Source organism: Microbacterium sp. C23T (genome assembly GCF_053345975.1).
Genome location: NZ_JBKFBD010000013.1, coordinates 1 through 57,671, shown reverse-complemented (window position 1 = coordinate 57,671; position 57,671 = coordinate 1). Strand labels below are relative to the sequence as shown.

General features: G+C 70.7%; 47 protein-coding genes (1 of these 47 running past the window's edge). 22 read left to right on the top strand and 25 right to left on the bottom strand.

The genetic code is table 11. The features are described from left to right. The 7 genes from ACLBXX_RS09115 to mnhG all read left to right on the top strand — a co-directional run. Positions 1–367: the final stretch of a LacI family DNA-binding transcriptional regulator gene (locus ACLBXX_RS09115; protein WP_310286905.1), read on the top strand. The gene continues 701 nt to the left of window position 1, outside the view; only the last 367 of its 1,068 coding nucleotides appear in the window; the start codon falls outside the window, past its left edge; it ends in the stop codon at positions 365–367. A gap of 154 nt (positions 368–521) precedes the next feature. Next, the gene (locus ACLBXX_RS09110; protein ID WP_447657769.1) at positions 522–3,452 is read left to right on the top strand and encodes a Na+/H+ antiporter subunit A; all 2,931 of its coding nucleotides are present in this window, start codon (positions 522–524) and stop codon (positions 3,450–3,452) included. Further along, on the top strand, positions 3,449–3,994 hold the full coding sequence (locus tag ACLBXX_RS09105; RefSeq protein WP_447657768.1) for a Na(+)/H(+) antiporter subunit C: 546 nt from the start codon (positions 3,449–3,451) through the stop codon (positions 3,992–3,994). The genes ACLBXX_RS09110 and ACLBXX_RS09105 overlap by 4 nt, the downstream gene beginning before the upstream one ends. Next, entirely contained in the window at positions 3,991–5,574 is a 1,584-nt protein-coding gene (locus ACLBXX_RS09100) for a Na+/H+ antiporter subunit D (protein WP_447657767.1), read from the top strand. The genes ACLBXX_RS09105 and ACLBXX_RS09100 overlap by 4 nt, the downstream gene beginning before the upstream one ends. Then, complete coding sequence (locus tag ACLBXX_RS09095; RefSeq protein ID WP_387142603.1) at positions 5,571–6,170, top strand: Na+/H+ antiporter subunit E; 600 nt, start codon at positions 5,571–5,573, stop codon at positions 6,168–6,170. The genes ACLBXX_RS09100 and ACLBXX_RS09095 overlap by 4 nt, the downstream gene beginning before the upstream one ends. Next, positions 6,167–6,433: a monovalent cation/H+ antiporter complex subunit F gene (locus ACLBXX_RS09090; protein ID WP_220288949.1), complete on the top strand. Its 267-nt coding sequence runs from the start codon at positions 6,167–6,169 to the stop codon at positions 6,431–6,433. The genes ACLBXX_RS09095 and ACLBXX_RS09090 overlap by 4 nt, the downstream gene beginning before the upstream one ends. Continuing rightward, entirely contained in the window at positions 6,433–6,789 is a 357-nt protein-coding gene (gene mnhG, locus ACLBXX_RS09085) for a monovalent cation/H(+) antiporter subunit G (RefSeq protein WP_310286911.1), read from the top strand. The genes ACLBXX_RS09090 and mnhG overlap by 1 nt, the downstream gene beginning before the upstream one ends. A 4-nt stretch (positions 6,790–6,793) precedes the next feature. On the opposite strand, the gene ACLBXX_RS09080 is transcribed toward mnhG, so the two are convergent. Continuing rightward, positions 6,794–7,342, bottom strand: a complete 549-nt coding sequence (locus ACLBXX_RS09080; RefSeq protein ID WP_447657766.1) for a CGNR zinc finger domain-containing protein — start codon at positions 7,340–7,342, stop codon at positions 6,794–6,796. An 83-nt stretch (positions 7,343–7,425) separates the two neighbouring features. Between ACLBXX_RS09080 and ACLBXX_RS09075 the strand changes: the two genes are divergently transcribed. Both ACLBXX_RS09075 and ACLBXX_RS09070 read left to right on the top strand, forming a co-directional pair. Beyond that, positions 7,426–7,869 (top strand): VOC family protein, encoded by a 444-nt coding sequence (locus ACLBXX_RS09075; protein WP_447657765.1) that lies wholly within the window; start codon positions 7,426–7,428, stop codon positions 7,867–7,869. A 28-nt stretch (positions 7,870–7,897) separates the two neighbouring features. Next, positions 7,898–8,080 (top strand): hypothetical protein, encoded by a 183-nt coding sequence (locus ACLBXX_RS09070; RefSeq protein ID WP_447657764.1) that lies wholly within the window; start codon positions 7,898–7,900, stop codon positions 8,078–8,080. Positions 8,081–8,083: 3 nt separating this feature from the next. On the opposite strand, the gene ACLBXX_RS09065 is transcribed toward ACLBXX_RS09070, so the two are convergent. Next, the gene (locus ACLBXX_RS09065) at positions 8,084–10,687 is read right to left on the bottom strand and encodes a penicillin acylase family protein (protein ID WP_447657763.1); all 2,604 of its coding nucleotides are present in this window, start codon (positions 10,685–10,687) and stop codon (positions 8,084–8,086) included. 232 nt (positions 10,688–10,919) lie between these two features. Here ACLBXX_RS09065 and ACLBXX_RS09060 point away from each other — a divergent pair, with 232 nt between their 5' ends. Further along, positions 10,920–11,261 (top strand): hypothetical protein, encoded by a 342-nt coding sequence (locus tag ACLBXX_RS09060; RefSeq protein WP_387142619.1) that lies wholly within the window; start codon positions 10,920–10,922, stop codon positions 11,259–11,261. 57 nt (positions 11,262–11,318) lie between these two features. Here ACLBXX_RS09060 and ACLBXX_RS09055 read toward each other — a convergent pair whose 3' ends face one another. Genes ACLBXX_RS09055 through argG form a run of 4 tightly spaced genes read right to left on the bottom strand, consistent with a single transcriptional unit; the run spans position 11,319 to position 15,976 of the window. Next, complete coding sequence (locus ACLBXX_RS09055) at positions 11,319–13,172, bottom strand: YhgE/Pip family protein (RefSeq protein WP_447657762.1); 1,854 nt, start codon at positions 13,170–13,172, stop codon at positions 11,319–11,321. Continuing rightward, complete coding sequence (locus ACLBXX_RS09050; RefSeq protein ID WP_447657761.1) at positions 13,169–13,843, bottom strand: hypothetical protein; 675 nt, start codon at positions 13,841–13,843, stop codon at positions 13,169–13,171. The genes ACLBXX_RS09055 and ACLBXX_RS09050 overlap by 4 nt, the downstream gene beginning before the upstream one ends. Then, a complete protein-coding gene (locus ACLBXX_RS09045; protein WP_447657760.1) occupies positions 13,840–14,481 on the bottom strand; it encodes a helix-turn-helix domain-containing protein in 642 nt (213 codons plus the stop codon). The genes ACLBXX_RS09050 and ACLBXX_RS09045 overlap by 4 nt, the downstream gene beginning before the upstream one ends. A gap of 52 nt (positions 14,482–14,533) precedes the next feature. Continuing rightward, positions 14,534–15,976 carry an argininosuccinate synthase gene (gene argG / locus ACLBXX_RS09040; RefSeq protein WP_310286931.1) on the bottom strand — a complete coding sequence of 481 codons (1,443 nt, stop codon included), beginning with the start codon at positions 15,974–15,976 and terminating at the stop codon, positions 14,534–14,536. A gap of 224 nt (positions 15,977–16,200) precedes the next feature. On the opposite strand from argG, the gene ACLBXX_RS09035 reads away from it, so the two are divergent. Beyond that, on the top strand, positions 16,201–23,229 hold the full coding sequence (locus ACLBXX_RS09035) for a DUF5979 domain-containing protein (RefSeq protein ID WP_447657759.1): 7,029 nt from the start codon (positions 16,201–16,203) through the stop codon (positions 23,227–23,229). A 58-nt stretch (positions 23,230–23,287) separates the two neighbouring features. On the opposite strand, the gene ACLBXX_RS09030 is transcribed toward ACLBXX_RS09035, so the two are convergent. Both ACLBXX_RS09030 and ACLBXX_RS09025 read right to left on the bottom strand, forming a co-directional pair. Next, on the bottom strand, positions 23,288–24,022 hold the full coding sequence (locus ACLBXX_RS09030) for a Pr6Pr family membrane protein (protein WP_447657758.1): 735 nt from the start codon (positions 24,020–24,022) through the stop codon (positions 23,288–23,290). Positions 24,023–24,277: 255 nt separating this feature from the next. Then, on the bottom strand, positions 24,278–25,033 hold the full coding sequence (locus ACLBXX_RS09025; RefSeq protein ID WP_447657757.1) for a Pr6Pr family membrane protein: 756 nt from the start codon (positions 25,031–25,033) through the stop codon (positions 24,278–24,280). Positions 25,034–25,169: 136 nt separating this feature from the next. Here ACLBXX_RS09025 and ACLBXX_RS09020 point away from each other — a divergent pair, with 136 nt between their 5' ends. Continuing rightward, positions 25,170–26,498 (top strand): M20/M25/M40 family metallo-hydrolase, encoded by a 1,329-nt coding sequence (locus ACLBXX_RS09020; RefSeq protein ID WP_447657756.1) that lies wholly within the window; start codon positions 25,170–25,172, stop codon positions 26,496–26,498. A gap of 29 nt (positions 26,499–26,527) precedes the next feature. On the opposite strand, the gene ACLBXX_RS09015 is transcribed toward ACLBXX_RS09020, so the two are convergent. The 5 genes from ACLBXX_RS09015 to ACLBXX_RS08995 form a co-directional block, all read right to left on the bottom strand. Further along, entirely contained in the window at positions 26,528–27,025 is a 498-nt protein-coding gene (locus ACLBXX_RS09015) for a hypothetical protein (RefSeq protein WP_447657755.1), read from the bottom strand. A 17-nt stretch (positions 27,026–27,042) separates the two neighbouring features. Beyond that, positions 27,043–28,314 carry a DUF222 domain-containing protein gene (locus ACLBXX_RS09010; protein ID WP_447657754.1) on the bottom strand — a complete coding sequence of 424 codons (1,272 nt, stop codon included), beginning with the start codon at positions 28,312–28,314 and terminating at the stop codon, positions 27,043–27,045. 62 nt (positions 28,315–28,376) lie between these two features. Continuing rightward, entirely contained in the window at positions 28,377–29,108 is a 732-nt protein-coding gene (locus tag ACLBXX_RS09005; protein ID WP_447657753.1) for a nitroreductase family deazaflavin-dependent oxidoreductase, read from the bottom strand. 38 nt (positions 29,109–29,146) lie between these two features. Further along, positions 29,147–30,460: an LLM class flavin-dependent oxidoreductase gene (locus ACLBXX_RS09000; RefSeq protein ID WP_447657752.1), complete on the bottom strand. Its 1,314-nt coding sequence runs from the start codon at positions 30,458–30,460 to the stop codon at positions 29,147–29,149. Further along, positions 30,457–31,572, bottom strand: a complete 1,116-nt coding sequence (locus tag ACLBXX_RS08995) for an LLM class flavin-dependent oxidoreductase (protein ID WP_447657751.1) — start codon at positions 31,570–31,572, stop codon at positions 30,457–30,459. Before ACLBXX_RS08995 ends, ACLBXX_RS09000 begins: the two co-directional genes overlap by 4 nt. Before the next feature lie 197 nt (positions 31,573–31,769). Here ACLBXX_RS08995 and ACLBXX_RS08990 point away from each other — a divergent pair, with 197 nt between their 5' ends. The 5 genes from ACLBXX_RS08990 to ACLBXX_RS08970 all read left to right on the top strand — a co-directional run bounded on the left by ACLBXX_RS08990 (position 31,770) and on the right by ACLBXX_RS08970 (position 37,927). Beyond that, positions 31,770–32,846: an amino acid ABC transporter permease gene (locus ACLBXX_RS08990; RefSeq protein ID WP_447657750.1), complete on the top strand. Its 1,077-nt coding sequence runs from the start codon at positions 31,770–31,772 to the stop codon at positions 32,844–32,846. Between the two features lies 1 nt (position 32,847). Continuing rightward, entirely contained in the window at positions 32,848–33,639 is a 792-nt protein-coding gene (locus tag ACLBXX_RS08985; protein WP_387142661.1) for an amino acid ABC transporter ATP-binding protein, read from the top strand. A 50-nt stretch (positions 33,640–33,689) separates the two neighbouring features. Continuing rightward, the gene (locus tag ACLBXX_RS08980) at positions 33,690–34,682 is read left to right on the top strand and encodes an ABC transporter substrate-binding protein (protein ID WP_447657749.1); all 993 of its coding nucleotides are present in this window, start codon (positions 33,690–33,692) and stop codon (positions 34,680–34,682) included. Between the two features lie 131 nt (positions 34,683–34,813). Beyond that, complete coding sequence (locus ACLBXX_RS08975) at positions 34,814–36,484, top strand: LLM class flavin-dependent oxidoreductase (protein ID WP_447657748.1); 1,671 nt, start codon at positions 34,814–34,816, stop codon at positions 36,482–36,484. Between the two features lie 174 nt (positions 36,485–36,658). Continuing rightward, positions 36,659–37,927, top strand: a complete 1,269-nt coding sequence (locus ACLBXX_RS08970) for a D-alanyl-D-alanine carboxypeptidase family protein (protein ID WP_447657747.1) — start codon at positions 36,659–36,661, stop codon at positions 37,925–37,927. A gap of 19 nt (positions 37,928–37,946) precedes the next feature. Here ACLBXX_RS08970 and ACLBXX_RS08965 read toward each other — a convergent pair whose 3' ends face one another. After that, positions 37,947–38,462: a DUF1990 family protein gene (locus ACLBXX_RS08965; protein ID WP_447657746.1), complete on the bottom strand. Its 516-nt coding sequence runs from the start codon at positions 38,460–38,462 to the stop codon at positions 37,947–37,949. A 52-nt stretch (positions 38,463–38,514) separates the two neighbouring features. On the opposite strand from ACLBXX_RS08965, the gene ACLBXX_RS08960 reads away from it, so the two are divergent. From ACLBXX_RS08960 to ACLBXX_RS08945, 4 genes are all read left to right on the top strand, one after another. Beyond that, complete coding sequence (locus ACLBXX_RS08960) at positions 38,515–39,414, top strand: alpha/beta fold hydrolase (protein WP_447657745.1); 900 nt, start codon at positions 38,515–38,517, stop codon at positions 39,412–39,414. Between the two features lie 54 nt (positions 39,415–39,468). Beyond that, positions 39,469–39,663, top strand: coding sequence for a hypothetical protein (locus ACLBXX_RS08955; RefSeq protein ID WP_447657808.1), 195 nt, complete (start codon positions 39,469–39,471; stop codon positions 39,661–39,663). 61 nt (positions 39,664–39,724) lie between these two features. Then, positions 39,725–40,567 carry a PhzF family phenazine biosynthesis protein gene (locus ACLBXX_RS08950; protein WP_447657744.1) on the top strand — a complete coding sequence of 281 codons (843 nt, stop codon included), beginning with the start codon at positions 39,725–39,727 and terminating at the stop codon, positions 40,565–40,567. A gap of 146 nt (positions 40,568–40,713) precedes the next feature. Beyond that, positions 40,714–42,084 carry an FAD-binding oxidoreductase gene (locus ACLBXX_RS08945; RefSeq protein ID WP_447657743.1) on the top strand — a complete coding sequence of 457 codons (1,371 nt, stop codon included), beginning with the start codon at positions 40,714–40,716 and terminating at the stop codon, positions 42,082–42,084. Positions 42,085–42,154: 70 nt separating this feature from the next. On the opposite strand, the gene ACLBXX_RS08940 is transcribed toward ACLBXX_RS08945, so the two are convergent. Continuing rightward, on the bottom strand, positions 42,155–42,976 hold the full coding sequence (locus ACLBXX_RS08940; protein ID WP_447657742.1) for an alpha/beta fold hydrolase: 822 nt from the start codon (positions 42,974–42,976) through the stop codon (positions 42,155–42,157). A gap of 152 nt (positions 42,977–43,128) precedes the next feature. On the opposite strand from ACLBXX_RS08940, the gene ACLBXX_RS08935 reads away from it, so the two are divergent. Beyond that, positions 43,129–44,142 carry a GlxA family transcriptional regulator gene (locus tag ACLBXX_RS08935; protein ID WP_447657741.1) on the top strand — a complete coding sequence of 338 codons (1,014 nt, stop codon included), beginning with the start codon at positions 43,129–43,131 and terminating at the stop codon, positions 44,140–44,142. 162 nt (positions 44,143–44,304) lie between these two features. On the opposite strand, the gene ACLBXX_RS08930 is transcribed toward ACLBXX_RS08935, so the two are convergent. From ACLBXX_RS08930 to ACLBXX_RS08885, 10 genes are all read right to left on the bottom strand, one after another. Next, positions 44,305–45,390, bottom strand: a complete 1,086-nt coding sequence (locus tag ACLBXX_RS08930; protein WP_447657740.1) for an LLM class flavin-dependent oxidoreductase — start codon at positions 45,388–45,390, stop codon at positions 44,305–44,307. Further along, complete coding sequence (locus ACLBXX_RS08925; protein WP_447657739.1) at positions 45,387–46,259, bottom strand: DUF1684 domain-containing protein; 873 nt, start codon at positions 46,257–46,259, stop codon at positions 45,387–45,389. Before ACLBXX_RS08925 ends, ACLBXX_RS08930 begins: the two co-directional genes overlap by 4 nt. 71 nt (positions 46,260–46,330) lie before the next feature. Continuing rightward, positions 46,331–47,710 carry a M20/M25/M40 family metallo-hydrolase gene (locus ACLBXX_RS08920; protein WP_447657738.1) on the bottom strand — a complete coding sequence of 460 codons (1,380 nt, stop codon included), beginning with the start codon at positions 47,708–47,710 and terminating at the stop codon, positions 46,331–46,333. Further along, positions 47,707–49,692, bottom strand: a complete 1,986-nt coding sequence (locus ACLBXX_RS08915; protein WP_447657737.1) for a dipeptide ABC transporter ATP-binding protein — start codon at positions 49,690–49,692, stop codon at positions 47,707–47,709. Before ACLBXX_RS08915 ends, ACLBXX_RS08920 begins: the two co-directional genes overlap by 4 nt. Then, on the bottom strand, positions 49,689–50,660 hold the full coding sequence (locus ACLBXX_RS08910; RefSeq protein WP_447657736.1) for an ABC transporter permease: 972 nt from the start codon (positions 50,658–50,660) through the stop codon (positions 49,689–49,691). The genes ACLBXX_RS08915 and ACLBXX_RS08910 overlap by 4 nt, the downstream gene beginning before the upstream one ends. An 11-nt stretch (positions 50,661–50,671) precedes the next feature. Next, positions 50,672–51,628, bottom strand: a complete 957-nt coding sequence (locus tag ACLBXX_RS08905) for an ABC transporter permease (RefSeq protein ID WP_447657735.1) — start codon at positions 51,626–51,628, stop codon at positions 50,672–50,674. 38 nt (positions 51,629–51,666) lie between these two features. Further along, positions 51,667–53,283, bottom strand: coding sequence for an ABC transporter substrate-binding protein (locus ACLBXX_RS08900; protein ID WP_447657734.1), 1,617 nt, complete (start codon positions 53,281–53,283; stop codon positions 51,667–51,669). A 327-nt stretch (positions 53,284–53,610) separates the two neighbouring features. Continuing rightward, positions 53,611–55,494, bottom strand: coding sequence for an FAD/NAD(P)-binding protein (locus tag ACLBXX_RS08895; RefSeq protein ID WP_447657733.1), 1,884 nt, complete (start codon positions 55,492–55,494; stop codon positions 53,611–53,613). Further along, complete coding sequence (locus ACLBXX_RS08890) at positions 55,491–56,849, bottom strand: NtaA/DmoA family FMN-dependent monooxygenase (RefSeq protein ID WP_447657732.1); 1,359 nt, start codon at positions 56,847–56,849, stop codon at positions 55,491–55,493. The genes ACLBXX_RS08895 and ACLBXX_RS08890 overlap by 4 nt, the downstream gene beginning before the upstream one ends. Next, positions 56,846–57,671, bottom strand: an 826-nt coding sequence (locus tag ACLBXX_RS08885; protein WP_447657731.1) for an LLM class flavin-dependent oxidoreductase, incomplete at its 5' end; no start/stop codon positions are given. The genes ACLBXX_RS08890 and ACLBXX_RS08885, both read right to left, overlap by 4 nt.

Sequence of the window (57,671 nt, the reverse complement as noted above, 5' to 3'; positions counted from 1 at the left end):
CGCGGCCGCCGGCAGCTTCATCGATGAGGGATTCGCGGCAGGCCGCGAGATCTTCGCCGACCCCGACCGGCGGCCGACCGCCGTCATCGCGCAGAGCGACCTGCTCGCCGCCGGAGTGATCCGTGCGGCGGAGGAGGCCGGGCTGCGCGTGCCGGAGGACGTGAGCGTCACCGGCTTCGACGGCATCGTCGTCGACGGCCTCGCTCCCTACGAGCTGACCACCCTCGTGCAGCCCGCCACCGACAAGGGCCGCGCCGCGGGAGCTGCCGTGGCCGCGATGCTGGAGGGCATCCCCGCGGCGTCGATCCGGTTCACCTGCACCTTCCGCGAGGGCAACACCACGGGGCCCGCACCCGCGCTCGCCTGAGACCGGCGGAAACGCCCTCGAACGCGGGCGATGTATGCCGTTCGGGCGATCGGGTGCGATGCGCCGGTTAGGATGGTTCCTGACACCCCGATCGCCTGGGCTTTGCGCCGTCCTCCTCTGACTTGCGCCTGCCGACGACCCCGAGGAGGCCCGAATGCTCCTCGTTCTCGGCGCGTTCGCGGTCGTCCCGATCCTCCTCCCGTGGCTCGTGGCGCGCATCGGCGCCCGCGCGTTCTACGTCGCGGCGATCCTCCCCATCGCGGGCTTCGTCTACGCGGCCGTGCTCACCCCTCAGGTGCTCGCCGGGGACATTCCGTTCGAGACATACGCCTGGATCCCTCCACTCGGGATCGACCTCTCGATGCGGATGGACACGCTGTCGTGGCTCATGACGCTGGTCGTCACCGGCGTCGGGGCGCTCGTGATGATCTACTGCCGCTGGTATTTCCGCGGCAAGAAGGAGAACCTCGGGCAGTTCGCGGCGGTCCTGCTCGCGTTCGCGGGGGCGATGTACGGACTCGTCCTCACCGACGACCTCGTCGTCCTCGTGATGTTCTGGGAAGTCACGAGCGTCCTGTCGTACCTCCTCATCGGGTACTACAACAAGCGCGCGGCGAGCCGTCGTGCCGCGCTCCAGGCGCTTCTCGTGACGACGCTCGGCGGACTCGTCATGCTGATCGGCGTCGTGCTGCTCGTGGTCGATGCCGGGACGTCGAGCATCTCGACGATCCTCGCGGAGGCACCGTCGGGCGCGATCGTCGACGCCGCGCTCGTGATGATCCTCGTCGGCGCGCTCAGCAAGTCGGCGATCTTCCCATTCCACTTCTGGCTCCCCGGCGCCATGGCCGCGCCGACCCCGGTGAGCGCCTACCTGCACGCGGCGGCCATGGTGAAGGCGGGCATCTACCTCATCGCCCGCTTCGCGCCCGTCTTCGCGATCGCCCCGCCGTGGCGGCCGATCGTGATCGCCCTGGGCGTGTTCACGATGCTGCTCGGCGGCTTCCAGGCGCTGCGCGAGACCGACCTCAAGCGCGTGCTCGCCTTCGGCACCGTGAGCCAGCTGGGCCTTCTGACCGTCGTGCTCGGGTACGGGACTCGGGATGCTGCGCTGGCAGGTCTCGCGCTGCTGCTGAGCCACGCCCTGTTCAAGTCGGCGCTGTTCCTCGTCGTCGGCGTCATCGACCGGCAACTGTCCACCCGTGACCTGACGGAGCTCTCGGGCGTCGGCCGGCAGGCGCCGGTCCTGGCGACGTTCTCGATCATCGCCGTCGCGTCGATGATCGGCATCATCCCCACCATCGGCTTCGTGGCCAAGGAGGGCGCCCTCGCCGCGCTGCTGCACGAGGCCCTCGGCGGCGCAGTGTGGGGGATCGTGGCGCTGGTCGGAATCGCCCTCGGCTCGGTGCTGACCGCGGGATACGGCATCCGGTTCCTCTGGGGTGCGTTCTCGACGAAGCGCGCGGCGAACGGCGACCGCATGCCCGACACGGAATGGCCCGACCCGCCGATCGGATTCCTCGTGGCGCCGATCGTGCTCTCGGGGCTCACCGTCATCGCCGGGGTCGCCGCGCCGTGGCTCGACAAGGCGTTCGCGCCCTATGCAGACCAGGCCCCGGTCTCGACGCCCGGCGTGCCGGCACCCGACTATCCCGCGCCCCTCGCTCTCTGGCACGGCCTGGAGCCGGCGCTGTGGATCTCGCTCGCGACGATCGCGATCGGCGTCGTCGTGTTCTGGGCGACGCGGAGCTGGCGTCCCGCGAAGCGCCTGCTCCCGTTCACCGCGGCCGAGGTCTACAACGGTGCGCTGCGCGTCATCGCGCGCCTGTCGGTCGTCACGACGAGCCTCACGCAGCGTGGTTCGCTGCCGGTCTACGTCGGCACGATCTTCGTCGTGTTCGTCGCGGCCGAGGCGACCGCCCTGCTCGCGAGCGAGGACTGGCAGGCGAAGCTCGACGCCTACCAGACACCCACGCAGCTGCTCGTGGCGCCCGTCATGATCGCGGCCGGACTCATCGCGATCCGCGCGCGCAAGCGGTACACGGGAGTCGTGCTGGTGTCGGTGACCGGCCTCGGCATGGTGCTGCTCTTCGCGACGAGCGGCGCTCCCGATCTCGCGCTCACCCAGATCCTCGTCGAGACGGTGACGCTCGTGGCGTTCGCACTCGTGCTGCGCCGGATCCCGTCGCGCCTGGGCGAGCACAATGCCTCGGTCTGGCCGGTCGCGCGCGCGGTGCTGGGCGCGGCCGTCGGCATCACGATGGCGCTCGTCGCGATCGTGGCCACCAGCGCCCGCGTGGAGAAGCCGATCTCGGACGCCTTCCCCGACCTCGCGTACGAACTGGGCCACGGCAAGAACGTGGTGAACGTCGCCCTCGTCGACCTGCGCGGCTGGGACACCATGGGCGAGCTGTCGGTGCTGATCCTCGCCGCGACGGGTGTGGCGTCCCTCGTCTTCGTCACCCACCGCGCCGACACGCTGTCGCGCGCGATCTCGTCGCTGCCCACCGGCGCCACCCGCACGCGGCGTCCGCTGGTCGAGACCGCCGAGGGCGTCCAGCCGCGCGGCGCCGGCGGCGGCCGCATGGCGTGGCTCGTCGGCGGCCAGCGCGTACGGCCCGAGAATCGCTCCATCATGCTGGAGGTGATCGTGCGGATCCTCTTCCACACGATCATCATCGTGTCGCTGTACCTGCTCTTCGCGGGTCACAACCTGCCCGGCGGCGGCTTCGCCGGCGGCCTCGTCGCGGGCATGGCGCTCGTCATGCGCTACATCGCGGGCGGCCGCTACGAGCTCGGCGCCGCCGCACCGACCGACGCCGGACGCCTGCTGGGCACGGGCATGACGATCGCCGTCGCGTGTGCGATCGTGCCGGTGTTCTTCGGAGACCAGCCGCTCACGAGCTACTTCTGGGAGTGGAACGTGCCGGTGCTCGGCCACGTCGAGTTCGTCACCTCGACGCTGTTCGACATCGGCGTCTACCTCGTGGTCATCGGGCTCGTGCTCGACGTGCTGCGCAGCCTCGGCGCCGAGGTCGACCGCCAGGCGCAGGAAGCGCGCGAGCAGCAGGAGGTGACGGTGCCGTGAACGTCTCCCTCGTCCTCATCATCGTGATGGCGGTGCTCTTCGCGTGCGGCGTCTACGCCATGCTCGAGCGCAGCCTCACACGCGTGCTCATCGGATTCCTGCTGCTCGGGAACGCGACCAACCTGCTGCTGCTCATCGTGATGGGCCGCCCGGGGGTCGCTCCGTTCTTCGGCTCGGCATCCGTCGACGACATGTCGGACCCGCTCCCGCAGGCCCTCACGCTCACCGCGATCGTCATCACCTTCGCCGTCTCGGCGTTCCTCCTCGCCCTGATCTACCGGTCGTGGCAGCTCGGCCAGGCCGACACCGTGGCGGACGACGAGGCCGACCTCGAGGTGCGCGAGCGCGCCGCCGAGGTCGAGGAGACGATGGACGAGGAGACCGAGATCGAGGACGCCGACGACGACGCGACCACCGACTTCGTCGGGACCGACACCGCGCCGATCACGATCCTCGGCGCGCGCGACTTCGCCGGCCTCCGCGATGACGCCCCGGTGGACCGTCCCTCCCCGGATCCGCGGGATCGGGGTGACGACGCATGACCCAGATCGCGCCCGCCCTCGTCCCGCTGCTCGTCACCCTGCCCCTGCTGGGCGCCGCCATCGCGCTCATCGCGGGCCGGCACCGCAGGACCCAGGTCGTCGTGTCGGTCGTCACGCTCACCGCCGTGCTCGTGATCGCCGCGATCCTGCTCTACGTGGTCGACGTGGGCGACAAGCCCATCGCGGTCTCGGTCGGCGGCTGGCCCATTCCGTTCGGCATCGTGCTGTACGTAGACCGGCTCGCGGCCCTCCTTGTGGTGGTGTCGAGCGTCGTCCTGCTCGCGGTCCTCCTGTTCTCGGTCGGTCAGGGTGCTGCCGACGGCGACGACGACACGCCGGTCTCGATCTTCCATCCCTCGTACCTGATCCTGGGCGCGGGCATCTTCAACGCGTTCATCGCGGGCGACCTCTTCAACCTCTACGTCGGCTTCGAGATCCTGCTGGTCGCCTCGTACGTCCTCATCACGCTCGGCTCGACCGAGTCGCGCATCCGCACCGGCGTCGTCTACATCGTCGTGTCGCTGGTGTCGTCGATCCTCTTCCTCGCCGCGATCGCCATGATCTACGGCGCCCTGGGCACCGTGAACATGGTGCAGATCTCCGAGCGCATGGGCGAGCTGCCGCAGGAGACGCAGCTGATCCTCCACCTGATGCTGCTGCTCGCGTTCAGCATCAAGGCGGCCGTCTTCCCCCTGTCGTTCTGGCTGCCCGACTCGTACCCGACGGCGCCCGCTCCGGTCACCGCGGTGTTCGCGGGCCTCCTGACCAAGGTCGGCGTCTACGCGATCATCCGCACCGAGACCGAGCTGTTCCTCGACAACGACGTGAACCAGCTGCTGATGTGGGTGGCGCTGGCGACGATGATCGTGGGTGTGCTCGGCGCGGTCGCGCAGGCCGAGCTGAAACGAATCCTGTCGTTCACACTCGTGAGCCACATCGGCTACATGATCTTCGGGCTCGCGATCGCGACGCCCGCCGCGATCGGCGCGACGATCTACTACATGGTCCACCACATCGTGGTGCAGACGACCCTGTTCCTCGCAGTCGGCCTCGTCGAGCGCCGCGCGGGCTCGACGTCGATCCTCCGGGTCAAGGGCCTCATGAAGGCGGCCCCCGTGATCGCGGTGCTGTACTTCATCCCCGCGATCAACTTGGGCGGACTTCCCCCGTTCTCCGGCTTCATCGGCAAGTTCGCGCTGTTCGACGCCGCCGCGCAGGTGGGCACGCCGATCATGATGGTGCTGATGGTGGGCGGCATCCTCACCAGTCTCCTCACCCTCTACGCGCTGATGCGCGCGTGGAACCTCTCGTTCTGGCGCGAGGACGAGGACTCGGCCGAGACCGAGGCGCGCATCTCGTACCTGGGCTCGGCGCCCGCGGCCGGCATCGAGACCGAGCGTCGCGTCATCCCGAAGATCATGACCGCCGCGACCTCCGGCATGGTGGCCATCACGGTCGCGCTCACGATCTTCGCCGGTCCGCTGTACGACGTCTGCACGCGCATCGGCGAGGCGCTGCTGCAGCCGGTGTCGCTGACCCAGCTCGAAGACGACGCCGCGGGAACGGAGAAGGCGCCGTGAGCCCCGACCTGCCCCAGAGCCGGCTCCGTCGCGCTTTCACGACGGCGTGGCGGCAGCTGCCGTTCTTCGTGTGGCTCATCGCCTTGTGGATGCTGCTGTGGGGCCAGTTCACCTGGCTCGCGTTCCTCACGGGCCTCGTCGCCGCCCTCGTCGTGACACGGATCTTCCGTCTGCCGCCCGTCGAGCTGTCCGGCCGCGTCAACCTCTGGTGGGGCCTGGTGTTCGTCGTGGAGTTCCTTGTGGCGGTCGTGCTCGGCTCGCTCACGGTCGCCTGGCAGGTGCTCGACTTCCGCCGGCAGCCGGGGACCGCGATCATCGCCGCGCAGCTCGTCACCGACGACGACCTCATCATGACCCACGTCGGCGTGACATGCTCGCTCATCCCCGGCTCTCTCATCGTCGACACCGACCGAGATCGGCGCATCCTCTACCTCCACGTCATCGGGGTGCGCGGCGACGCCGACGTCGCGAAGCAGCGCGCCAGCGTGCACCACTGGGAGGAGCGCATCGTGCGGGCGGTCGGCTCGCACGCGCAGCTCCAGGCGATGCGGGATGCCGCTCCGCATGGCACCGTGGCCCGAGGGGGTTCCCGATGAACGTGCTGCTGCTCGCGATCTACGTGATCTTCGCGGTCGCGGCGCTGCTCACGCTGTGGCGCATCGTCATCGGCCCGTCGATCCTCGACCGGGCCGTGGCATCCGATGTGCTCCTCACCCTGGTGATGTGCGTGCTCGGCGCCGAGATGGCGATCAACCACCACACGCGCACGCTTCCGGTGCTGCTCATCATCGCCGCCGTGGGCGTGTTCGGATCGATCTCGATCGCCCGGTTCGTCGCGAGAAGGGATCAGGACCGCTGATGGACGCCATGCTGGACCTCGCCGCCGTGATCCTGATCCTCATCGGCGCGCTGCTGTGCCTGACCGCCGCGATCGGCGTGCTGCGGTTCCGCGACGTGCCGACCCGCCTGCACGCCGCGACCAAGCCGCAGGTGCTCGGGCTCATCCTCATCTGTCTCGCCATCGCGCTGTCGCTGCGGTCATGGCCGGTCGTGGCGTTCCTCGTGCCGGTCGTGCTGATCCAGCTCGCCACCGCCCCGCTCTCGGCGCACATGGTGGGGCGCCAGGCCTACCGCAACGGCACCATCGACGAGACCGGCCTGTACGTGGACGAGCTCGCCGAATCCAAGCGCACACCGCCCGCCTCGGGCGGCTGACGCGTCAGGCCGAGCCGGCCTTCTGCCGCTCGCGATAGGCCTTGGCCTTCATCCGGCTGCCGCACGTCGCCATCGAGCACCACTCGCGGCGATGACCCCGCGAGTGGTCGAGGTACACCTGCGTGCACTCCGGTCGCGCGCACTCCCGCAGCAGCGCGGCCTGTTCGCCGCCGATGATCTCGACGGCCTCGCGGGCGATCTGCGAGAGCGCCTGGCGCGGCGTGCCGGACCGAAGCCATCCCTCCGGGGTGAGCGCGGCGGTGAGCGGCGGGGTCGCGGCGGCGGCGTTCAGCCTCTCGACGGCCTCGGCCGGGAGGGGCTCGTCGTGCAGGCGCGACGACACCAGAGCGTAGATCGCCTCGCGCACCTCGATGGCTTCCCCCAGGTCTTCGGGGACGGATGCCTCGGCCCGGGGCACGAGGCCGGACTCGACGAACCACGCATCGAGGTCGGACGGGTCGGCGAGCTTCTCGGTGGGGTCGTCGTTGCGGCGCGCGCGCAGCGTGCCGACGAAGTCGAGGCTGAGCGTGCCGCAGGGGAAGGCGTGGATCACATCACCATTTTGACAGGTAACGGGAATGTCTGGCACGGTAGTCACCGTTCTAACCGGTAACGCACCGATCGAAGGAGAATCCCATGGACCTGAAGCTCGAAGTCGTCGTCATCCCCGTCGCGGATGTCGACCGTTCGAAGGCCTTCTACGAGAGCCTCGGCTTCCGTCTGGACGCCGACTTCCGCACGGAGCGCGGGCTCCGCGTGGTGCAGGTGACCCCTCCGGGTTCGGCGGCGTCGATCATCTTCGGCGACAAGCTCACGACGGCCGAGCCGGGCTCGACCCAGGGGCTGCACCTCATCACCGCCGACATCGCCGCGGCGCGGGCCGAGCTCGTCGAGCGGGGCGCCGAGGTCAGCGACCTCTGGCACGACGCCGACGGCGTGTTCCACTGGGCCGGCACCGACAACCGCGTCGCCGGCCCGCACCCGTCCGCCGACAGCTACGGCACGTTCGCCTCGTTCGCTGACCCCGACGGCAACGGCTGGGTGATCCAGCAGATCGTCACGCGCGCTCCCGGGCGCTGAGCGGGAGAGGACGCCGACGATGACACGGATGCCGCTCCCCGACGCCGAAGCGCTGCTCAGGGACCTCCTCACCCGCACGGCCGCGGCACACGGCCGCTTCGAGAGCGAAGAACTCGGCGGGGTCTACGACGAGGCGTGGCCGCAGTGGTACGCCGCCTTCATGGCGCAGGCGCTCGCCGACGACGGATACGTGATCGAGCGGGAGGCCTGACCCTCAGGGCTTCAGCACGAGGGTGTCGGTCGTGGCCGCCTCGACCGCCTCGGGCGTGAACGCCCAGGGCGTCAGCTCCGCCTTCTGCCACGACTCCACCTGGTCGATGTAGTTCGTGTGGAAGGCGTGACCGCTCTCGCCGGTGAGCTGGTTCCAGCGCGAGGCGTCGAAGTCCGACAGGTCGACGATCATGCGCATGGACGGCACGGTGACGGTCGAGAAGCTCTGGGTCAGGTCCCACCCCGTCGCGTTCACGACGGACGAGCCGCCGCCGACCGGGAACGGCCCGCGGTTGAAGAGCCACTCGATCGCCGCGATGCCGGACTTGCCGAAGCTGCCGTTCTCGAGCGGAAGGGCGTGGAGGCTCCCCCAGTTCCACCGCGAGGGGTTGTCGCCCTGGGCGTCGACGAGTCGCTCGTACGCGTCGATCGCCGAGCGCTTCAGCATGTCGGTCATGCCGTCCACGCCGAGCTCGTCGTTGACCCACCAGGGCGACGTCTGGTCGTCGAGCAGGGCGTCCATCACGAGGAACTGACGGCCCTGTCCGGTCATCGGCGCCGCGTTCTCGCGCCCGTCGACGAACACGTTGCCGGCGAGCGTGTCCCACAGCATGTTGGCGTACGCGGCGGCCGCCGAGTCGGCGCTGTTCTGCGCGTCCCACTCCTGCAGCAGGTCGAGCGCCGCATCGGTCTCGTCATCGCCCGTGGTGATGTCGGCGTAGGCCGCCGTGAGGCGCATGCCGATGAAGGAATAGTTGTCGGCCTGGATCGCGTTGAGGTCGTCCGCCGTCACCGGTCCCTTGGCGATCGCGCGGTCGATCAGCTCGGTGATGCGAGCTGCGCGCCAGCCGTAGTCCCAGTCCCGCGTGAGCGGGTAGGTGTAGTCCTGCGTGACGATCGCGTTGTTCGCGGTGACGATGTAGCCCTCGGTGGGGTTGTACGAGACCGGAAGTGCCTCGAACGGAATATATCCCTGCCACGCGTACGCCGAATCCCACCCCGGCTGCGGCATCGAGCCGTCGCCCGCGCCGCGGATCGGGAGCTTGCCCGGGGTCTGGTAGCCGATGTTGCCGTCGACGTCGGCGTAGATGAGGTTCTGCGCCGGTACGTCGAACAGGGCAGCGGCCCCGCGGAAGTCGTCGAAGTCCTTCGCGGTGTTGAGGGCGAAGATGGCGGATGCCGTGGTCCCGGGCTGCAGCGCGGTCCAGCGCAGGCTCACCGCGTAGTCTCCCTCGGGGGCATCGGCCGGTGCCTCGGTGACGGTGCCGCCCGTCCCGGTGTACGGCGCTTCCGCGATCGAGGTGAAGTCGTCGGTGAGTCCCGAGACGATCGGCCCGTTCACCGTGGAGCGCACCTCGAGCTCGACATCCTCGGAGCCCGCGACCTTGAACGTCTCGGTGCGCGTCTCGAGCGGCACGAGGGCGCCGTCGTACCAGTACGAGTCGCCCTCGACCTTCTCGAGGTACAGGTCGGTCACATCCGTCGTGAGGTTGGTGAAGCCCCACGCGATGCGCTCGTTGTGGCCGATCACGACGCCGGGAAGCCCGGAGAAGCCGAATCCGGCGACGTCGAAGGGGCACTCCTCGGTGACCGTCGAGCACTTCAGTTGGATCTGGTGCCACACGCTCGGGAGCGTCGCGCCGAGGTGCGGGTCGTTGGCGAGCAGCGGCATCCCGGTGTCGGTGACGCTGCCCGACACCACCCACGAGTTCGAGCCGATGCCCTCTCCGGCGTCGCCGACGAGTTCGCCGACGGCTTCGATCACGCTGCCGACCTCGGTCCACTCGATCGACGAGGTGGAGGCGTCGGTCTCCTCGGGGAGGTCGGGAGCCGTGCCGACCGCCGGCACCGTCGAGATCTTGGGCACGATCACCGGGTTCCGGTCGAACGGGTACGCCGGGTACAGCTGGTCGATCTCGGCCTCGGTGAAGTCCGGCGCCATGACCGCGCGCTCGGTCTCGCTCTCTATGTTGCTGCGGAGGTCCCAGGCCATCGCCTTGAGCCACGCGACCGAGTCGGCTGGCGTCCAGGGTTCGATCTCGTAGTCGGAGTTCTGCAGGCCCAGCACGGCGTACTCGAACGACGCGTCGGCGCCCTGGTGATCGGCGAGGTACGCGTTCACGCCGTCGGCGTACGCGTCGTAGTACGCGCGCTGGGTGGCGTCGAGCGCGTCGACCTCCTGCTCGGCGATGTCGTGCCAGCCGAGGGTGCGCAGGAACTTGTCGGTGCCGAGCTGCGACGCGCCGAACATCTCCGAGAGGCGCCCGCTCGTGACGTGCCGGCGGAAGTCCATCTCCCAGAAGCGGTCCTGCGCGTGCACGTAGCCCTGCGCGAAGAACAGGTCGTGCGACGAGTCCGCGGTGATCGTCGGGATGCCGAGCACGTCGCGCTGCACCGTCACCTCGGCCTCCAGGCCGGGGGCCTTCACCTCGCCGCTCAGCTGCGGGAACGAGCGCTGCGCCGTGTACGTGACGAAGCCCACCGCGATGAGCGCGAGCACCACGACGGCCGCGAGGATGCTGAACAGGACGATGCCGATCGTCCTCCCCGCGGACCGGCGATGCACGGTGTCGTCGACGGCGTACGGAGAGGGCTGGGGCTTCGTCATTGAAAGGGCTTTCGGGGCGGGGTGGGGGGTCCGCGGTGCCGGACACCGCGACATTCGGTGTCACGCGCGTTCGGGTCGCAACGGCACCATTCCGCATGCTAATACGTGTCGTGCCTCGCACCGAATCGCGTCGGGTTTTCACCGCACGACCGGCCTCTTGTCGGGAGCGCTGTGCGCTGTCAGACTCTTCCCGTCAATGGCCGATCTCAACTGGGGGAGATCCACTATGCCCATGCACACGCGCGCCTCGCGCAGAGCGGCTGCCCTTGCAGCCGCCGTCTCACTCACCGCGGTCGTCGCGCTCGGGAGCGCCGCACCCGCATTCGCATCCAAGCCCGCTGACGGCACGCACAAGGTCGCGTACTGTCACGCGACGCACAGTGCGAAGAATCCGTACGTCTACATCGAGACCGACAAGCTCGCCGTCGTACGCGCCCACGAGAAGCATCAGGATGACGAGGACATCATCCCGGCCTTCTGGTACGAGCGTCACGGCGAGGTGCTGTGGTTCCCCGGCAACGGGGACGCGTCGCAGATCGGCGACGGCACCTGCGACGGCGGCGGCGTCGGCTGAGAAGCACTTCTGAGACGGATGCCGCGGGCCGCGGCATCCGTCTCCGGAGAGTGCCCGCTATCCGATGACGCTCGGCTGCAGGTCGCGCAGGGTGCGGAAGTGGGTCATGCGGGTGACGCCGATCGCGGCGATCAGGCCCGCGCCGACGAGCCACGCGAGCAGCACGGCGAGGTCGAGCCAGACGCGGTCGGCGCTGCCGCCGTACATGACCTGGCGCATCGCGTCGACGACGTAGCCCATCGGCAGCACGTGGTGCAGCGCCGCCAGCGGCGCAGGCAGCGTCTGCCACGGGAACGTTCCGCCGGCGGTCACGAGCTGCAGCACCATGAGCACGAGGCCGAGGAACTGCCCCACCGAGCCGAGCCACACGTTGAGCGCGAGCACGATCGCGGCGTACGTCGCCGAGGCGAGCAGCAGGATGCCGAGGGTCGCGAGCGGGTGTGCGAACGAGAAGCCGAGCGCGAGCGAGAGCACGCCGAAGAGACCGAGCATCTGCACGCCGCCCAGGAGGGCAGGAGTGGCCCACCCGGCCAGCGTGATGCGGATCGGCGAGTGCAGAGCCGTCACCGCGCGCTTCGAGACCGGCTTGACGATGAGGAACAGCGCGTAGATGCCGATCCAGCCCGCGAGGGCGGCGAAGAACGGCGCGAGGCCGGCGCCGTAGTTCTGCGCCTGCGTGAGCGACGAGCGCTCGACCTCGACGGGGGCCGCGAGGGTGTCGGCCTGCGCGTGGCGCGTGTCGGCGTCGTACGACGGCAGCTGGGCGGCGCCCTCGGAGAGCCCGTCGCGCAACTGCGTCGCGCCGTCTTCGAGCTGAGTGAGCCCGCTGTCGAGCGTTGTCGCGCCATCGCGCAGCTGTGCGGCGCCGTCGGCGGCCGTCGCGGTGCCCGAAGCGAGCGTGGACGACCCTGCCGCGACGGATGCTGCTCCCGCCGAGACCTGCTGCGCGCCGGAGTTCAGCCGGTCGATCTGCGCGACGGCTCCCTGCACGCGGTCGTCGACGGCATCCAGCCGCTCGCCGACCGGGTCGAGAGTGGCGAGCACGTCGTCGATCTGGGCCTGGTCGAGGCCCGCTTCACCGAGCTTCACGGCGATGTCGTTGCGCACCTCCGGCAGCGCAGAGATCGCGGACGAGGATGCGGCGCCGATCCTGTCGGCGATGGCGTCGAGCTGTGCGGTACCTCCGGCGACCTGGGACGCGCCATCCGCGACCTGCGCTGCGCCGGCGGAGAGCTGGGCCGCGCCGTCGCGGAGCTGAGCGGTGCCGTCCGCGAGCTGCCCGGCACCGGAGGAGAGCTGCGACGCGCCGTCGCCGGCCAGCGCGAGACCGTCGACCAGCTGCGAGGCGCCGGAGGCGGCATCCGTCAACTGGACACGGATGGTGTCGAGGGCGTCGAGCATCGTGAGCCCCGCCTCGGCCACGACCTTCTCGGTGATCGTCGCCTGGATGCGCTCGACCGCCTGCGTGCCGATCGTCGAGGCGAGGTAGTTGTTCGCGTCGCTCGTGTGCAGCACGATGTCGGCCGTCCGCGGCTCGCCGGTCGTGATCGACGCGATGGCCGCCGTGAAGTCGGCGGGCAGCTCGATCGCGAAGTCATAGCTGCCGTCGTCGAGTCCGGCGTCGGCCTCTTTGGCGGTGGCGAGGTGCCAGTCGAAGGTGCCGTCCTCGATGAGCTCCTGCGCCACCTCGTCGCCGAGGTTGCGGTCGGTGCCGTTGAGCTCGGCGCCGGTGTCGGCGACGACGAGCGCCACCGGCACCTGGTCGAGCTGGCCGTACGGGTCGCGGTTCGCCCACAGGTACAGGCCGCCGTAGAGGATCGGCACGACCATGAGGGCGATCAGCGCGATGAGCGACATGCGGGTCGACGCGAGCCGTCGGAGCTCGGCGAGGATCATCTGGGGGACCTTCATGCCCGGCCCCCGTTCGTCGGCGCGGTGAGCCTGCGAACACGGGGTCGTCCGAGGGGCCGGGGCGTTTCGTCTCGCTCAACGAGCGACGATCGCGCCACCCCCTGCGAGGCCTGCCCCGCGATCACGAGCACGGCATAGCCGCGAGCGGCGAAGTCCGAGGCGATGCTCCACCACGCGGCGGGCTCTCCACCATGGCGGTCGGGGGAGACGAGCACGATCGCCTCGACGCCCTTGCGCAGCACCGCCAGCTCGCACAGCGCCCGCACGCGGCCGGCGGGATCCACGTTCGAGACGGGGACGGATGCCTCGTCCCCGAGGCCGTGCTCATCGAGCCAGCGCCGTACCGCGACGGGGTCGGACCGGCGCCCGGCGAACATGAGCTCCTCGGCGGCCACGCCGGCGAGCGTGACGTTCGGCTCGGGCTCCGACACCTCGGGAGCATCCACCAGGGCGACCCGGCGACGCAGGCCCGAGGCATCCGTCTTGCCGTCCAGCGTCACCCCGCCGGTGTCGGGGCGCATGCGGCCCGACGCGATGAGTCCGAGCACCGTCGGGCGCTGCTCGGTCTCGGCGCCGACGAGCGTCGCGACGCCGGACTCGAAGACGGCCGACGTCGCGGGCAGCGCGTGCTCGCGGCGGCCCTTGCCGACCGCGTCGAGCACGACCTTCACGCGCTCGCCGCCTCGGGCGTCGCGACGATCTCGGGGTGCTCGTGGAGCAGTGCGTCGGCCTGGCGCCACGACAGCCCGGCGATGCTCAGCACGGCGCGCACCGCGAGGTCGCGGGCTGCGGGCGACGACGCGTCGATGCGCGTGATGACGGTGCGCGCGGTCTCTTCGACGAGTCGCGCGAGCGTCGGGGCGGCGACGTCGGTGCGCAGCACGTCGGCATCCTGCCCGTCGCGCACGATGCGCACGACGGTGCGGCGCAGCGGTGCGAGGGCCGTCGCCGTCTCTTCGAGGTGGGCTTCGTCGAGGGCGATCGCCGCCAGCACCTGCACGTGCGCGGCTTCGTTCCACAGGGCGGCGGCGAGACGGGCGAGTGCGACCCGCGCGTCGGCGTCGTCGATCGCGGCGGCGACGGCGTTGAAGCGCGCGGCGCCCTGGGCGACCAGTTCGCGCACGAGGGCGTCGCGGTCGTCGAAGTGGCCGTACAGCGCCCGGCGCGAGAGGCCGGCCTGGCGGGCGATGGCGTCGACGGACGCGCGGGGGTCGTGCGCGAGGGCGACATGAGCCGCGGCGAGGATGCCCGCGCGGTTCTCGAGGGCGTCGCGCCGCGGACGGCGCGCAGCATCGATCGGGGAGGTCATGCCTCCACGTTAGATAACTTGCACAGTGGTGTGCAAGTTAATCCACGATGACTCAGTCGGTTCCCAGGTCGAACGCGGACGCCTCGTTCGCAGCATCCGTCGCCTCTGCGAGCTCTTCCTGCGCGGCGCTGTAGTTCTCGGCGCGCTCGGTGATCTCGCCGGCCTCACCCTGCGTGAGGTGACCGACGAGCTCGCCCGTCGCACCGCCGATGAGGCCCTTCGAGGCGTAGTACTCGAGGCGCACGCGCGAGTCGGCGATGTCGAGGTTGCGCATCGTGAGCTGCCCGATGCGGTCGGTGGGACCGAACGCGGCGTCGCCGACGCGCTCCATCGACAGCTTGTCGGGGTGGTACGACAGGCGCGGGGCGGTGGTGTCGAGGATCGTGTAGTCCTCGCCGCGGCGCAGGCGCAGCGTCACCGAGCCGGTGATCGTCGAACCGACCCACTTCTGGATCGACTCGCGCAGCATGAGCGACTGCGGCTCGAGCCAGCGGCCCTCGTACATGAGGCGACCGAGGCGGCGGCCCTGCTCGTGGTACGTCGCGAGCGTGTCTTCGTTCAGGATGCCGTTGACCAGGCGCTCGTACGCGGTGAACAGCAGCGCCATGCCCGGCGCCTCGTAGATGCCGCGGGACTTCGCCTCGATGATGCGGTTCTCGATCTGGTCGCTCATGCCGAGCCCGTGGCGGCCGCCGATGCGGTTCGCCTCGAAGACGAGCGCGACCGGGTCGGCGAACTCGACGCCGTTGAGGGCGACGGGGCGGCCCGCCTCGAACGTGACGGTGACGTCCTCGGTCTCGATCTCGACCGAGGGGTCCCAGAAGCGCACGCCCATGATGGGCTCGACCGTCTCGAGCGACACGTTCAGGTGCTCGAGGGTCTTCGCCTCGTGCGTCGCGCCCCAGATGTTCGCGTCGGTCGAGTACGCCTTCTCGGCGGAGTCGCGGTAGGGGAAGCCGTGCTCGACGAGCCACTCGCTCATCTCCTGGCGGCCGCCGAGCTCGGTGACGAAGTCGGCGTCGAGCCAGGGCTTGTAGATGCGCAGGGCCGGGTTCGCCAGCAGGCCGTAGCGGTAGAACCGCTCGATGTCGTTGCCCTTGTAGGTGGAGCCGTCGCCCCAGATGTCGACGCCGTCCTCCTTCATCGCGCGGACGAGCAGCGTGCCGGTGACGGCGCGGCCGATCGGCGTGGTGTTGAAGTAGGTGCGCCCACCCGAGCGGATGTGGAACGCGCCGCACGCGAGGGCGCCGAAGCCCTCCTCGACGAGTGCGGGCTTGCAGTCCACGAGGCGCGAGACCTCGGCGCCGTACTCGAGCGCACGGCTCGGGATCGCGTCGATGTCGTCCTCGTCGGGCTGACCGAGGTCGCCGGTGTAGGTGCAGGGGATCGCGCCCTTGTCGCGCATCCACGCGACGGCGACGGAGGTGTCAAGTCCCCCAGAGAAGGCGATGCCGACGCGCTCGCCGACGGGCAGGGACTGGAGGACCTTCGACATAACTCCCCAGTTTACTGAGCGGCGTGCGGATGCCTCGCCTCGATGACCACCGTTCACTCCAGGATCACCAGCAACAGTGGCGTCATCTCGCAGCGCCTGGCTAGGCTGACCGCGAGGTATGTCTTCGGTCGCTGAGTTTGGGTGTGTGACCAGGAGATCCACGCAGCTGACAGCGACCGGGGGGTCACGTGTTCTCGAAAGCCCGAGCCAGGATCGCCGCCACCGTGGCGACTCTCGCAATCGTCGCCACCACTCTGGTCGCGCCGGCCGCGGTCGCGGCCCCGATCCTTCCGGATCCGGCGCAGGGCGACATCACCGCGCTCGCGACGCTCGACAAGACCGCATCCGTCGCCGAGGTGGCCCCCGGCGAGACCTTCACCTACACGCTGACGGTCGGCTGCTCGGCGATCACCGACCTCGGCTGCCGCGGCGCCGTGCTCAACGACGTGGTCCCGGCGCCGTTCGTCGTGGTGGAGGCCGTTGTCGGCGGCGGCGCCAACACCGCGTCCGAGCCGGTCATCGACGGCAACTCCGTCACCGTGACGTGGACGACTCCGCTCGGCGACGGAACCGTGGGCATCCTCGACAACACGACCGGCATCGTCGAGATCACCGCCCAGCTCCCGGCGGACGCCTCGTACGACTTCAGCGGCACATCGGTGATCAACGAGGCCACGATCGAGGGCACCAACTTCGAGGATCAGGACGCCCAGGCGCCGGTCACTCCGGTGATCCCTCTCGAGCTCGCCACGACCGCGACGAAGACGTTCACTCCGACCGAAGCCATCGCGACGCCCGGTGCCGCCGTCTCGGCCGCTCTCGGCGGCACGAATACCTCGAACGCGACAGTCGATTCGCTCTCGATCCAGGATCCCGTCGACCCGGCCGCCTCGCCGAACCCGTTCGACTCGCTCGCGTTCGCGGGGTTCGGCACGGTGACGCCCCCGACGGGCGCCGACCCCGCGCTGACGACGTACGAGGTGTACGTCGGCGGCGCATGGGTCGAGGCGCCCGGCGGCACGCTTCCCGGCGGGGTCACCGCCGACGAGGTCAAGGGCACGCGTGTGACCTTCAACGGCGCGATCCCCGCGGGGGCCACGGGGTCGGTCGCGCTGAACCTGACGGTGACGGATGCTGCGGCCTCCGAGCCCGACGGCACCGCCGTGCCGAACGACGTGCTGTCGACGGTCGGGCTGGGCGATGAGACCGAGACGGGTGAGGCGGAGGCGGAGTTCACCTTGCGTCAGAACGAGGTCACCGTCGCGGCGAGCAAGGTCTTCGACCCTGACCTCGTGATCGCCGGCGAGTCGACCACCGTGACCATCGGCGGTCGCAACGCCTCGACCATCCCGATCGACACGCTGACGATCACGGAGCCTGCGACCGGCTCGTTCCCCGCCGCGTACACCTTCGGCGGCTTCACCGGACCGGTGGAGTGGCCGGCGGGGGCCACCTCGGGTGAAGTCGTCTATACGCTCGAGGGCGGATCGACTGTGACGGTGCCGTTCGCGAACAACACCGTGCCCGCGCTGCCGGACGGCGTGGATGCGGCAGACGTCACCTCGTTCCAGCTCGTCTTCACAGGCGAGATCATCCCCGGCGGCGAGACCGAGGTGCCGTTCGCAGTCGACACCGACCCCGACCTCACCGGGCTTCCCCTGACCGTTCCCAACGTCGTCGGGGTCGAGGGCGCGAACGACGGTGCCACGGGCACGGCGGATGCGACCGACGACCTGTACATCTACGACGAGGTCATCGAGCCCTACATCTCGAAGCAGGTCCGCCCGTCGCCGATCCTGGCGGTGCCGGGTGAGGTCGTCACCGTCACCCTGAACGGCGGCCTGACCGAGCGGCCCTCGCCTCCTGACAACCCCACGGGCACCACCGGACGCGCGCAGCAGGTCGTGATCCAGGACCCGGAGGACCCGGTCGAGGGAGACCCGTGGTGGAACGCGTTCGACCTCACGGCGATCACGCAGACCCCGGTGCCCGCCGACTCGACGCTGACGATCGAGTACTACGACACGACGACCGGCACGTGGGAGACCCTCGCCGGGCCTATCGACGGGCCCACGATCTACTCTCAGCAGGTGCCGTCCGACATCAGCGACGTCGCCGGCGGCGTGCGCTTCGTCTACGACTACACCGGCGACGCCGGGGGGTTCGCGCCGGGCACGGACTTCGCCCCCAACTTCACGTCGTCCCTGCGCGCGGACGGGCGCTACGAGCCGGGCCCGCCCTACAGCGACGACGAGAGCACCTTCGTCCCGAACTGCGCGCAGACCGACGCGTCGAGCGCGAACCCCAGTGTTCCCGACGGCCAGGCGGTGCTGCCCCTCGACGACTGCCCGGAGATCGAGCTCATCCCGACCGACCCCGGCAACGCGGATCTCATCGACAAGTCCTTCGGAACCTCGAGCTCGGGTGGCATCAAGTCGGTCATCGCGCGCTCCGGCGACACCATCCCGTCGACCCTGACGTGGTCGACCGGTGGCTACTCCAACCTCGAGCGCGTCGAGATCACGGACGTCGCGTCACCCGAGACGACCGCGATCACCGATTCGCTGTACAACGCGTTCGACCTGACGCGCGTCCAGCCGATCACCCCCGCGACCGATCCCCTGATCGTCTACGACGCGATCCAGGCGGTGCAGCTCTACAACGGCTCGGCCTGGGTGACCGCAGCGAACAACCCCTGCGATCCGCTCTGCATCGGCCAGTTCCCGGGCATGAACCTGACGACGGCGGAGCGCGCGTCGACGGTCGCGGTACGGCTGACCTTCATCGAGAGCCCCGACCGGGCGGCCGCATCCGCCGGTGACCCGACGGCGCCGCCGGTGGGGTCGGGCGTCGCGCGCTCGTTCTCGAACGACCGACCCGTGACCCTGGTGTGGCAGGTGCGCGACACGCGTCGCAGCGACGGCACGCCCGTTCTCGGCGATCAGCTCTACAACCTGACGACGAACGGCGTCGTTCGCAACACCGCCAACGCGACCGGGTTCCCGGCGGACGGCGGAGGCCCGCTGTCGGCGGACGACCAGGACGACGTCATCATCGTCGACGTCCCGCTCACCACGACGACCGACAAGAACTGGCAGGGCGGCCCCATCGCGGCGCCCACCGACCCGAGTATCCCCGCGAGCCAGTACCCGCTCAGCCGCATCACGGTCACGACGCGCAACACGACCCCCGCGAAGGTCGACATGCTGCAGATCACCGATCGGGCGCCGGGCACGCCTACGCCCCCGCAGACGAACCCGTTCGAAGCGTTCACCTTCAACAACTTCGCCCGCATCGATGTGCCCTCGGGGGCGACGGGGACCGTCGTGACGCTGTCGTGCTTCGTGGGCGATCCCGTCGAGCTCACCCGCGACGAGGCCCTCGCGCTCACCCCCGAGACCGTTCCGTGCGAGGTGTCGGCAGTGCAGGTCACCTACACCGGCCGGATCGCGTCGAACGCCGCCGGCGTCGTCGAGTACGATCTCCGGCTTCGGCCGTACTGGCGTGGCACGACCGATCGCGTCTCGCCGGCCAACTCTCCGATCACGAACACCGCCCAGGGCGTCGTCGCGGATGTCGATCCGTTCACGACGTGCCCGCCGCCCGAGGGCGCGCGCTGGGCGTGCGACGACGCGGCAGCCGCCATCGCGATCGAGGAGCCGACCTTCTCGGTGAGCGCGGGCAAGACGATCTCGCCCTCGCAGCAGAAGGAGGACGACTTCTCGCCCGTCACGGTGACGCTCACCGGGCAGCCGGGCGGATCGGCTCGCGCCCAGACGATCATCATGACCGACGACGACCCCACGTTCTGGAACGCGATGGACTTCGTCGGGCCCGACCCGCTGTGGCAGCTGCCACCCCCGGTCGCGAAGGTGCAGGTCTGCTACCTCGACGGAGGCGACTTCACGGATGCGAACGTGATCGCCGGTGACGTCGGCGGCGCATGGACGTGCATGCCGCGTCTGGGTGACCTCTCGATCGACGCGGCGAAGACCTTCCTCGAGAACGCGCCGAGCACGCTGCACGGTCTGAGCTTCCAGTTCTGGACGGATGCCGAACTCGGCTGGCTGAATCCGGTCAACCCCATCATCAATGTGCCCTTCCTCGTGGAGCGGCGGGTGGATCTCCGCACCGGGGAACCCACTCCGACGACGCGCAGCGACCAGGTCCCGGCGCCTGGCGAGCAGGACGCGGGCATCTTCGTCGACACGATCACCGTCGCCGGCCAGTCGGCCTTCATCGCACCGGGTGTGCGTCTGACCGACGAGCAGACGGCCGAGGCCGAGTACGTGAACCTGCACCTCGAGGCATCCGTCAATGTCGTGAAATCGCCCACGGGCGACGTGCGGCCGGGCGTCGAGATCCCCTTCACGCTCGCCTACACCAATACCGGCGAGCGGGCGCTGACCGATGTCGTGTTCACCGACGAGCTGCCGCTGACCGCCGGCGGTGAGCCGCAGCTGATCTTCAACCCGGACCGCGACCCGAGCGTGCCGCCGTGGTCGTTCGCGCTGTCCGGATCGGCACCGACCCCGCCGAACGGGGATCCGCTGCCGACGGACCCCGACGACGTCGACGTGCAGGATCTGGGTACGAGCATCGTCTTCACGATGCCGGAGGGGTCGGTGCTCGAGCCGGGTCAGACCTACACGATCACGCTGCGCATGATGCTGCGACCGGGGCTCACACCGAACGACTCGGTGACCAACACCGCGACGATCGATGTCGCCGAACCTCTCGACGAGTGCGTGCCGAGCTACGATCCGGCGACGGGACTGTGCGCCGACACCGCGACGGTGCGACCCCTCGCTGTGCCGGCCCTGAGCACGGTCAAGTACGTGAGCGCCGACAACCCGCCTGACCTTCCAGGCATCCCCGACGTGCGCAGCGACGACTCGAACTTCACGTGCGAGGGCGCGGCGGACGCCGACGGCTTCTATCGGTACCCGTGTGTGCCGCTGACGCTGCCGGGCGACACCGAGACGTGGCGGCTGAAGGTCACCAACGCCGGAACGCTGCCGATCTCGAAGCTCGTTTCGATCGACAACCTCCCGACACCGGGCGACCAGGGCCTCATCGTCACGATCCCGCGCGGCAGTCAGTGGCAGCCGACGTTCGCCGGGGGCACGGCGCTCATCGTCGACGACACCACGCCGACGAACTCCGTGATCGACCTCTTCTATTCGACGTCGTCGACACCGTGCACCGCCGACCTGAACCCCGTCGGCACTCCGTGCGCGCCGGGGGCGTGGCTGCATCTGGACAGCAGCGTCGACCCGGCCCTCGTCCGCAGTCTGAAGGTGACGGTGGACTTCCCCGGTGAGGAGAAGTTCGAGCCGGGCGACTCGCTCACGCTGCAGTTCAAGACCCGCACGACGCCGAACGCGGCCGTCACCGCCGACCAGCCGACTGCGTACAACACCATCTCCACGGGTGGCGCCGCGCTGAGCGGCTCGACGTCGGTGCTGGTGCCGGCGACCGAGGGCCGTCGGGTCGGGGTCTCGTATCCGACGGGTTCGATCGCGCTCGAGAAGATCGTGTCGGGCCCGGCCTCCGAGTTCGCCCCCGACTCGTTCCCGGTGCAGCTGACCTGCACCATCGACGGGGTTCCGATCGAAGGGCTGCCGGAGGTCGATCTCGTGCCCGGCGCGGATCCCGTCGTGATCGACGGCCTGCCCCTGGGCGCCGAGTGCACCGCGACCGAGGGTCAGTGGGGTCAGACCCAGACCGACATCGGAACGGCGACCGTCGCGCTCGACACCGAGGAGATCGGACTGGTGACGGTCGAGAACATCTACGACGTCGCCGACCTGCGCATCCGTAAGGCGGTGGACACGGATGCTGTGGACAACAACGGGGATCCGATCCCCTACGGTCCGTTCACGTTCGAGGTCTCGTGCGAGCTCAACGGCCAGCCGGCGTACGCCGACGGCTACGGACCGGACCAGCCGATGATCCAGGAGCTCACCCCGCCGGAGTCGTGGGCACTCGGTGGCCTCCCGGTGAACGCGACGTGCACGATCGAGGAGACCGGCGACCTGGATGCCGAGGGCACCACGATGCAGGTCACGGTCGACGGCGACTCCGAGGAGCCCGTCGAGGGCACGACGATCGATGTCACCATCCAGGAGGACACCGAGGTCGAGGTCCTCGCGACGAACTCGTTCGGCGCCGGCTCGTTCCGCATCGTGAAGGAGCGCGAGGGCGACGCCGCCGATCAGTTCGGCGCCGGGCCCTTCGAGTTCGCGGTGGTCTGCACGCTCGACACCGGCAGCGGCACGCCCCGCATCGTGTGGGCCGGGTTCCTCACACTCGACGAGGGCAACGGGTACCAGGCGCAGGTCGACGACGTCGCCGCGGAGGCGGTCTGCACGGTGCGCGAGACGGAGGACGGCGGCGCCACCCGTGTCGAGATCGTCGAGTCGCCCTTCACGGTCGAGTCGGGTGAGACGGAGACCGTGACCGCGACCAACTTCTTCGACGCGGGGTCGCTCACCGTGACGAAGGTGATCGACGGTGAGGGAGCCGAGCTGTGGGGCGCCGGGCCGTTCACCGTCGTGCTCGCGTGCGTCGACGAGGACGGCGAGCCGGTGGAGGTCCCGGACGCCGAGCAGGTGCTGAGCGCGGACAACGACTACACCCACACCTACGAGCCGCTGCTCATCGGGCTGCAGTGCACGATCACCGAGACCGACACCGGCGGCGCGCACGCGACGACGATCACCGATGCCGAGGGTGAGCCCGTCGAGACCATCGAGATCGTCGAGGGCGAGACGGACGTCACGGTGACCAACACGTTCGACGTCGGGCAGATTGAGGTCGTGAAGACGGTGTCGGGCGGCGACGCGTCGCTGCACCGGAACAGCACGTTCGACGTGACCGCATCGTGCACGTGGAACGGCTCCGCGATCGACGTGCCCGGCGGCGCCGTGCGCGCACTCACGATGGCCGCGCCCGTGGTCTACGAGGACCTCCCCGTCGGCGCCGAGTGCGCAGTGAGCGAGACCTCGAACGGCGGAGCCGATGCCGTCACGTACACGCCGGCGGATCCCGATGGTGCGAACCGCGCCGTCGTGACGGTCGGCGGTGAGGGCGCAGCATCCATCACCATCGACAACCGGTTCGACAGCCCGCTGCCGGCGACGGGTACGGACGGCGCGCGACTCGCGGGGCTCGGGGCGATCGGTGCACTGGCGATCCTCGCGGGTGTGTTCGCGATGGTGGTCGTGCGTCGCCGGAGCCGGAGCGTCTGACGACGATGGGCGGGTGCTTCATCGCACCCGCCCATCTCCGCCACCCCCGTGGCGCTGATCAGATCAGCAGCGTGTGGCGCGCGGCCGGGGCGCCGTGGCGTGTGGACCGCTTCTCGCGGTACCGGCCGATGAGGATGATGATCGAGCCGATCGCCAGGAAGCCGACCAGGATCACGCCGATGTAGGTGAACGCCGACGAGTAGCCGCCTGCGCCGTGCGGGTCCAGGAACGGGTACGGGTACCACCACGGTGTGGTGCCGTCGGGGTTCGCGACGCGCTCGCCGCGGACCATCGTGTACGTCGTCCATGCCAGCGGGTAGCCGACGAGCACCGCGAGCGACCACCAGGGCAGCGCCCGCCGGCGCGGGGCCAGCAGCAGGTCCAGCACGAAGTAGATCGGCAGGACCACGTGCAGAACCTCGGCCGCGTACTTGTCGAGCATCGCGATCCCGGCGGAGTCGCCGAGCGCGATGGCCGACGGCAGTCCGCGCAGCAGCGCGTTGTAGACCAGCCCGAGCAGCAGCACGGGTCCCGTGACCGCCGCGAGGGCCAGCGCGATGCCGAACGGCTCGCGCTCGGAGCCCGGGTGCCGCATCGCCCATGATGCGGCCACGAACAGTGTGACGATGCTGAGCAGCGTCGACACGATCGTGAACAGGCTGAAGTAGTTCGCCAGCACGTCGCCGAGGCCCTGCCCCTGACGCGCTGCGCGGTCTACGTTGACGATGAATCCAGCGATCACCCCGGAGATCCCGGTGAGTGCCGCGGCGATTCGAAACCATGCCCAGTGCATGTCCTACCCCTTTCGACATCACGCGTCGTGCGTGTCGCTTGCTGCCCCGAGCACAGATGTACTCCTGTCGATACGGGGGTGTATCAAACCTTTGTGTCGGCAACGTGTGGAAAACGCGCGCCCGATCCCCGGCGTTGTCAGGAACCTACAACGTGTCCACCGTTTGGTGGACAACCTCGACAAAAGCCCCGGAAATCCGGGCGTGTCCGCCTTTCGGGGGACACGATTCAGCCCCTGTGAACGGCTGGTCGGGCGTCAGTCTGACGCGACGGAGGAGGGGACGGATGCCGCCGCCCCGGCGTCATCCGACGCACCGACGAGTACGCCCCGGCGTCGTCCCCACCACACGACGAAGGCTCCGACGGCGACGATCGCGGCCGCGATCCCGATGACGTAGAAGACCACTGAGAGCCATCCGCCGGGGTTGTTCGGGTTGAGGAAGGGATACGGGTACCAGAACGGATCGCCGCTCACCGGGTTGGTGACGAGGGGCCCGCGGATCATCGTGTAGATCACCCAGACGATCGGGAACGCGACCACCGCCCAGAGGCTGCGCCAGGGGAGGGCTCGGCGGAGCGGTCCGAGGAAGACGTCGAGCAGCAGGAAGATCGGGCCGATCAGGTGCAGCACCTCGTTCGACCACGGGATCGGCGCACTGCCCTGGGGCAGCTCGATGTTGCGCAACAGGGTGTTGTAGACGATGCCGGTGATGATCATGTACGTGCTCACGCACGCCAGCGCCACCGCAAGACCGTGGGGCTCAGCATCCTGTCGGCGTCCCTTGAAGAGGTACCAGAGCGCGATCCAGGCCAGCACGACTGCGGCGGCGGCGTTCGAGAGGATCGTGAAGAAGCTGAAGAAGTTCGCGATCGTCGTCGTGACGTCGCGGCCGAGCTCGATCGCCGTGCCGATGGACTTCGTCAGCTGCGCCACGATCGCCGCGATCGTCACCCCCGCCATCGCGAGTCGCAGCAACGTCCAGGTTGTCGCCCATCCCCGCGTGCGCGTCATGGGCTCACCATATCGAGTGAGGTGTGTCGCGGTGCGTCAGGGTGTGACTCCGCGTGGCGCGGGTCGGCGCGCCGCGGGGTCGAGTCGGGTTAGCCTCGGCCGCGGCGGAGAGACCGCCGTGCCCGAAGCGAGGGGGATGCCCGTGCCGACGCTGCTGGAAGACGAGGCGCTGCAGTTCGTGCGCGACCTGATCCGCATCGACACCGTGAACACCGGTGTCGCCGCGACGATCGGCGACGGCGAGACCCGGGCGGCGCGATGGGTGCAGGGGCGTCTGGCCGACGTCGGCATCGCGTCGGAGCTCGTCGAGTCGCGCCCGGGTCGCGGATCCGTCGTCGCGCGCCTCGCCGGGAGCGATCCGGATGCCGGCGCCCTGCTCGTGCACGCGCATCTCGACGTCGTGCCGGTCCAGGAGAAGGACTGGACGCACCCGCCGTTCGGCGCCGACATCGAGGACGGCTACCTCTACGGCCGTGGCGCCGTGGACATGAAGAACTACGCGGGAACGATCCTCGCGGTGGCGCGGCACTTCGCCCGCGAGGGGATCGTGCCGCGGCGCGAACTGGTGTTCGCGTTCCTCGCCGACGAGGAGAGCGGCGGTGTGTGGGGTGCCGGCTGGCTCGTCGAGAACCGGCCCGACCTGTTCGCGGGCGTCACCGAGGCGCTCAGCGAGGTCGGCGGATTCTCGGTGCCGCTGGCCGACGAGCCGGGCGACGACCGTCGTGCGTACCTCGTGGCGACGAGCGAGAAGGGCGTCGCCTGGTCGACGCTGCGGGCGCGTGGACGTGCCGCTCATGGTTCGCGGCCCACCGCCGACAACAGCGTGGTGCGTCTCGCGCAGGCCGTGGCCGCCGTCGGTGAGCACCGCTTCCCTGTGGTGCGCACACCGGCGCTGCAGCGCTTCCTCGACGTGTTCGGGCAGGCGCGGGGCCTCGCGTTCACCGACGAGTCGCTCGCCGACGACCTCGAGAGCCTCGGATTCGTCTCGTCACTCGTCGGCGCGACGACGCGCAACACCGCCACCCCGACCGTGCTCGACGCCGGCGACAAGACGAACATCATCCCGGCGGAGGCCGCGGCGCGGCTCGACATCCGCATCCTCCCCGGCCAGGACGACGCGCTGCGCGAGGGTCTGCGCGAGCTCGTGGGCGACGACATCGACATCCGCGAAGGCCGATGGTGGTCGGCGACCGAGGCGCCGGTCGACGCCCCGATCATCGGCGTCCTCCAGGACGCGATCTCGGTCGACGACCCCGACGGGGTGGTCGTGCCGTACCTGCTGCCGGCCAGCACCGACAACAAGCACTTCGCGAAGCTCGGCATCCACGGCTACGGGTTCGTCCCGCTGCGCGTGCCCCGCGACTTCGATGTCTTCGCGCAGTTCCACGCCGCCGACGAGCGCGTGCCGGTGGACGCGCTGTACTTCTCGGCACGGGTGACAGAGCGGATCCTGCGCACGGCGTGAAGGACCGAGCCGACGCGTGCTGAGGCCCGTCAGCCGCCGAAGCGCTCGGCCTGCATCCTCGCGGCGGCCGCGGCGGGATCCTCGTCCCACGTCCGCGGGCGGGCGCCCTCGAGCGCGCGGCTGAGCGGGACCCAACCGACCCAGCGCAACGACTCCCAGCCGGGCGCCGGCGTCAGGGCCTCGAGGGCGCGGTACTTGTCGACGCGCACACGATCCCACGCGTGCACGACGCGGCCGTCACCGAGGCTCAGGCCGACGTGGCCCCAATCCCGGCGCTCGCCGAAGAGTTCGCCCACGCTCTCGTAGAACACCAACGCGTCGGCGGGCGGCGCCCCCGTGTTCGTCGACGCACCGTACAGGCGGGCGGACTCCGCTGCGTCGTCGCCCCCCAACATCTCGAGGTCGTTCGAGCGTTCGATCGCATCCTCGACGAACGCCAGGCAGCGCGTCGCGTACTCGTTCGAACCCTCGTGCCCGAGCGCCCAGGCCACCGCGTTCGCGCTGCAGGTCTCCACATCGAAACTCATCGACAGCAGGCTAACGGTCAGAACGGAGCGTCGCCGCGATCCATGGCCCGGAACACCGGCACGGTGCGCTCCGGCTCGACGAGGTACCGGCGGCCCGAGGGCGACGTCCACTGGATCGCACCGCCCGAACCGGCGACCTGCTCGATCGTCCAGTCGGTGTGATGTCGGACTGTGTGGTGACCTTCGCACAGCGGCCCCAGATTCGTCAGTTCTGTCCTTCCGCCGAGCGCCCAGTCGACGTTGTGGTCGATGTCGCACCGGGAGGCCGGCATCCCGCACCCGGGTCCCATGCATCGATCCGCCCGCCACTTGACGAGCTTCGCCAGCGCTGGCGGAGGTCGGTACTGATCGCGGCCGACCGAGAGCACCATTCCGGTCTCGGGGTGGGTGAGCACACGCGTCCACCCGGGTGCGCAGCCCGCGAGTTCGCGCGCCACGGGCAGCGGGATCGGCCCGATCCCCTCGACGACCGGCGGGTCGATGCCGGCGGCCGCGCGGGAGTCGTCGGACTCGTGGAGGAGAGCGAGCACCGGGACGGTGACGAAGACCGTCGCCCGCACACCGCGGGCCTGCTCGGGATGAGCCTCCACAGCGCCGTCGATGAGGAGGTCGAGCACGACATCTGCGCGAGCCTGGTCGAGGGTGCGGGTGTCGCCGTCGCCCGCCTTCATCACCTTGGCCATCGCGGTCGCCCGTGACTGCGCCGCGGTGATCGCGACCATGGGGGCGTAGAGATGCAGCCACCCCATCCCGTCGTCGTCGGGCTCGACGGCGATCCGCCGCTTGGTGACGGCGCGCTCGTATCGCTCGGTCAGCGTCGCCGAACGCACGGTGTCGATGAGCGCGCGCAGCTTGCGGCGGAACGTGCCCACCGGCTCCGCCTCGGCCAGCGCGAGGCCCGGCTCGAGCACCCGCGTGCGGAACTCCGGTTCGAGCTCGTTCACCGCGCCGATCAGGATCTCGGCGTGCCGCTCCGTGATGCGAGCCCGCTCCATCGACGCCAGCACCACCGGGTAGGAATGCACCAGCGCTTCCGCGAAGCCGAGCAGGTCACCGGCCGCGTGTTCGGTGATCCGCAGCGCCGCCGCGAGCTCCAGCCGCACGCCGCGTTCGACGACCTCGGTGAGAACCCGGCCGTTGCGGGTCGCCTCGCTCAGCGCATCGCGCCGCATCACGTCGATGCGCACCAGCCGCTGCGCGGCGAAAACGGTCATCATGTCGGCCGCTTCGACCACCAGATCGAGTTCATCGGGAAGCACCTGGTCAGGCAGCGCCGGGTCGATGAACATGCTTCGACCTTAGAACATACCTACGACATCCCCCGGGGTGCGAGCGACTCCTGAAGCCGACGTCAGGCAACCGACCCGGGCGGACGCCGGAGCACGATCGCCGCCGGCATCCGCTTCACGATGGAGCGGAACAGCGGCTTCGCGAGATCCGCCGCCTCCGCCGGGTCGACGATCTGCGGCGACGACACGGAGTGGGTCGCGCCCGACCACGTGAGCTCCGCCGATCCCGCCGCCACGACGTTGCGCGCCCAGTTCGTGTTCCGGCCCCACGGCAGGCCGATCATCACGAGCGCCGGGTCCACCGTGGGCACCATCGCGACGGGCGTCGCGTACGCCCTGCCGCTCTTGCGCCCACGATGGTGCAGCACCGCCCACAGCGGGAACCAGCGGCGACCGGCGAGGGCGTTCGCGAGGGGTTCCGTGGCCTTCACGAGCGCGCGAGGTGGTCCGGAACCGCCTGTCGACCGCCGCACCGAGAAGCCGCGAAGGCCGCGGCCTCCGGCGAGCACGTCGCCGAAGTGGTACGAGATCGTGAGAGCCATCGCGACCCCGCCGACAGCCGCGCCGACGGCCTCGCCGCGCGAACGGATGCCTCGTCGCAGCAGCAGCAGCCCCGCGAGCACGTTGGCCGCACTCCATGCGACGTTCACCCGCGGCGGCGACAGACCGACACCCGGAGGATCGGCGAACGGGCTGGGAAACGGCCGTCCCTGCACACCGCTCACCCCGTGCGGCACGGCGTTGACGAGCAACGCGGCGCCGACGGCGCTTCTGACGACCGACCGGACCGACACACGCCCACCCTACGGCGATCGGCCTGCCGCAACACGGTCTACGCCGCGAGCTCCGCCCGCTCGCCGACCTCCGGCAGCCCGAGGTTCTCACGCAGCGTCGTGCCCACGTAGTCGGTCGGGTAGATCCCGCGCTCCTGCAGTTCGGGGATGAGCCCGTCGACGATGTCGTCGAGCCCCTCGGGCACGAGATACGGCGAGACGTTGAAACCGTCGACGGCGCCTGCATCCACGTACTGCTGCACCCGGTCCGCGATCGTCGAGTATCCGCCCACGAAGGTGCGCAGCGACGACCGCTTGATGACGAACTCGCGGATCGAGAGGCCCTCGGCGGCCGCGCTCTCGCGCCACTCGCGCGCCGTCTGGACCGCGCGGCGGCCCTGGAACAGCGACCCGCGCTGCCCGTCCACCTCGTCGACGACCGGGTCGATGTCGGGCAGCGGCCCATCGGCGTCGAACTCCGAGAGGTCGCGGCCCCAGACCGGCTCGAGGAAGCGGATCGCGGTCTGCGGCGACACCTGCGCGCGCGTCACCCAATCGGCCTTCTCGCGGGCCTCGGCGTCAGTCGCGGCCAGGATGAACTGCGCGCCGGGGAAGAACTTGAGGTCGTCCTCGCTCCGCCCGTGACGCGGAAGCCGGCGCCGCACGTCGGCGGCGAACGCCACGGCGTCCTCCAGGCCCGGATGCCCCGAGAAGATCACGTCCGCGCTCGCCGCGGCGAACTCGCGGCCCTCGTCGGAGTCGCCGGCCTGGAAGAGCACCGGCCGACCCTGCGCGCTCGGCGGCAGCGGCGCGGGGCCTTCGAACGACACCAGCTGATCGCCCACCCTGACGGGCGTCCCGACGCCGTCGGCCCCGGCATCCCACAGTCGCTGCGCCGCGGCCACGAACTGCGCCGCCCGGCGGTATCGGTCGGCGTGCTCGAGGTAGCCGCCCCGACGGAAGTTCGCGCCGGTCCAGGCGTTGTCGGTCGTGACGATGTTCCAGCCGGCGCGACCGTCGCTCAACAGGTCGAGCGAGTTCAGGCGCTTCGCGAGGTCATAGGGGTCGTTGTACGTGGTGTTCTGCGTCGCCACGAGGCCGATGCGCTCGGTGACGGCGGCCAGCGCCGCGAGCTGCGTCTGCGCGTCCGGCCGGCCGGCGATGTCGAGGTCGTGGACGCGGCCGAAGTGCTCACGCAGCCGGAGGCCCTCGCCGAGGAAGAACGCCGAGAAAAGCCCGCGTTCGGCGGTCTGCGCGATGCGGCGGAACGACTCGAAGTCGTACTGCGAGCCGCTGCGCTCGCTCGACCAGATGGTTCCGAAGTTGACCCCCTGGAAGAAGACTCCGAACTGGATGCGACGGGACGTGGTCATGCGAACTCCTTCACAGCGGCATAGCGATTGACGGGCCTGTCGAGTCCGAGCGCGTCGCGCAAGGTCTCCCCGGCGCGCGGCGAGCGGAACCCGATCCGCTCCCGCAACGCCGGAAGCACCGCGCGACCCACCTCCTCGAGGTCGAGATCGAGTTCCGCGACTCGCAGGCGGACGCCGTCGATGGTCCCCACGCCCCCTCCAGCCGCCGCTGGCGCGGCGCCCGGAGCCTCCGGGCGCGTGGGCCCAGCTGCGAGCTCCGCGACCAGCGCGACCAGACCGTCCGCTCCACCCGCGTAGCGCAGCAGCCCGGCCTCCGGCCACGGCCCCAGTGCCGACAGCCGTCGGGCCGCGGACACGCCCCGGGCATCGAGCACGACTTCGACCTCGGCCCAGACGAGCGCCGCGCCCGCCGCACGCGCGCGGGCGGCAGCATCCGCGATCTCCGCCGGATCGGCACCCGAGACCAGCGCGACATCCGCACCCGTCGTGCCCGCCGGCGCGACCACGACCAGCTGCCCTTGCGGCGGGCGCGGCGTGATGAGCGGGCCCTTCACCGAGAAGCGCTCGCCCTCGAAGTCGACGTAGTGGAGGCGGTCGGCGTCGAGGTAGCGGCCGGTCGAGACGTCCTGGATGACGGCGTCGTCCTCCCACGAGTCCCAGAGCCGACGCGCGACCTCGATGACGTCGTCGCGCTCGCGGCGGAGTTCGTCGCCCGACAGCGCCTCGCGGCCGTACGCGGCGGCTTCGCGGGCGGTGCCGGAGGCCGCGGCGATCCAGCCCGCGCGACCGTGGGACGCCCAGTCCAGGCTCGCGAGCTGCGTCGCCACGTGGAACGGCTCGCTGTACGTCGTGTGCGCGACGGGCACGAGACCGATCGCCGACGTGAGGGGAGCGATGAACGCGGCGCGCTGCACCGCGTCGAGGCGGGCGAGGTCGCCGACCGGCAGCGGAGCGTCGTCGAAGGTGACGGCGGTGAAGCCGAGGCGCTCGGCGCTCGCGGCGCGGGAGGCCAGGCGACGCGCCGAGAGGGCGCCGGGCGATGCGGCGCCGGCAGCGGGGTGGGCGCCGTCGGCGTCCAGCTCGAGGGCGACGGCGAACGGGGTGTCGGACATGCGAGCCACGGTAGGTCTCCGCGTCGATGCCGACCCCGCGTGCGTCGCCCGATTCCGGAGTGTGACGCCGCGTTGCACACCGTCACGATCCGTGTCGGCCAGGGGCTGCCACGGCTCGGCAGGACGGCGAGGTCCGCCCTACCTTCGGCCTACCGGCGCATCCCGCAGACCCCGCGCCGCCGACCGAGGAGCCCCTCATGACCGACACCCTCCCGCGCCAGGCAGGCGCCGCAGAAGCCGCGCCGCCGACGCCCGCGGCGTCGCGCGTCGACCTCGGCGACCTCCGCGTGGTCCACACCCGCCACTGGTTCCGCTGGTCGATCGGCATCGTCGTGCTGTTCGTCGTCGCGCAGTTCGCGTGGTCGCTCGTCACGAACGAGAACTACGAGTGGGACGTCTTCGCGCACTACTTCCTGTCGGAGCCGGTACTGCAGGGCGTGGGCCTGACGCTGCTGCTGACGGTGGTGTCGGCATCCATCGGCTTCTTCCTCGGCACACTGCTCGCGCTCGCCCGTCTCGCGAAGTCCCCCCTCCTGAACTCGGCGGCGTGGCTGTTCATCTGGTTCTTCCGCTCGGTGCCGCTCGTGGTGCAGATCATCGTCTGGTACAACCTCGGCTACCTGTATCCGACCCTCGGCCTCGGCACCCCGTTCACGACCGACTTCTGGATCGTCGAGTTCCCGACGGTCCAGCTGATCAGCGCCTTCGCCGCCGCGATCCTGGGCCTCAGCCTCAACCAGGCGGCGTACTCGGCCGAGATCATCCGCGGCGGCCTGCTGTCGGTCGACCAGGGCCAGCTCGAGGCGGCCGCGGCACTCGGCATCCCTCCCCGCCGCCGGCTGACCCGCATCATCCTTCCGCAGGCGATGCGCTCGATCGTCCCCAACGCCACCAACGAGGTCATCGGGCTCGTGAAGGGCGCGTCGGTCGTGTTCGTGATCGCGCTGCCCGAGGTGTTCTACGCCGTGCAGGTCATCTACAACCGCAACAGCCGGGTGATCCCGCTGCTGCTCGTCGCGGTGGTCTGGTACACGATCATCACCACGATCCTGAGCATCGCGCAGTACTACATCGAGCGGCACTACGCCCGCGGCACCGTGCGCGTGCTGCCCCCCACGCCCGTCCAGCGGGCGCGCCACTGGATCGCCGTGCAGTGGGCCCGTCTCGGCGATAGCGACTCTTCGCCTCCTCCTTTGGCGGGAGCGGATGCTGCGCCCCTGCCCACTGCGGCACAGCACAGCAACGGTGACGACGCGAAGTTCGGAGGGCGCTGACATGAGCACCACCATCACCGAAACCCCGACCAAGGGCCTCGTCGAGATCCACAACGTCCACAAGAGCTATGGCGGCGTCGAGGTGCTGCGCGGCATCGACCTCACCGTCGAGCCCGGGGAGGTCGTCGCGATCCTCGGGCCGAGCGGTTCCGGCAAGTCGACGCTCCTGCGCACCATCAACCACCTCGAGAGCGTCGACCGCGGATCGGTCACGGTCGACGGCCAGCTGATCGGCTACGAGCTGCGCGGCGGCAGGCTCTACGAACTGCGCGAACGCGAGGTGCTCGAGCGCCGCACGCAGATCGGCATCGTCTTCCAGAACTTCAACCTCTTCCCGCACCTGACCGCGCTCGAGAACGTCACCGAGGCGCCGATCGCCCTCGGCCGGCTCTCGAAGGACGATGCCCGCGAGCTCGCGCTCGGCCTGCTCGATCGCGTCGGGCTCGCCGACAAGGCCGAGCACTACCCCCGGCAGCTGTCGGGCGGCCAGCAGCAGCGCGTGGCGATCGCGCGCGCCCTCGCCCTCAAGCCCAAGGTCATCCTGTTCGACGAGCCGACGAGCGCGCTCGACCCGGAACTCGTCGGCGAGGTGCTCGACGTCATCCGCGACCTCGCGCAGCTCGGCACGACCCTCGTCATCGTCACGCACGAGGTCGGGTTCGCCCGTGAGGTCGCAGACCGGGTCGTGTTCCTCGACGGCGGCCGTGTCATCGAGCAGGGCCCGCCCGCCGAGGTCCTCGTGCGCCCGCAGCACCCCCGCGTCCAGGACTTCCTCGCGAAGGTCCTGGCCTGACCCATCCGAGTTCTCCACAGAGTCCTCACCCGAGAAAAGGAAGCAATCACATGGCACTGAGCAAGAAGCAGGGCATCGCGATCGGCGTCGGCGTCGTCGCGGTGGCCGCGATCGTCGGCGGCGTCGTCTGGGGCGTCAACCAGAACCAGCCCGCCGAGGCGGCCGCACCCGCGGCGACCGAGGAGTCGGCGAACGTCGCGACCGACGACATCCAGTGGGTGCGTCTCGACGAGCCCGTCGCGGAGGCCGTCGAGGCGCTCGAGGCGAGCGGCTTCCAGCCGGTCGAGCCGGGCAAGCTCACCGTCGCGCACTCCGCGTACGTCCCGCCGCTCGGCTACATCCCCGAGGGCGAGACCGAGGCCGCCGGCACCGAGCCGAACATCGGCGCGCTGATCGCCGACGCGCTCGGCCTCGAGTACAACCCGGTCGTGGTCGCATGGGCGGACTGGCCCCTCGGCATCCAGTCGGGCAAGTACGACCTCATCACGTCGAACGTCACCGTGACCGAGGAGCGCAAGGAGCTCTACGACTTCGCAAGCTACCGCGAGGACCTGCTCGGCTTCTACGTGAAGAGCGACAGCGACATCGAGAAGATCGAGGAGGCCGCCGACATCTCGGGCCTCACCATCGCGGTCGGTTCGGGCACGAACCAGGAGCAGGTGCTGCTCGCGTGGAACGAGGAGCTCGAGGCCGCGGGCGAGGAGCCGGCCGAGCTGCAGTACTTCGACGACAACGCCGCGACCGTGCTGGCGCTGCAGTCGGGCCGCATCGACGCGACGTTCGGACCGAACGCGACGTCGGCGTGGGCCGCCCGCGAGACCGGTGACACCAAGCTCGTCGGCCTCGTGCCCGGGGGTTGGCCGCTGACCGCGAACATCGCCGCCGCGACCGCCAAGGGCAACGGACTCATCGAGCCGGTGGCCATCGCCCTCAACTACCTCATCGAGAACGGCCAGTACGACGAGGTCCTGAAGATCTGGGACCTCGAGTCGGAGCGCGTCGACGAGAGCGTCGTCAACCCGGCCGGACTCCCGAAGTCCTGACCCCTCGCGAGCGCAGAATCGGAGGTCTCGGACGACACGCGGGGGGTGGATGCTGCCACCCGGCGTGTCGCCGAGAACCTCCGATTCTGTGCCCTCGTTCTCCACACCCGCACCACGTCTTGGGAGCACCCATGTCCCGCGTCCCGCTGTCCGTCCTCGACCTGTCGCCGTTCGGCTCGGGGCAGACCCCCGCCGACGGCCTCCGTGCCAGCATCGGGCTCGCGCGCGCGGCCGAGCGCCTCGGCTACCGGCGCTACTGGGTGGCCGAGCACCATTTCAACCCCGGGATCGCCGGCGCCGCACCGCACGTGCTTCTGGCATCCGTCGCGGCGGTGACGCACAGCATCCGTATCGGCACCGCCGCCACGATCATCGGCAACTACTCGCCGGCGCAGGTCGCCGAGGCCGCAGGCGTCGTGGCGCAGCTGCACCCCGGCCGCTTCGACCTCGGCATCGGGCGCTCGGGTTCGCGCAGCGCAGCCGCATTGCCCGCCGCGCCGGAGGACCGCGTCGTCGACGGCCTGCTGCTCCCGGCCGCGCGCCCGTTCGCCGGGTTCGATGCGGAGCGCTTCGTCGTGCAGGCGCGGCTGCTCGGCCGCACCGACGCCGACGCCGACCGGTTCGCCGACGACGTCGCCGACATCCTGTCGTTCCTCGACGGCTCGTTCTCCCCGCCCGAGGATGTGCCGATCCACGTCACACCCGCCGAGGGCGCCGACATCGCCGTGTGGATCCACGGCTCCACCGCCGGCCCGAGCGCCCGACTCGCGGGGGAGCTCGGTCTGCCGTTCGGCGCGAACTACCACGTCGCACCGGGCTTTGTGCTGGAGGCGATCGCCGAGTACCGCGCCGCGTTCCGCCCCGGCCGCATCGCCGAGCCGTATGTCATCGTGTCGGTCGACGCCGTCGTCGCGGAGACGGATGCCGCGGCCCGCCGTCTCGCCGCGGGTTACGGTCGATGGGTGCACAGCATCCGCGCCGGCCAGGGCGCCGTCCCCTTTCCCTCGCCCGACGAGGCCGCTGCCGACCCGCTGACGGCCGAGGAGCTCGCAGTCGTCCGCGACCGCCTCGACACGCAGTTCGTCGGATCGGCGGAGACCGTGGTCGAGCGCCTCGAGACGCTGCAGCGCGTGACCGGCGCGGACGAGCTCCTCGTCACGACGGTCACGCACGACCCTGTGGGCCGGGTGCGCTCGTACGAACTGCTGGCCGAGGCGTGGGACTCGGGCGCCGAGCCTGGCGTAGACGCCGGGGACGCAGCATCCGTTTCATCCGAATGGACGATTCGGCTCGTCCGAGATGAAGAGTATGAGCGCGCCGGCCAAGTGACCGCCGACGCCTACCTGTCGAGCTACGACACGCTCTCGGACGAGTACGTCGCCTCGCTGCGCGACGTCGCGAGCCGCGTGCGCGGCGGAGACGTGTGGGTCGCGGTCGAGGCCGGCGGCGAGATCCTCGGCACCGTCTGGGTCGCGCAGCCTGACCGTCCGCTCGCCGAGATGGCGCAGCCCGGCGAGACGGACTTCCGGCAGCTCGCGGTGGCTCCTGCCGCCCGCGGGCGGGGCATAGGGGAGGCGCTCACGCGTCACGTGATCGCCCTCGCACGCGAGCGCGGCTCGCACCGGGTCGTGATGAACAGCGGTCCCGAGATGACCGGCGCGCACGCGCTGTACGCGAAGCTCGGCTTCGAGCGGCTGTCGGAGCGCGAAGGGCTGAAGGAGGTGCAGCCCGGCCGCTGGATCGAGCTGTACACGTTCGGGTACGAGCTCGCTCCCCAGCCCTCGGCGGCACCACCGGTGTGAGGGCGCACGTTCCCTGTTCACACATCAGTGAGACGGGGAGTCTCAAATGATGCATGATGGGGCTCAGCATCTCGAGGGGAGCCTTCCATTTCCACGCCGCAGCAGCCCACCGACGAGTTCTACGACCTCACCGAGCTGCTGAGCGACGAGCAGGAGCCGCTCGGCCGGCGGTGGGTGGATCCCCAGGCACGCCGCCGCCGGCGGCGCATCGGCTGGATCGTCACGGCGATCGTGCTCGTGGTGCTGCTCGCCGTTCCCAGCGGCTATGTGTGGTGGGCGCTGACGGCGCCGGTGAGTGCGCCGCACGTCGAGTCGCAGAAGCCGCCCGTGACCGTGCCGGCGGCTGCCGCGGTCGCCCTTCCCTCCACCGGCTCCTCGGCGATCGCCGTCGCGGGTGGCGACGAGTACCTCGGGGCCGAGGCGAGCGGCATCTGGGCGACGAGCGGGTCGAGCGAGCCGCAGTCGATCGCGAGCATCACCAAGGTCATCACGGCGCTCGTGATCCTCGATCGTCATCCCCTGGCGGATGCCGCGGATCCCGGGCCGACGATCACCTTCAGCAAGGCCGACCACGACCTCTACGACCAGTACTACGTGCGCGGCGCGACCATCGCGGCGATGCCGACGGGCAGCTCGATGTCGCTGCACGATGCGCTCGCGACGATGCTCATCCCGTCGGCGAGCAACTACGCGGAGGCCGTCTCGACGTGGGCATTCGGCTCGCAGGGCGCCTTCCGGGGGGCCGCCCAGCGCTGGCTCGCCGCGAACGGTCTCACCGGCACGACGATCGTCGAGCCGACCGGCCTCGACGCGCGCAACACCAGCACCCCGGCCGACCTCATCGCGCTCGGCAAGCTCGCCGCCGCGAATCCCGTGATCTCGAGCATCACCGCGACGCGCTCGCTGGCGCTGCCGGGTCCCGGCGCGATGCAGAACACCAACGACCTCCTCGGCAGCAACGGGATCACGGGCCTGAAGACGGGCAACCTGGGCGAGGGCACGTACAACCTGCTGTTCACCGCATCCGTCCCTGTCGGAACGGCGCAGCCGCTCAGCGTGACCGGCGTGGTTCTCGGCGGCTTCACGCGCGCGAACGTCGATCACGACGTGATGACGCTGATCGACAGCATCCGTGCCGGCTTCCATGAGGTGCCGCTCGCCAAGCGCGATCAGCCCGTCGGCACGATCACGACGAGATGGGGCGGGTCGGCGCAGATCGTCGTCTCGGACTACGCGACGATCTTCACGTGGTCCGACACCCCGATCACCGTCGAGATGACGACGACCACGCCGAAGACCTACGCCGACGGCGAAGAGGTCGGGAGCATCACGTGGACCGCGGGCCCGAACACGGTGACGGTGCCGATCGAGATCGAGGGCACCATCGTTCCGCCGACGGACTCGTGGCGACTCACGCACCCGGGGGAGCTCGGCGGGGAGTAGCGCGCTTTCGTCCCCGGCGTCAGCGCTGCGCGCGGAGGCGCAGCGCGCGGAGATACCGACGACGGGCGACGGCCTGCGCGACGAGGAGCACCGGGTACAGGGCGCGCCAGCGCCCGCGACCGGGCCGCGTGAGAGAGCGGATGGTCAGTATCGCCGAGCCGCCGTGCCGGTGCACGATGAAGGCCGCTTCTCCGGTGACCGGGTGACCCGGGAGCGTGCGGTAGGCGAAGCCGACGCGGTCTTCGTCGTCGACGACGGCGACGACCTCGACGGGCTCGCGCACCGACAGGCCGAACGGGTGCGCTGTGATCACCGGCCGGTCGCCGGGTCGGACCGCGGCCGCCGCCGCCGGCGAGACGGTGAAGCCGCTCCGTGTCTTGACGCCCCATCGCAGCACTTCGGTGCTCGCCCAGTTCCAGAGGTCGGGTCCGTCTCCGAGGCGGGTGGACCTCTCCCATCGCCGGAAGCCCGCGGGATGCTCGCGCCAGTCGGCGTTCGCGGGCTGCGTCAGGGAGACCCACGCGCCGTCGACCACGCTTCGATACTGCCACCCTGTTCGGCCGGCCCGCCGGTTGGGATAGTGGACTATGGCCACCGCGCCGATGCCCACGCGGGAGGACTACCTCGCGTGCATGGCAGAGACTCCGCGCACCGTCGCCACGGCGGCGGGACCCGTCGAGTACGCCGAACGGGGGACCGGTGAGCCGATCCTCGCAGTGCACGGCACACTCGGCGGCTGGGATCAGGGGCTCGTCGCTGCGGAGTTCCTGCGCCGGAGCGGGTTCCGGGTCATCGCACCCAGCAGGCCCGGGTATCTCGGAACGCCGCTGTCGACGGGACGCAGCTTCCCCGAGCAGGGCGACGCCTTGGCGGCGCTGCTGGACGCACTCGGGATCGACCGCATCATCGTGTTCGCCGCGTCGGGCGGCGGGCCGGCGAGTTATGAGCTCGCCGCACGGCACCCCGATCGGGTGAGCAGGCTTGTGGAGGTCGATGCGATCTGCATCCCGGGCCGACCTCCTCGTCTGGCATCGAACCTTCTCGCCTGGGACTGGGCCGCCAAGATGCGGCTGTGGTTCCTGCGGCATGCGCCGAAGCAGACGCTCGGCACGCTCATGGGCGGCGCCGGCACCGAGAGCCGTGCCGTCGTGTCGGCGCGGGCGAAGGAGCTCGCCGCGATTCCCGGACGGACCGACACGGTGGAGGCGACGCTCCGGGCATCGCTCGGTGCGAAGCGGCGTCGCGCGGGGATGAAGAATGACTACACGGAGCTCGTGCCGGCGGCGCTCGAGGGGATCACGTGTCCGACGCTGATCGTGCACGCGCGGTCGGACCGGATGGCACCCCCCGCCAACGCCGAGTACGCCCACGCGCGCATCGCCGGCTCGGAGCTCTACTGGATGGACGGGTCGCACGTCGCGATCGCCCTCGAGGCCGCCGACACCGCGCCGGCGTACGTGGTGGGCTGGCTGCGCGCCGGGCGTTGAGTGGGGCTCTGTCGCAGGGCACGCGGCCGGACTAGGGTCGGGGCCGTGAAGCGAATGTGGCCGTTCCTCGTGCCCGGCGTGATCCTCGCCGCGGTGGGGCTGGTGTGGACGCTGCAGGGCGCCGGGGTGCTGCAGGGATCGGCGATGACCGGGTCGATGCTGTGGGCGACGATCGGGCCGATCGTGCTCGTCGTGGGGCTCGTGCTGATCGGCATCGGCATCGCGCGGCGCCGTCGTCGCAGCCCCTGATCGGCAGGAATCGGTCGACGACTGGCGACCGTGCCGCACCGCCGTGACCTATCGTGACCGGATGAGCGCGATCGACATCCAGCGATGGACGGCCTTCTCCTCCGAACCCGCAGGAGGGAATCCCGCCGGTGTCGTGCTGGACGCCGGTGGACTGACGGATGCTGCGATGCTCGGCATTGCCGCAGACCTCGGCTATGCCGAATCGGCGTTCGTGGTCGCGGGCGAAGACGGCCGTCGGGCCATCCGCTACTTCTCGCCGCTCGCCGAAGTGCCGTTCTGCGGTCACGCCACCGTCGCCGCGGCGGCAGCGATCGCGGAGGCCGACGGCGACGGCGCGATCGCGTTCGAGACCCCGGTCGGCGTCGTCGAGATCGTCACTGCGACGGACTCCGGGCAGCGGCGGGTGTCCTTCACCAGCGTCGAGCCCGACACGGCTCCGCTGCCCGCGGACGCCCTGGCCGACGTGCTCGGGGCGATCGGGCTCTCGGAGCGTGACCTGCACCCGGACTTCGCCCCCGCGCAGGCGTTCGGCGGCAACTGGCATCCTCTCCTCGTGCTCGCCGACCGGGAGGTCTTCGACGGGTTCGCGATCGATCCCGACCGCGCCCGTGCGGTGCTCGACGCGCGGGGATGGCCGGCGACCATGATCGTGCTCTGGCCCGAAGGCACCGGCACGTGGCACGCCCGCAACGTCTTCCCGGTCGGCCCCATCATCGAGGATCCTGCCACCGGAGCCGCGGCGGCCGCGACCGGCGGGTACCTCCGCGCGACCGGCGCGGTCGAGACCCCGGCACGCGTCGTGATCCTGCAGGGCAGCCACGTCGGCCGGCTGAGCGAGCTCACCGTCGACATCCCCGAGACGGGCGGGATCGTCGTGTCGGGAGCGGCGGCGCGGATCGGCTGACAACCAGGGTTCCGCTGCCTCACCCAGCGGGTACCGACCGTCTTGACAGTGCCCTCGAACGCGAGGACCGTCGATTCAAACCGGTGCCGACGCCCGCACGCACCGTGCGGGCGCTGTGCCCGTTTGTGTCGATGGGAAGGTCGACCATGTCCATGAAGGTGATGGATTTGCTGCGGGGCAGCGTGAAGGGTTCGCTCGTCGAAGAAGGCGACGACGGATACGACGAGGCGCGGGTCGTCTACAACGCGATGATCGACCGCCGACCCGCCGCGGTCGTGCGGTGTCAGGATGCCGCGGATGTCGCGGCTGTCGTCCGCGCCGCCGCTGAGGATGGGAGCGGCCTCGCGGTGCGAGGCGGAGGCCATAGCGTGCCGGGGTTCGGCACCGCCGACGGCGCGCTCGTCGCGGATCTGGGAGACCTCACCTCGGTGGCGGTCGACCCGGCCTCCTCGACCGCCGACGTGGGTGGCGGGGCCACCTGGGGGATGTTCAACGAGGCGGCGGCGCAATTCGGCCTCGCGACGACCGGCGGCATCATCTCGACGACGGGCGTCGGCGGCCTCACACTCGGGGGCGGCATCGGCTATCTCGCCCGCGGTTACGGCTTCTCGTGCGACAACCTGCTCGCGGCCGAGGTCGTGCTCGCCGACGGCCAGATCGTCACCGCCAGCGCGGACGTGGAGCCCGACCTGTTCTGGGCGCTCCGCGGCGGGGGAGGCAACTTCGGCGTCGTGACGAAGTTCACCTTCCAGCTGCACCCCGTGTCCGAGATCTACGGCGGTCCGATGTTCTTCGAGCTCGCGGACGGTCCGGCGATCCTGGCCTACTTCGCCGACTATGTACGGAACGCACCGCGCGAGTTCGGCGGGTTCCCCGCGTTCCAGATCGCTCCTCCGCTGCCGTTCGTGCCGGAGGACCGCGCCGGGGAGCCGTTCGTCGCGGTGGTCTTCTGCATCAACGGCCCGGCGTCGGAGGCCGAGAAGATGGTCCAGGGGTTCCGCGACGTCGCGAAGCCGGTTGCCGAGATGGTGGGTCCGATGCCCTACCCGGCGATGAACGGTCTCTTCGATGGACTCGTTCCTCCCGGCCTGCAGCACTACTGGAAGGCGGCGTTCCTCGACGAACTCACGCCGGAGTCGGTGGCCGCCCACATGGAGCACGGCCCGCGGGTGCCGACGGTCAACTCGACCGTCCACTTCTACCCGATCAACGGCGCGTGCCACGACGTGGCGTCCGACGCGACGGCCTTCGGGCACCGCGACGCGAACTTCGCGCTGGTGATCGCCGGCATGTGGCCGGATCCGACGCAGAACACCGCCAACACCGCGTGGGTGAAGGACTACTACGCGGCGATCGAGCCCTTCTCGCAGGCGGGCGGGTACGTCAACTTCGCGTCGCAGGACGATCAGCCGAAGGTGTCCAGCAACTACGGTGCGAACTACGACCGGCTGCGTGCGGTGAAGCGCGCGTACGACCCCGACAACCTGTTCCACCTCAACCAGAACATCGTGCCGTAGCGGCGGGACGCGCATGTTTTGCCGGCCCAGGAGCCCGTCGAAGGACGGAGCCCCTGGGCCGGTGCCGCGGTCAGTCCGCGATGAACGCGAGGATGTCGGCGATCAGCGCCTGCTGGTACTCGCCGGCGATGCCGTGCGGCGCGCCTTCGTAGACCTTGAGCGTGCCATCCGAGACGAGACCGATCGACTTCTCGGCCGCCGCGGCGATCGGCACGATCTGGTCGTCCGAGCCGTGCGCGAGCAGGATCGGCACGTCGAGAGCCTTCAGGTCCTCGGTGAAGTCGGTCTCGGAGAAGACCTTGACGCACTCGTACGCCGCGGCGAGTCCGGCGAGCATGCCCTGGCGCTGGAAGTCGTCGATCAGGCCCTGCGACACAGCGGCGCCGTCGCGGTTGAAGCCGTAGAACGGCACCGCGAGGTCCTTGTAGAACTGCGAGCGGTCGGCCAGCACGCCGGCGCGGATTCCGTCGAAGGCCTCGATGGGGGTGCCTTCGGGGTTCGTGTCGGACTTCACCATGATCGGCGGCACGGCCCCGGCCGTGACGACCTTGCGGACGCGGCCCTTGCCGTGCTGCGCGGCGTAGCGCACGACCTCGCCGCCGCCGGTCGAGTGCCCGATCACGACGAGGTCGGTGAGGTCGAGGTGTTCGACGAGCTCGGCGAGGTCACGGGCGTAGGTGTCCATGTCGTGCCCGCGGTCGGTGTTGGTGGAGCGGCCGTGACCGCGGCGGTCGTGGGCGATGGCGCGGTAGCCCGCGTCTGCCAGCAGCTTGGACTCGACGGCCCACGCGTCGGAGCTCAGCGGCCAGCCGTGGCTCAGCACGACCGGCTTCCCGGTGCCCCAGTCGGTGTAGTGGATCTCGGTGCCGTCGGAGGTGGTGAACGTCGGCATGGCGGACTCCTTGCGATCATCGGGCCGACCCGTCGCCCCACTCGCCGGAGCCGTCACGGGCGACGGCGCCACCCTCGAGCCTCGACGATCTGCGACCGCGGCGCCCCGCTCGAACGGCCTCGCATCCCACGATTCAGGACAAGGATGGAGGGATGCACTCGACCCCCGCCCGACGGCGAATCGCGTTCCTGCTGTTCGACGGGGTGAAGACCCTCGATTACGTCGGTCCGGCGGAGGTGTTCGTCGAGGCGAACCAAGCCGTGCAGGGGTACGACGTGGTCCTGCTCTCGCCCGACGGGCGCGACGTCATGACCTCGCTCGGCAGCAGGGTCTCGGTGCACGGCGCGGCGGGCGATGCCGGCGACGTCGACACCGTGATCGTGCCGGGCAGCGAGCTGCCTCCACACGAATTCGCGCGAGCGCCGTTGACGGATGCTGCGGCCGCCCTCGCGGCGCGGGCCCGCCGGGTCGTCTCCATCTGCAGCGGCGCCTTCGTGCTCGCCGAGATCGGCGCTCTCGACGGCAAGCGGGCGACGACGCACTGGAAGTTCGCGCCGGAGCTGGAACGCCGCTACCCGCGCGTGCGCGTCGAACCCGACGCGATCTTCGTGCGCGACGGTGACGTCTCGACGTCGGCGGGTGTCGCAGCCGGCATCGACCTGGCGCTCGCCCTCGTCGAGGACGACCACGGCGCCGATGTCTCACGGCAGGTCGCTCAACTGCTGCTCGTCTACCTGCAGCGTTCGGGCGGCCAGTCGCAGTACTCGGTGCCGCTGCGCGCCCGCGCGCAGCCCGCCTCGATCGTGCGGCGCGCCACCGACCTCGTCGACGCGGATCCCGCGCGCGCGTGGACCGTGCCCGAACTCGCGGGGCTTGCGGCGGTCAGCTCACGGCATCTGACACGTCGCTTCCGTGAAGAGCTCGGGCAGTCGCCGGCCGAGTACGTCGCCGCGGTGCGCTTCGATCTCGCCCGCGTCCGCCTCGAGGCGGGTGCGAACGTGACCGAGACCGCCGCGCAGACGGGTTACGGGAGCGCAGAGGCGCTCCGCCGCGCGTTCATTGCGCGCCTCGGCATCTCTCCGTCGCAGTATCAGCGGCGGTTCCGCTCCGCGCTCCCGGCGGCTCACGACCGACGCGCGGAAGGCGGATTCGACCTCGCGTCCTGACCGGCTCGGAGCTCGCGTTCGCGGCTTCCACGCCGGTGCCCGCTCGCCGGAACGCCACCGGCCGCGCGTGCGACTGCTGCCGTTCCCTGCGACCGCTGCGTCGTGCGACGCCACGCTTGCCGGAGACTGCAGCAGTCGCATCGCGGACCGCGCGTGCGGGACTCATGCGGTCGTGAGCTCGCGCTCCCGCTGACCGAGCGGGTCGGCCTGGGTCCACAGCGCCGTCGGGAACTCCCGCCGCAGCACCGGAGCGACCTCCAGCGCGAATCGCTCGAGGATCTCGAGCTGCTGCGCGAAGTGCACCGTCGTCGGCAGGCTGATGGACTGCAGGTCGTGCCCGAGCCGGCCGTGGAACCGGGCGATCTTGTCCACCACCTGCTGCGGCGTGCCGACGAGGGCCGGACCCTCGGCGACGGCGTGCTCGATGTCGCGGAACGGGGTGTTGTTCCCGGGCACGTTGGTAGCGGCGACGATCGCGTTGTACACCGGACCGTACTGCGCGATCGCCTCCTGCGTGGTGTCGGCGATGAAGAGCGCCCCCGAGCCCGCGGCGACGAATGCGCCGGCCGGATCGTGGCCGTGTCGCGCGAACTCGGAACGGTAGTGGTCGACGAGCACGCCGTAGTTCTCGAGCGGCTGGATCGCGTTCGCGCTGAACAGCGGGTCGCCGAACTTCGCCGCGAGTCCCGCCGAGAAGAGGGTCGTCGCCGAGCCGTGCCACACGCGCGGCGCCCCGGCGAAGGGTCGCGGCAGCGTGGTGACGCCGGTCAGCGCCCGGGTGAACTCGGTGCCCGGCCAGGTGACGTCCTCCTCGCGCCAGAGCGTGCGCAGCAGCTCGTACTTCTCGGCGAGCAGCTCCCACTGGTCGTCGATGTCGAGCCCGAACAGCGGAAACTGGGCAACCTCGTTGCCCTTGCCGATCGTGATGTCGAGTCGTCCGCCCGAGAGCTGGTCGATGGTCGCGTAGTCCTCGGCGACGCGCACCGGATCCAGCACCGAGAGCACGGTCACGCCGGAATTGAGACGGATGCTGCGCGTCCGGGCCGCGATCGCACCCAGGAGCACCGTCGGCGACGAGGAGATGAAATGCCCGGCATGTCGCTCGCCGATGGCCACAGCATCCAATCCCAGCTCTTCCGCACGGATCGCCTGCTGGAGCGTCTCGGCGAACCGCTCGGCGGGTGAGACCTGGTGGCCGGTGATCGGATCGGCGCGGTAGGGGACGATGTCGAGCAGCTGGAACCTCATGCGGCCACCCCCGGCGCGACGAGCTCGGCGTTCGAGATCACGCGGGCGAGCGGCGTCTTCTCGCCGGCCTCGATGCCGATCGGCAGGCGGTTGCCCTCAGGCGGCAACGGGCACGTGGCGAAGTCCGTGTACGCGCAGGGCAGGTTGACGGCGCGGTTGAAGTCGATCGCCGTCCAGCCGTCGGCGTCCGGGGCGTCGATGCCGACCGACCGGTTCGCGGCGTACGTGGTGATCCCGCTCGTCGCGTCGGTGAACAGCACGAGCAGGTCGCCGGGCGCCTTGCCCTCGAACGCGATGAGCGAGAACTCCTCACCGCGCCAGGAGAACTCGAGTACGCCGGGGGCGTCGTAGACGTGGGTGAGCCCGTCGACGGCGGCGCCGACCTCGGTCGGCACGGGCGCATCGAAGGCACGGAAGCGCGCCGCGACCCGCCAGCGCGGGTTGGGCACGTAGGTCGGGGTGCCCGAGTACTCCGCGAGGAACGGGTGGTCGGCACGACGCGGGCGCAGGATCGTGTGCCCACCGCGGATCGCGATCTCGACCGCGCCGGCGACCTCGCCGTCCGCGAAGGTGGGTGTGATGCTGCCCCGCTCGGCGATCTCGCCGAACGCGTGCGTTCCGGTGATCGTCACGCCGTCGAGCGTCAGGCTCTCGCCCTCGGCGAGCTCGACGACCACGCCGTCGGGGCCGAGACGCCACGTGCCGGGCGCACCCGGAAGCGTCGTGGGGTCGGCGCCGAGCCAGTGCAGACCGGTGATCGCGAAGAAGCCGAGGGAGTCGGCGCGCCGCGTCTCATGCGTGCGGTGCCAGTCCTCCCACTCGCGCCCGAACACGGCGCGATCGACATCGGAGTTGAGGGTGGTGGTCATGGGTGCTCCTCGGTGGGGTGGATGGGGAACGGATGCTGCGGCCCGGCTGCCGGCGGCAGCCGCAACCGCGTTCAGGCGGTCGCGGGCTCCGCGACGCGGGTGCGCCTCGCGGTGCTCGTGTCGGCGTGGAACGTGCGCACGGCGTGGTCGAGCGCGTCGACAGTGAGCGCGATCGAGTCGAGGTCGATGCGCTCGTCGTTGCCGTGGAAGAGGCGGCGGAAGGTGCCGTAGTCCCAGCGCTCGCTGAGCACCCCGAACCCGTAGGCCGGGATGCCGCGGCGGCGGTAGAAGCGCCCGTCGGTGCCACCGACGCCGAGCATCGGCAGCAGCTCGGCGGACGGGTACGCGCGGCGCACGGCGCTGCCGAGCGCGTCGAAGAGCGGGGTGTCGATGGGCGACAGTGTCGACTCTCCGAACCAGTCGCCCTCGATCTCGATGTGCTCGATGAGATCACCGAGTGCGTCGCGGATGAGACCCTCGACATCCTCCCGAGTGAAGTCGGGGAGGATCCGGATGTCGAGCTGCACGGTCGCGGTGCCCGGGATGACGTTGCCCTTCTCGCCGGCGCGCACGATGGTCGGTGAGATCGTGGTGTGCGTCGAGGCGTGGGCGAACCCGTCGAGGGTGCCGAGGTGGGGCAGCCCCTCGTAGAACCGGTCAGCGTCGGTGAGGGCGGTGCGGGCCTCCGCGTCGAGGTCGAGCGCCTCCGCGTACGCGCGCCACTGCGGCGTGATGACGGTGGTTCCACGGTGCCGTGCGAGGCGCGTCACGGCTTCGGCCGCGATGACCGCGGCGTTGCGCGAGCCCCACGGCGCCGAGCCGTGACCCGGCGCGCCGGTCACGCGCAGGAGGCGCCCGGCGCCGCCCTTCTCGCCCACCATGACACCGAGGTGCGGGCGCTCGCCGGCGTGGGCGCCGCCCGATTCGGTGAGCACGTAGTCGGCGTCGATGAGGTCGAGCCGGTGCTCGGTGAGCCACCCGACGCCGAACCGGCTGCCGTTCTCCTCGTCGGCGACGGCAGCGAAGATGAGGTCGCCGCGCGGCCGGAACGGACCCGTCGCGATGGCGCGCGTCACCACGGCGTACGCGGCGGTGAGGTTGAGCATGTCGATCGCGCCGCGGCCCCACAGCACCCCGTCGACGATCTCGGCGGCGAACGGGTCGCGCGACCAGCCCGCCGGCTCGACCGGCACGACGTCGGTGTGCCCGACGAGCGCGAGTGACGGCGCACTCGCGTCCCAGCCCTCGATGCGCACGATGAGCGACTGGCGGCCCGGATGCGGCTCGACGACGACGCCCTCGAGCCCGGAGCCCTCGAAGAAGCGCTGCAGCGTCCGCACCTGCAGGTGCTCGTGACCGGAGTCGGCCGTGCCGTCGTTGACGGCCGCGTTGCGGATCAGCTCCTGCAGCAGCTCGGTCGTCTGCCGGGCCAGTGTTGCGCGGGCGCTCATGCGACCGCCTCCTCTTCGCGCGATTTTGGCGACTCGCCAACATGTGCCGCCCCCGCACCGTGATCTTGGCGAGTCGTCAGAACGCGACCGCGACGAGGTCCGGCCCCGAGGGCTTCTGCGTGCGATTCTGGCGAGTCGCCAGAATCGGTGGATGCCGAGGGGTGATCTTGGCGAGTCGTCAGAACCCGACCAGACCCCGGCCCGGCGGCGCCCGCGTGTGGATCTGGCGCCTCGCCAAAATCTCCGGGCGCGGACAGGTGATATTGGCGAGTCGCCAAAACCGCCCCTTCCGCGAGCGCAGGCACCGGCGCCGACAGCGTCGACCCCGGGATCGCGTCGATGAGCCGTCGGGTGTACTCCTCGCGCGGCGCGCTGAGCACCTGGGCGGTCGCGCCCTGCTCCACGATCCGGCCGTGCTGCATCACCGCGACGCGGTCCGAGATCTCGCGGACCACCGCGAGGTCGTGGCTGATGAACAGGTACGACACTCCGACGTCGCGCTGCACCCCGGCGAGGAGGTCGAGGATCTGCGCCTGCACCGACACGTCGAGCGCCGACACCGCCTCGTCGAGCACGACGAGGTCGGGCCGCAGCGCGAGCGCGCGGGCGATGGCCACACGCTGCCGCTGGCCGCCCGACAGCTCCGCCGGTCGCCGCGACGCGGTGCTCGCCGGGAGGGCCACCTGGTCGATGAGCTCGCGCACGCGGCGGGTCCGCTCGGCCTTGTCGACGCCGTACGCGCGCAGTGGCTCGTCGATCACCTCGGCGATCGTGAACCGCGGATCGAGCGATGCGAACGGGCTCTGGTAGACGAGCTGGAACCTCCGGCGCAGCGCGCGCAGCTCTTCACGACTGGCGGAGACGAGATCGGTGCCATCGAAACGGATGCTGCCCGCCGACGGCTTCTCGAGGCGCAGCGCCAGTCGCGCCGTCGTGCTCTTGCCCGACCCCGACTCGCCCACGATCGCGAGCGTCTCGCCGCGGTCGACGCGGAACGTGACGTCGTCGACGGCGAGGAGCTTCTCGCGGCCGGGGAGCGGGAACTCCTTGCGGAGACCCGTGACCTCGAGGAGTGCCGGGGACGCAGCTGGGCCCACGCGCCCGGAGGCTCCGGGCGACGCGCCAGCGGCGCCTGGAGAGGGCGTGGGGACCTGTTCCGTCCGAAGCGGTCGGTCGGACACGCGCACCGTCCCGCCGCGAAGTCCGGGCGCCGCGGCGATGAGCGCACGGGTGTACGGATGCTGCGGACTCTCGAGCACCTGACGGGCCGCGCCCGTCTCGACGATCTCGCCGTTCTGCATCACGATGATGCGGTCGGCGCGGTCGGCAGCGACACCGAGGTCGTGCGTGATGAGCAGGACCGCGGTGCCGAGCGTCGCCGCCAGTGTGTCGATGTGGTCGAGGATCTGCTTCTGCACGGTCACATCGAGGGCGCTGGTCGGCTCGTCGGCGATCACGAGCTTCGGCTCGGCGGCCAGCGCCGTCGCGATGAGCGCGCGCTGCTTCATGCCGCCCGAGAACTGGTGCGGGAACTGCTTGGCGCGCGCCTCGGGCTCGCCGATGCCCGCGAGGCGCAGGAGCTCGACGGCCTGCGCGTCGGCGCCGCGGCGCGTGGCGAGCCCGTGGATCACGAGCGGCTCGCCCACCTGGCGGCCCACGCGCTTGACGGGGTTCAGGCTCGTCGTCGGGTCCTGCGGGATGAGCCCGATTGCACGACCCCGCACCTCGCGCCACGCGCGACGCGAGAGCCCGGTGAGGTCGGTGCCGTCGAACACGATCGAGCCCGCGTCCACCCACGCGTTCGAGGCGAGCAGGTGGATGACGCCGTGCGCGGTCGTGCTCTTGCCCGAGCCGGACTCGCCGACGATCGCGACGACCTCTCCGCGGTCGACGGTGAAGCTCACATCGCGCACGGCGGGGCGCGACGCGCCGCCCAGCGTGTACGAGACGGACAGGTTCGAGACCTCCAGCAGTGCGGTCACCGGCCTCCTCCGTTGCGCTCGAGGGCGCGCGAGATGCGGTTGGCCGACAGCACGACCGCGACGATCACGAGGCCCGGGAAGGTCGTGAGCCACCACGCGACCGCGAGGTAGTCGCGCCCTCCGGCGACGAGCGAGCCCCACTCGGGCGTGGGCGGTGGCGCGCCGAAGCCGAGGAACGACAGCGAAGAGATCGCCAGCACCATGACCCCGAACTCGAGAGCGGCGAGGGCGATCACCGGGCCGGACGCGTTCGGCAGCACGTGCCGGCGCAGCACCGTGTACCAGCGCACGCCCGAAACGTGCGCGGCCTCGACGTAGACGGCGGTGGCGATCTGCAGCACCTCGGCGCGCATCACGCGCGAGAAGGAGGCGATGCTCGCGAGGCCGACCGCGATCGCGACGTTGAGCGTGCCGAAGCCGAGCGCCGTGATCAGCGCGAGCGACAGCAGCAGGCTCGGGATCGCGAGCAGCACGTCCATGAAGCGCATGATCGCGTCGTCCACGATGCCCCGGAGGAAGCCCGCCAGCAGTCCGAACAGCGACCCGACCGCGAGGCCGACGATCACGGCGACCGAGGTCGCGGCCAGCGACGTCGCCGATCCGTAGACGACACGGGCGTACAGGTCCCGACCGAGGTTGTCGGTGCCGAAGAGGTGCTCCGGGGTGGGCGGCAGCAAGCGGTCCTGGGGGACGCCGACGATCGGGTCCCACGCCGTGAACCAGGCCGGCACGAGCGCCCACAGCGTCACGAGGGCGAGCACGAGGATCGACGCGACGAGCGTGGGCTGCTTCAGCACGGCGACGACCGGGCGGAGCGCAATGCGGCGGGACGAAGCATCCGTCTCATCAAGCGACACTGCGTGAGGGCTGCCCGACGGATCGGCGTCGGGGTCGACGATCGATTCGAGGAACGGGTCGTGCGGCTCGAGGGTGCGCGCGGGCGGGGAGAGCACGTTCTCGACGGTCATGGCGGCTCCTGTCAGGCGGCGACGAACGCCGTGCGGGCGAGCGTGATGCGGCGGTCGATGAGGGGGTAGACGAGGTCGACGACGAGGTTCGCGACGACGAAGACGAGGGCGGCGAAGACGACGACGGTCTGAACGACGGGCACGTCGCGGTTGTTGACGGCGGTGACGACGAGCCGGCCGATGCCGAGGCGCGAGAAGACCGTCTCCGTGACGACGGCGCCCGAGAGGAGGCCGCCGATGAGCACGCCGACCATCGTGAGCGAGGGGATCGCCGCGTTGCGGAACGCGTGGCCGAGCTGCACCCGGCGCTCGCTCGCGCCCTTGGCGCGCACGATCTCGACGTACGGCTGGGCGAGGATCGAGCGGAGGCTCCGCGACAGCAGCTGCGCGATGAAGGCACCCGACGGGATCGCGATCGTGATGGCCGGCAGCACGAGGCTCTCGAAGCCCTCGTTGCCCATCGAGGGGAACAGGCGCAGACGGAAGGAGAACGCCTGCAGCAGCAGGAGGCCGATCCAGAACACCGGGATCGAGACGCCCAGCGGCGGCAGCGACGACAGCAGGTTGCGGAGCCACCGCGCGCGGGCGAGCGAGGCCGACAGAGCGAGGACGATGCCGAACACGACCGACAGCACGAACGCGAGGGCGGTCAGCGCGAGCGTCGGGGGGAGGGACTCGAGGAGGAGATCGGATGCCGGGCGCCCGGTCTGCGTCGAGACGCCGAAGTCTCCGGTCAGCGCCTTCCCCAGGGCGACGAGGTACTGCTCGTACAGTGGGCGGTCGAGCCCGAGCTCGCTGCGCAGCTGCGCCACGAGCTCGGGGTCGATGGCCTCCTGGTCGCCGCCGCCGGCGAAGAGGGTCGCGGCGTCGCCCGGCAGGAGGTACAGGATGAGGAACGAGATCGTGTACGCGGCCCACAGGACGATGACGCCCTGCCCGATCCTCCGGGCGATGTATCGACCCCACATGATCCGTTCCTCATCCCTCTCGTTGTGCCCGTGCGGGCTTACTCGGCGATCCAGGCGTCGTAGAAGTCCAGGCGGCTGGAGGCCTCGAAGCCGAGCCCCTGCACCTTCGACGCGGCCGTGATCGTGGTCGACAGCTGGTAGATCGGGATCGAGTAGCCGCCCGTGATGAGCAGCTCCGCGGCCTCGTCGACGACCTTCTGGCGAGCGGCCGGGTCGATGATCGCGGCCTGCTCGTCGAGCAGCTCGTCGATCTCGGCGGGCTCGGTGCGCTTGGTGGCGTTGTTCGTGCCGTTCACCGCGAACACCGTCCGCAGCACGTCGGGATCAGCGCGCGTCAGGTTGCCGTACGAGAAGTCGTAGGTGCCGTCGGCGTTCGCGGCCTGCACGTCGGCGATGCTCGCGAAGGTGAGCTGCAGGTCGATGCCGATCTGGCGCAGCTGCTGCTGCACGAGCTCGAGCACCTCCTTGGGCGACTGCCAGTAGGTCACGTGGAAGCTGAGCTTCTCGCCGTCCTTCTCGCGGATGCCGTCATCGCCCTCGGTCCAGCCGGACTCCTCGAGCAGCTCGGCGGCCGCCTTCGGGTCGTACTCGAGCACGTCGCTCAGGTCGGTGAAGTACGGCGTCGACGAGGCGAGCGGCGACACGGCCGGCAGGTCGTCCGGGCCGAGGAGGGTCGACGTGATCTGCTCCCGGTCGATGCCCTTCTGAATCGCCAGGCGCACGTTCTCGTCGGCGAGCTTCTCGGTCGACTGGTTCGCGTACAGGTTGTAGACCGAACCGGGATTGGCGCGGTTGAGCGACCAGAAGTCCTCGCCCTCGAACAGCACGGCGTCGGCCGTCGCGATGCCGGTGGTCGCGTCGATCTGGCCCGACTGCAGGCTGCCGGTGCGGTTGCCCGACTCGGGAACGACCTTGTACGTGATGGTGTCGAGGTACGCCTCACCGGTGTGGGCGGCCGTCGACGGGCCCCACTCGTAGCCCTCGCGGCGCTCGAGCACGGCACCCTCGTTGGGCGTGTAGCTCTGCACCGAGAACGGACCCGAGCCGATGTAGTCGCCGAGGCAGCGATCCGCCTGGCTCACCGCGGCGGTCGCGGGCGACAGGAGGCCGAGCGAGAACGTCGAGGTCGCCTGCAGGAACTGCGCGCTCGGTTCCGAGAAGTTGACGATGACGGTGTGCTCGTCCGGCACCTCGATGCTCTCGAGGTCGGCGAGGTACGACGAGCCGAGGCTCGCCTTCGCGCCGAGCGCCTGGATGGCCTCGAAATTCGTCTTGACGGATGCCGCGTCGATGGGCTCGCCGTCCGCATACGTGGGGCCGTCCTGCAGTGTGAACGTGAAGCTCGTGGCGTCGTCGTTCACCTCGTAGTCGGTGGCCAGCCACGGCAGGATCTCGCCGGTCTCGGGATCCTGGATCGTCAGCGACGCGACGGTCTGGCGCGCAATCGCGATCGCGTCGTTGTTGCCGACCTGCTGCGGGTCGATGCACTGGCTGTCGACCGAGATCGCGAAGGTCAGGTCGCCGCCCGTGACGGGCTCCGCCTCGGCGGATGCGGTGGGTGCGGGGTCGCCGGCGCCGGTCGCGCACGCGGTGAGCGAGAGCGCGACGACGCCGATCGCCGCAAGCGCGGCGGTACGGGGTCGGGTGAACGACATGGGGTCTCCAGAAGCTGTGGCGGACGAGCCCCGGCGGGGTGCCGGGCTCGTGGCTTCAGCGTCCCCGAGAGGTCGTGCGAGCCCCGATCGGGGATGTCACGCGGCGTGAATGTCGGTCGCGCACGGTCACGCGCCGTCATCCGGCGTCACATCGGGGGCGCTTCACCGGATTTCCCAGCGCCTTGATCGCTCGTTGAGCGAGCGAGGAACGAGCGTGACGAAACGTCCTGGACGCGGCGCAGTCCGCAAGCCCGAGGCGTTTCGTCTGCGGGCGCTGGAGCGCCATCCGCTCAACAACCGGGAGCCGGCGCCAGAGCGGTCCCGGGGCTACGGGGCGACGCGCACCGCAACGCCGAGATGCGCGGCGATCGCGCCCGCGACGAGGTCCGTCTGGCGGAGCGACAGGGAGTTCGCCGCGGGGCGGGTGAAGGCGCCGGCCTCGGTCTGCGAGGTGAACGGGCCGATCGCGAACAGCGTGGCGTGCGGCGCGCCGCCGGGGCGCAGCACACGTCCGTCCTCGGTCACCCGCACGCGTCCGAGCGAGCCCGAGTACTCGGCATCCGTCACGTGCAGCACGCTGCCGTGCACGGTCGCGAGCTCGCGCAGCGCCGCGTTCGTGCTGAGTTCCGCGTCGGCGGCCGGCAGCCAGGCGTCGACGAGGGCGCCGGCGACCGTCTCGCCCGGCACACGGGGACTGGATGCTGCGAACCCGCGCGGCTCGACGACCACGTCCACGTCGGGCCCGAGGAAGCGCACGATTCCCGCATCGGCGAGGGCGAGGAGCTCCTCGAGGCGGTGCGGGGGCGGACCACTCGCGAGGTAGCTGAAGAAGGTATGCCAGCGGACGGGCAGCGTGTACGCACGGGATCGCGCCGTGAAGCGCTCCTTGGGGATCTCCGAGAGCGCCATGAACGACAGCAGCGCCGCGATGAACACGCCCTGTGCGGGGCTGCGTTCCTGCGTCGTACGCAGCTCGAGGTCGTCGAGGATGTGCGCCCGCACCCGATCGTGAGCGTCGTCGGCGTCGGAGAACTCCGCGTCGGCGAACGGTCGGTCGAACGCGGCGACGTCGAACCGGTCCAGTGGGTCGGGCACGACGGCGGCGATCGCGTCGCCCAGCGTGGGGTCGCCCCACGCGTGCGCGCGCAGCACCGGCCGGAACTCGTCCCACGTCGCCGACACCCGCTCCGGATGCCCCGTGAAGAGCTCGCGGTAGTGCCCGTGCAGGAGCTCGGCGGCGACCAAGGGCCAGACGTCGCGGTCGAAGTCGATCGGCCGGCCCGTGTCGACGAGCGCGGCGATCACGTCCGGCGTCAGCACGTCCCGCTGCGGGGGCGAGCCCTGCAGCGCCGACGTCACCTTCGAGCGGTACGGCACCCCGCGTCGCGAGCCGAGGTGCAGCCGAGGCTCCTGCCCTGAGGGGAGGTAGCGCAACGACCCGTCGGCGCCCCGATCGAACCGGCCGCCTCGGCCTTGGGTGAGGAGTACGACGAGATCGACGGCCGCCAGGCCCATGCCCCGCACGATCACATCGGCACCCGGGGCGAGTCTCGACAGATCGGCGTCCGCGGTGAACGCCGGGCCCACGTACACGAGCTTCTCGCGGGCTGAAGCGGTGGCAAGCGCTGCCGTCGCCGGGTCGGGATCGCGCTCGGTGTGGCCGAGGCAGTAGGCCACAGCATCCGTCGCGATCTCCCGACCGCTCGCGAGCGAAACGGCGTGCCGCCCGTCCGGAATGAGCCGCACCGACGTCACCGTGTCGGTGTGCAGGCGGATGCTCACGCCCTCTGGCGCGCTCGCCGCCGTGCGGCGGAAGAACCAGTCGAGGTAGTGGCTGTGCAGGCGCCGTGTCGGGAATCCCTCGGGGGTGAGCGCCCGCGCCTCGGCCTCCGACAGCTCGTCGAACTCGACGTCGGGCAGGTCGCCCGCCCGCCACAGGTCCAGCCACTCGCTGAGCGAGGGGCCGGAGCGCACCGGCCCCTCGATCGTGCAGCTGTCGTCGGTGAAGACGGTGACGTCGCGGGTCATCGAGTTGAGCTTCAGCAGCGGCGACTGCGCGTGTCGCCAGATGCGGCCGGCACCGGGGGGATGCGGGTCGACGAGGTCGATGTCGAGCAGCGAGTGCTCGTCCGCGCGCGCCAGCACGCGTTCGAGGAGCATGATCGCCCGAGGGCCGGCTCCGACGAACAGCAGGCGCGCGCGGTCGCTCATCGTTCCGTGAGTGCCGGTGCCTGCACCGGAGCCGGGAGGCCGAGCAGATCGCGCAGGGTCGCACCCTCGTCGTACGACTGCCGGTACGAGCCGCGCTCCTGCAGCAGCGGCACGACGCGCTCGGCGAACTCGTCGAGGCCGTGCGGCGTCAGGTGCCCGACGATCGTGAAGCCGTCCGTCGCGCGCTCCTGCACGTAGCGGTCGATCTCGGCCGCGATGCGCGCGGGCGTGCCCACGAAGGTCGGGGTGGCCGTCAGGCGGATGACGGTTTCACGGATGCTGAGCCCCTCGGTCTCCGACAGCTCCCGCAGCTTCGCGATCCTGGCTCGCACCGCCGCGTGCCGGTTCGCCCAGCCGCGCGCGGTCTCCGACCCGGTGTCGGGATCGACGTCGGGAAGGGGGCCGTCGGGGTCGTAGCCGGACAGGTCGCGGCCCCACACCTGCTCGACGTACGTGAGGGCCACCTCGGGTCGCACCTGCTGCAGCGCGACCTCGCGGGCGCGCTCGCGGGCCTCCGCGTCGGTGTCGCCGAGGGAGAACGTCGCGGCAGGGAGGATCTTGAGAGCGTCCTCCTCGCGTCCGTACTGGGCGAGGCGTCCCTTGACGTCGTCGTAGAACGCTCGGGCGTCCTCGAACTCCTGGTGCAGCGAGAAGATCACCTCGGCGTGCTCGGCGCCGAACGTGCGCCCGTCGGCCGAGTCGCCGGCCTGCACGATGACGGGGCGCCCCTGCGGAGAGCGGGGCACGTCGAACAGCGCGTCGACGTCGAACTGCGGGCCCGTGTGGCGCACGCGCGCGGGGACGCCGTCGTCGAGGAAGACGCCGGACGCGGCATCCGCTCGCACGTCGCCGTCGCTCCACGAGTCCCACAGCTCCTTCGCGAGTGCGGCGAACTCACGCGCCCGCTCGTAGCGGTCGGCGTGGTCGAGGTAGCCGCCGCGGCGGAAGTTCGCGCCGTGGAAGGCATCGGAGCTCGTCACGGCGTTCCAGCCGGCGCGGCCGCCCGACAAGTGGTCGAGGGTCGCGAGCTCACGCGCCAGCTCGTAGGGCTCGTTGAACGTCGTGTTGAGCGTGCCCACGACGCCGACATGCTCGGTGATCGCGGCGACCGCCGCGAGGATCGACAGCGTGTTCGGGCGGCCCAGCACGTCGAGTTCGTGCACGCGGCCCTTGTGCTCGCGCAGGCGCAGCCCTTCCGCGAGGAAGACGTAGTCGAACAGCCCACGCTCGGCCGTCGCGGCGAAGTGCTCGAACGACGAGAAATCGATCTGGCTGCCCGCCGCCGGGTCGGTCCAGACGGTGGTGCTGTTGACGCCGGGGAAGTGCGCGGCGAGGTGGATCTGGCGGACGCTCACAGCGTGACCTTCTCTCGGACGTAACGGCTCTCGGGGCGGGCGAGGTCGAGGCGGGTGCGCAGCGACGCCGCTCCGTCGTCCTCACGCAGGGTGCCCGTCGCGCGCAGCAGCGGCACGACCTTCTCGGCGATCGCCACGACATCGGCGGGCTGGCGCGCGGGGCGCAGGCGCACGCCGTCGACGCCCTGCGCCGCGAGCTCGCGCACCGCGTCGGCGACGTCGCCGGGCGTGCCGACGACGACACGCGCGTCGGAGGTGAGCGGCTCGCCGTCCCACTCGTCGAGTCGCGCCAGCGCCTCGCGGGCGGCGGCCTCGGTGTCTTCGATCAGCACGAGCAGGTCGGCGAAGACCCGCAGGGGCTCTTCGCCCGTGCGCAGGTCGTCGGCGGCAGCATCCAGCTCCGAACGGATGCCGGGCAGGGCGAAGCCGGGACGGCCGCCCTCGAGGTGGGGTGTGATGAACACGACGTCGGCGCGCTCCGCGGCGAGGCGGTACGGCACCCTCTGGTGGGCGAGCACGGTGATGAGCGGTCGACCCTGCGGCGACCGCGGCACGATCGAGGCGCCGGTGATCGAGAAGAACTCTCCCTCGAAGTCGATGTTGTGCACACGGTCGGCGTCGAGGAAGCGGCCTGCCGCGGCATCCCGGATGATGGCGTCGTCCTGCCACGAGTCCCACAGGCGCGACAGCACGTCGGCGAACTCGCCGGCTTCGCGGAACGCCGCGAGGATCTCGGGCGAGTCCTCGACGCGACCCGACGCGGGGATCGCGTCGACGCCCGAGTCGCGGCGGGCCGAGGTGGCGCGGTCCGCGGGCGGGGCG

Excerpts from the sequence above, each read along its gene's own strand:
- ACLBXX_RS09110 (WP_447657769.1), top strand. The coding sequence starts at position 522 with ATGCTCCTCGTTCTCGGCGCGTTCGCGGTCGTCCCGATCCTCCTCCCG.
- ACLBXX_RS09100 (WP_447657767.1), top strand. The coding sequence starts at position 3,991 with ATGACCCAGATCGCGCCCGCCCTCGTCCCGCTGCTCGTCACCCTGCCC.
- ACLBXX_RS09090 (WP_220288949.1), top strand. The coding sequence starts at position 6,167 with ATGAACGTGCTGCTGCTCGCGATCTACGTGATCTTCGCGGTCGCGGCG.
- mnhG (WP_310286911.1), top strand. The coding sequence starts at position 6,433 with ATGGACGCCATGCTGGACCTCGCCGCCGTGATCCTGATCCTCATCGGC.
- ACLBXX_RS09075 (WP_447657765.1), top strand. The coding sequence starts at position 7,426 with ATGGACCTGAAGCTCGAAGTCGTCGTCATCCCCGTCGCGGATGTCGAC.
- ACLBXX_RS09070 (WP_447657764.1), top strand. The coding sequence starts at position 7,898 with ATGCCGCTCCCCGACGCCGAAGCGCTGCTCAGGGACCTCCTCACCCGC.
- ACLBXX_RS09065 (WP_447657763.1), bottom strand. The coding sequence starts at position 10,687 with ATGACGAAGCCCCAGCCCTCTCCGTACGCCGTCGACGACACCGTGCAT.
- ACLBXX_RS09060 (WP_387142619.1), top strand. The coding sequence starts at position 10,920 with ATGCACACGCGCGCCTCGCGCAGAGCGGCTGCCCTTGCAGCCGCCGTC.
- ACLBXX_RS09055 (WP_447657762.1), bottom strand. The coding sequence starts at position 13,172 with ATGAAGGTCCCCCAGATGATCCTCGCCGAGCTCCGACGGCTCGCGTCG.
- ACLBXX_RS09045 (WP_447657760.1), bottom strand. The coding sequence starts at position 14,481 with ATGACCTCCCCGATCGATGCTGCGCGCCGTCCGCGGCGCGACGCCCTC.
- argG (WP_310286931.1), bottom strand. The coding sequence starts at position 15,976 with ATGTCGAAGGTCCTCCAGTCCCTGCCCGTCGGCGAGCGCGTCGGCATC.
- ACLBXX_RS09030 (WP_447657758.1), bottom strand. The coding sequence starts at position 24,022 with ATGCACTGGGCATGGTTTCGAATCGCCGCGGCACTCACCGGGATCTCC.
- ACLBXX_RS09025 (WP_447657757.1), bottom strand. The coding sequence starts at position 25,033 with ATGACGCGCACGCGGGGATGGGCGACAACCTGGACGTTGCTGCGACTC.
- ACLBXX_RS09020 (WP_447657756.1), top strand. The coding sequence starts at position 25,170 with ATGCCCGTGCCGACGCTGCTGGAAGACGAGGCGCTGCAGTTCGTGCGC.
- ACLBXX_RS09015 (WP_447657755.1), bottom strand. The coding sequence starts at position 27,025 with ATGAGTTTCGATGTGGAGACCTGCAGCGCGAACGCGGTGGCCTGGGCG.
- ACLBXX_RS09010 (WP_447657754.1), bottom strand. The coding sequence starts at position 28,314 with ATGTTCATCGACCCGGCGCTGCCTGACCAGGTGCTTCCCGATGAACTC.
- ACLBXX_RS09000 (WP_447657752.1), bottom strand. The coding sequence starts at position 30,460 with ATGACCACGTCCCGTCGCATCCAGTTCGGAGTCTTCTTCCAGGGGGTC.
- ACLBXX_RS08995 (WP_447657751.1), bottom strand. The coding sequence starts at position 31,572 with ATGTCCGACACCCCGTTCGCCGTCGCCCTCGAGCTGGACGCCGACGGC.
- ACLBXX_RS08990 (WP_447657750.1), top strand. The coding sequence starts at position 31,770 with ATGACCGACACCCTCCCGCGCCAGGCAGGCGCCGCAGAAGCCGCGCCG.
- ACLBXX_RS08985 (WP_387142661.1), top strand. The coding sequence starts at position 32,848 with ATGAGCACCACCATCACCGAAACCCCGACCAAGGGCCTCGTCGAGATC.
- ACLBXX_RS08980 (WP_447657749.1), top strand. The coding sequence starts at position 33,690 with ATGGCACTGAGCAAGAAGCAGGGCATCGCGATCGGCGTCGGCGTCGTC.
- ACLBXX_RS08975 (WP_447657748.1), top strand. The coding sequence starts at position 34,814 with ATGTCCCGCGTCCCGCTGTCCGTCCTCGACCTGTCGCCGTTCGGCTCG.
- ACLBXX_RS08960 (WP_447657745.1), top strand. The coding sequence starts at position 38,515 with ATGGCCACCGCGCCGATGCCCACGCGGGAGGACTACCTCGCGTGCATG.
- ACLBXX_RS08955 (WP_447657808.1), top strand. The coding sequence starts at position 39,469 with ATGTGGCCGTTCCTCGTGCCCGGCGTGATCCTCGCCGCGGTGGGGCTG.
- ACLBXX_RS08950 (WP_447657744.1), top strand. The coding sequence starts at position 39,725 with ATGAGCGCGATCGACATCCAGCGATGGACGGCCTTCTCCTCCGAACCC.
- ACLBXX_RS08945 (WP_447657743.1), top strand. The coding sequence starts at position 40,714 with ATGTCCATGAAGGTGATGGATTTGCTGCGGGGCAGCGTGAAGGGTTCG.
- ACLBXX_RS08940 (WP_447657742.1), bottom strand. The coding sequence starts at position 42,976 with ATGCCGACGTTCACCACCTCCGACGGCACCGAGATCCACTACACCGAC.
- ACLBXX_RS08935 (WP_447657741.1), top strand. The coding sequence starts at position 43,129 with ATGCACTCGACCCCCGCCCGACGGCGAATCGCGTTCCTGCTGTTCGAC.
- ACLBXX_RS08930 (WP_447657740.1), bottom strand. The coding sequence starts at position 45,390 with ATGAGGTTCCAGCTGCTCGACATCGTCCCCTACCGCGCCGATCCGATC.
- ACLBXX_RS08925 (WP_447657739.1), bottom strand. The coding sequence starts at position 46,259 with ATGACCACCACCCTCAACTCCGATGTCGATCGCGCCGTGTTCGGGCGC.
- ACLBXX_RS08920 (WP_447657738.1), bottom strand. The coding sequence starts at position 47,710 with ATGAGCGCCCGCGCAACACTGGCCCGGCAGACGACCGAGCTGCTGCAG.
- ACLBXX_RS08910 (WP_447657736.1), bottom strand. The coding sequence starts at position 50,660 with ATGACCGTCGAGAACGTGCTCTCCCCGCCCGCGCGCACCCTCGAGCCG.
- ACLBXX_RS08905 (WP_447657735.1), bottom strand. The coding sequence starts at position 51,628 with ATGTGGGGTCGATACATCGCCCGGAGGATCGGGCAGGGCGTCATCGTC.
- ACLBXX_RS08900 (WP_447657734.1), bottom strand. The coding sequence starts at position 53,283 with ATGTCGTTCACCCGACCCCGTACCGCCGCGCTTGCGGCGATCGGCGTC.
- ACLBXX_RS08895 (WP_447657733.1), bottom strand. The coding sequence starts at position 55,494 with ATGAGCGACCGCGCGCGCCTGCTGTTCGTCGGAGCCGGCCCTCGGGCG.